The 57,192-nt window shown below is 71.4% G+C and carries 46 protein-coding genes (1 of these 46 only partly in view); 21 read left to right on the top strand and 25 right to left on the bottom strand.

The features are described from left to right. On the bottom strand, positions 1-1,980 hold the 5' portion of the coding sequence (locus ACIBQ6_RS27335) for a sensor histidine kinase (protein WP_397215308.1). The gene continues 123 nt to the left of window position 1, outside the view; 1,980 of the gene's 2,103 nt are visible here — the first part of the coding sequence; the start codon lies at positions 1,978-1,980; its stop codon lies beyond the left edge, outside the window. A gap of 10 nt (positions 1,981-1,990) precedes the next feature. Then, the gene (locus ACIBQ6_RS27340; RefSeq protein ID WP_352349903.1) at positions 1,991-2,785 is read right to left on the bottom strand and encodes a universal stress protein; all 795 of its coding nucleotides are present in this window, start codon (positions 2,783-2,785) and stop codon (positions 1,991-1,993) included. A gap of 79 nt (positions 2,786-2,864) precedes the next feature. Here ACIBQ6_RS27340 and ACIBQ6_RS27345 point away from each other — a divergent pair, with 79 nt between their 5' ends. Both ACIBQ6_RS27345 and ACIBQ6_RS27350 read left to right on the top strand, forming a co-directional pair. Further along, positions 2,865-3,167: a hypothetical protein gene (locus tag ACIBQ6_RS27345; RefSeq protein WP_358283354.1), complete on the top strand. Its 303-nt coding sequence runs from the start codon at positions 2,865-2,867 to the stop codon at positions 3,165-3,167. 86 nt (positions 3,168-3,253) lie between these two features. Further along, on the top strand, positions 3,254-3,802 hold the full coding sequence (locus ACIBQ6_RS27350; RefSeq protein ID WP_358283356.1) for a phosphatase PAP2 family protein: 549 nt from the start codon (positions 3,254-3,256) through the stop codon (positions 3,800-3,802). Here ACIBQ6_RS27350 and pip read toward each other — a convergent pair. Continuing rightward, entirely contained in the window at positions 3,768-4,727 is a 960-nt protein-coding gene (gene pip, locus ACIBQ6_RS27355) for a prolyl aminopeptidase (protein WP_358283358.1), read from the bottom strand. The two genes, ACIBQ6_RS27350 and pip, sit on opposite strands and share 35 nt — an antisense overlap. Positions 4,728-4,793: 66 nt before the next feature. Between pip and ACIBQ6_RS27360 the strand changes: the two genes are divergently transcribed. Next, complete coding sequence (locus ACIBQ6_RS27360) at positions 4,794-5,711, top strand: threonine/serine dehydratase (RefSeq protein ID WP_397215310.1); 918 nt, start codon at positions 4,794-4,796, stop codon at positions 5,709-5,711. Here the strand turns inward: ACIBQ6_RS27360 and ACIBQ6_RS27365 are convergent. From ACIBQ6_RS27365 to ACIBQ6_RS27385, 5 genes are all read right to left on the bottom strand, one after another. Then, positions 5,702-6,280, bottom strand: a complete 579-nt coding sequence (locus tag ACIBQ6_RS27365) for a hypothetical protein (RefSeq protein WP_397215312.1) — start codon at positions 6,278-6,280, stop codon at positions 5,702-5,704. The two genes, ACIBQ6_RS27360 and ACIBQ6_RS27365, sit on opposite strands and share 10 nt — an antisense overlap. 67 nt (positions 6,281-6,347) lie before the next feature. Further along, a complete protein-coding gene (gene mscL / locus ACIBQ6_RS27370) occupies positions 6,348-6,767 on the bottom strand; it encodes a large conductance mechanosensitive channel protein MscL (protein ID WP_352349915.1) in 420 nt (139 codons plus the stop codon). 80 nt (positions 6,768-6,847) lie between these two features. Next, positions 6,848-7,063 (bottom strand): DUF397 domain-containing protein, encoded by a 216-nt coding sequence (locus ACIBQ6_RS27375; RefSeq protein ID WP_397169742.1) that lies wholly within the window; start codon positions 7,061-7,063, stop codon positions 6,848-6,850. Between the two features lie 163 nt (positions 7,064-7,226). Then, positions 7,227-7,430, bottom strand: a complete 204-nt coding sequence (locus ACIBQ6_RS27380) for a DUF397 domain-containing protein (RefSeq protein ID WP_352349919.1) — start codon at positions 7,428-7,430, stop codon at positions 7,227-7,229. Between the two features lie 220 nt (positions 7,431-7,650). Then, complete coding sequence (locus ACIBQ6_RS27385; protein WP_397215314.1) at positions 7,651-8,499, bottom strand: helix-turn-helix domain-containing protein; 849 nt, start codon at positions 8,497-8,499, stop codon at positions 7,651-7,653. A 606-nt stretch (positions 8,500-9,105) separates the two neighbouring features. On the opposite strand from ACIBQ6_RS27385, the gene glgX reads away from it, so the two are divergent. The 4 genes from glgX to ACIBQ6_RS27405 all read left to right on the top strand — a co-directional run bounded on the left by glgX (position 9,106) and on the right by ACIBQ6_RS27405 (position 16,240). Further along, positions 9,106-11,199: a glycogen debranching protein GlgX gene (gene glgX / locus ACIBQ6_RS27390; protein WP_352349923.1), complete on the top strand. Its 2,094-nt coding sequence runs from the start codon at positions 9,106-9,108 to the stop codon at positions 11,197-11,199. Continuing rightward, complete coding sequence (gene treY, locus ACIBQ6_RS27395) at positions 11,192-13,342, top strand: malto-oligosyltrehalose synthase (protein WP_397215316.1); 2,151 nt, start codon at positions 11,192-11,194, stop codon at positions 13,340-13,342. Before glgX ends, treY begins: the two co-directional genes overlap by 8 nt. Further along, positions 13,332-15,044 carry a malto-oligosyltrehalose trehalohydrolase gene (treZ, locus tag ACIBQ6_RS27400; protein ID WP_397215318.1) on the top strand — a complete coding sequence of 571 codons (1,713 nt, stop codon included), beginning with the start codon at positions 13,332-13,334 and terminating at the stop codon, positions 15,042-15,044. The genes treY and treZ overlap by 11 nt, the downstream gene beginning before the upstream one ends. A gap of 203 nt (positions 15,045-15,247) precedes the next feature. Then, the gene (locus ACIBQ6_RS27405) at positions 15,248-16,240 is read left to right on the top strand and encodes a hypothetical protein (RefSeq protein WP_397215320.1); all 993 of its coding nucleotides are present in this window, start codon (positions 15,248-15,250) and stop codon (positions 16,238-16,240) included. A gap of 116 nt (positions 16,241-16,356) precedes the next feature. Here the strand turns inward: ACIBQ6_RS27405 and ACIBQ6_RS27410 are convergent, their stop codons facing one another. The 9 genes from ACIBQ6_RS27410 to ACIBQ6_RS27450 form a co-directional block, all read right to left on the bottom strand. Further along, a complete protein-coding gene (locus tag ACIBQ6_RS27410) occupies positions 16,357-17,958 on the bottom strand; it encodes an FAD-dependent monooxygenase (protein WP_397215322.1) in 1,602 nt (533 codons plus the stop codon). 787 nt (positions 17,959-18,745) lie between these two features. After that, positions 18,746-19,036, bottom strand: coding sequence for an MTH1187 family thiamine-binding protein (locus tag ACIBQ6_RS27415; RefSeq protein WP_358283378.1), 291 nt, complete (start codon positions 19,034-19,036; stop codon positions 18,746-18,748). A gap of 121 nt (positions 19,037-19,157) precedes the next feature. Then, a complete protein-coding gene (locus ACIBQ6_RS27420; RefSeq protein WP_352320347.1) occupies positions 19,158-19,487 on the bottom strand; it encodes a hypothetical protein in 330 nt (109 codons plus the stop codon). Positions 19,488-19,497: 10 nt separating this feature from the next. Further along, entirely contained in the window at positions 19,498-20,175 is a 678-nt protein-coding gene (locus tag ACIBQ6_RS27425; protein WP_352320349.1) for a uracil-DNA glycosylase, read from the bottom strand. A gap of 69 nt (positions 20,176-20,244) precedes the next feature. Beyond that, positions 20,245-21,618, bottom strand: a complete 1,374-nt coding sequence (locus tag ACIBQ6_RS27430) for a M1 family metallopeptidase (RefSeq protein ID WP_397215325.1) — start codon at positions 21,616-21,618, stop codon at positions 20,245-20,247. 82 nt (positions 21,619-21,700) lie between these two features. Next, on the bottom strand, positions 21,701-22,600 hold the full coding sequence (locus ACIBQ6_RS27435) for a carbohydrate ABC transporter permease (RefSeq protein WP_358283382.1): 900 nt from the start codon (positions 22,598-22,600) through the stop codon (positions 21,701-21,703). Continuing rightward, a complete protein-coding gene (locus ACIBQ6_RS27440) occupies positions 22,597-23,970 on the bottom strand; it encodes an ABC transporter permease subunit (protein WP_358283384.1) in 1,374 nt (457 codons plus the stop codon). Before ACIBQ6_RS27440 ends, ACIBQ6_RS27435 begins: the two co-directional genes overlap by 4 nt. Positions 23,971-23,982: 12 nt before the next feature. Next, positions 23,983-25,311 (bottom strand): ABC transporter substrate-binding protein, encoded by a 1,329-nt coding sequence (locus ACIBQ6_RS27445; RefSeq protein WP_358283386.1) that lies wholly within the window; start codon positions 25,309-25,311, stop codon positions 23,983-23,985. 8 nt (positions 25,312-25,319) lie between these two features. After that, a complete protein-coding gene (locus tag ACIBQ6_RS27450) occupies positions 25,320-26,567 on the bottom strand; it encodes an ABC transporter substrate-binding protein (protein ID WP_358283388.1) in 1,248 nt (415 codons plus the stop codon). 130 nt (positions 26,568-26,697) lie between these two features. On the opposite strand from ACIBQ6_RS27450, the gene ACIBQ6_RS27455 reads away from it, so the two are divergent. The 3 genes from ACIBQ6_RS27455 to ACIBQ6_RS27465 are packed head-to-tail and all read left to right on the top strand — an operon-like array spanning position 26,698 to position 30,196. Next, positions 26,698-27,204, top strand: coding sequence for a PadR family transcriptional regulator (locus tag ACIBQ6_RS27455; protein ID WP_358283390.1), 507 nt, complete (start codon positions 26,698-26,700; stop codon positions 27,202-27,204). Further along, positions 27,201-27,929 carry an ABC transporter ATP-binding protein gene (locus ACIBQ6_RS27460; protein WP_352349946.1) on the top strand — a complete coding sequence of 243 codons (729 nt, stop codon included), beginning with the start codon at positions 27,201-27,203 and terminating at the stop codon, positions 27,927-27,929. The genes ACIBQ6_RS27455 and ACIBQ6_RS27460 overlap by 4 nt, the downstream gene beginning before the upstream one ends. Beyond that, a complete protein-coding gene (locus ACIBQ6_RS27465; protein ID WP_358283392.1) occupies positions 27,926-30,196 on the top strand; it encodes an FtsX-like permease family protein in 2,271 nt (756 codons plus the stop codon). The genes ACIBQ6_RS27460 and ACIBQ6_RS27465 overlap by 4 nt, the downstream gene beginning before the upstream one ends. A gap of 18 nt (positions 30,197-30,214) precedes the next feature. On the opposite strand, the gene treS is transcribed toward ACIBQ6_RS27465, so the two are convergent. Together treS and ACIBQ6_RS27475 are read right to left on the bottom strand one after the other, a co-directional pair. After that, positions 30,215-31,909 (bottom strand): maltose alpha-D-glucosyltransferase, encoded by a 1,695-nt coding sequence (treS, locus tag ACIBQ6_RS27470; protein WP_397215328.1) that lies wholly within the window; start codon positions 31,907-31,909, stop codon positions 30,215-30,217. A gap of 264 nt (positions 31,910-32,173) precedes the next feature. Beyond that, positions 32,174-33,796 (bottom strand): asparagine synthetase B family protein, encoded by a 1,623-nt coding sequence (locus ACIBQ6_RS27475; protein ID WP_397215330.1) that lies wholly within the window; start codon positions 33,794-33,796, stop codon positions 32,174-32,176. Between the two features lie 116 nt (positions 33,797-33,912). On the opposite strand from ACIBQ6_RS27475, the gene ACIBQ6_RS27480 reads away from it, so the two are divergent. The 4 genes from ACIBQ6_RS27480 (at position 33,913) to ACIBQ6_RS27495 (ending at position 39,163) form a co-directional block, all read left to right on the top strand. Continuing rightward, positions 33,913-35,724, top strand: a complete 1,812-nt coding sequence (locus ACIBQ6_RS27480; RefSeq protein WP_397215332.1) for a hypothetical protein — start codon at positions 33,913-33,915, stop codon at positions 35,722-35,724. A 16-nt stretch (positions 35,725-35,740) separates the two neighbouring features. Beyond that, on the top strand, positions 35,741-36,373 hold the full coding sequence (locus tag ACIBQ6_RS27485) for an anticodon-binding protein (protein WP_397215334.1): 633 nt from the start codon (positions 35,741-35,743) through the stop codon (positions 36,371-36,373). Positions 36,374-36,536: 163 nt separating this feature from the next. Then, positions 36,537-37,877, top strand: coding sequence for a diaminopimelate decarboxylase (gene lysA / locus ACIBQ6_RS27490; RefSeq protein WP_358283916.1), 1,341 nt, complete (start codon positions 36,537-36,539; stop codon positions 37,875-37,877). Beyond that, entirely contained in the window at positions 37,874-39,163 is a 1,290-nt protein-coding gene (locus tag ACIBQ6_RS27495; RefSeq protein WP_358283401.1) for a homoserine dehydrogenase, read from the top strand. The genes lysA and ACIBQ6_RS27495 overlap by 4 nt, the downstream gene beginning before the upstream one ends. A gap of 16 nt (positions 39,164-39,179) precedes the next feature. Here the strand turns inward: ACIBQ6_RS27495 and ACIBQ6_RS27500 are convergent, their stop codons facing one another. The 4 genes from ACIBQ6_RS27500 to ACIBQ6_RS27515 are packed head-to-tail and all read right to left on the bottom strand — an operon-like array spanning position 39,180 to position 44,867. Continuing rightward, on the bottom strand, positions 39,180-40,868 hold the full coding sequence (locus ACIBQ6_RS27500) for a glycosyltransferase (RefSeq protein WP_397215336.1): 1,689 nt from the start codon (positions 40,866-40,868) through the stop codon (positions 39,180-39,182). Continuing rightward, on the bottom strand, positions 40,865-42,940 hold the full coding sequence (locus tag ACIBQ6_RS27505; RefSeq protein ID WP_397215338.1) for a glycosyltransferase: 2,076 nt from the start codon (positions 42,938-42,940) through the stop codon (positions 40,865-40,867). The genes ACIBQ6_RS27500 and ACIBQ6_RS27505 overlap by 4 nt, the downstream gene beginning before the upstream one ends. Then, positions 42,937-44,433, bottom strand: coding sequence for a glycosyltransferase (locus ACIBQ6_RS27510; RefSeq protein ID WP_397215340.1), 1,497 nt, complete (start codon positions 44,431-44,433; stop codon positions 42,937-42,939). The genes ACIBQ6_RS27505 and ACIBQ6_RS27510 overlap by 4 nt, the downstream gene beginning before the upstream one ends. Continuing rightward, positions 44,430-44,867: a hypothetical protein gene (locus tag ACIBQ6_RS27515; RefSeq protein ID WP_397215342.1), complete on the bottom strand. Its 438-nt coding sequence runs from the start codon at positions 44,865-44,867 to the stop codon at positions 44,430-44,432. The genes ACIBQ6_RS27510 and ACIBQ6_RS27515 overlap by 4 nt, the downstream gene beginning before the upstream one ends. 235 nt (positions 44,868-45,102) lie before the next feature. Here ACIBQ6_RS27515 and ACIBQ6_RS27520 point away from each other — a divergent pair, with 235 nt between their 5' ends. Together ACIBQ6_RS27520 and ACIBQ6_RS27525 are read left to right on the top strand one after the other, a co-directional pair. Continuing rightward, positions 45,103-46,173, top strand: coding sequence for a family 2 glycosyl transferase (locus tag ACIBQ6_RS27520; RefSeq protein ID WP_397215344.1), 1,071 nt, complete (start codon positions 45,103-45,105; stop codon positions 46,171-46,173). Further along, positions 46,170-47,825: a glycosyltransferase gene (locus ACIBQ6_RS27525; RefSeq protein WP_397215346.1), complete on the top strand. Its 1,656-nt coding sequence runs from the start codon at positions 46,170-46,172 to the stop codon at positions 47,823-47,825. Before ACIBQ6_RS27520 ends, ACIBQ6_RS27525 begins: the two co-directional genes overlap by 4 nt. A 49-nt stretch (positions 47,826-47,874) precedes the next feature. Here the strand turns inward: ACIBQ6_RS27525 and ACIBQ6_RS27530 are convergent, their stop codons facing one another. Then, entirely contained in the window at positions 47,875-49,263 is a 1,389-nt protein-coding gene (locus ACIBQ6_RS27530; RefSeq protein WP_397215348.1) for a glycosyltransferase, read from the bottom strand. Between the two features lie 236 nt (positions 49,264-49,499). Here ACIBQ6_RS27530 and thrC point away from each other — a divergent pair, with 236 nt between their 5' ends. The 5 genes from thrC to ACIBQ6_RS27555 all read left to right on the top strand — a co-directional run bounded on the left by thrC (position 49,500) and on the right by ACIBQ6_RS27555 (position 56,027). Beyond that, positions 49,500-50,558 carry a threonine synthase gene (gene thrC, locus ACIBQ6_RS27535; protein WP_364324843.1) on the top strand — a complete coding sequence of 353 codons (1,059 nt, stop codon included), beginning with the start codon at positions 49,500-49,502 and terminating at the stop codon, positions 50,556-50,558. 44 nt (positions 50,559-50,602) lie between these two features. Beyond that, positions 50,603-51,508 (top strand): homoserine kinase, encoded by a 906-nt coding sequence (gene thrB, locus ACIBQ6_RS27540; RefSeq protein ID WP_358283417.1) that lies wholly within the window; start codon positions 50,603-50,605, stop codon positions 51,506-51,508. 454 nt (positions 51,509-51,962) lie between these two features. After that, positions 51,963-53,972 (top strand): transcription termination factor Rho, encoded by a 2,010-nt coding sequence (gene rho, locus ACIBQ6_RS27545; RefSeq protein WP_397215350.1) that lies wholly within the window; start codon positions 51,963-51,965, stop codon positions 53,970-53,972. Between the two features lie 143 nt (positions 53,973-54,115). Beyond that, the gene (locus tag ACIBQ6_RS27550; RefSeq protein WP_397215352.1) at positions 54,116-55,381 is read left to right on the top strand and encodes a sensor histidine kinase; all 1,266 of its coding nucleotides are present in this window, start codon (positions 54,116-54,118) and stop codon (positions 55,379-55,381) included. A 10-nt stretch (positions 55,382-55,391) separates the two neighbouring features. Continuing rightward, positions 55,392-56,027: a response regulator transcription factor gene (locus ACIBQ6_RS27555; protein ID WP_358283423.1), complete on the top strand. Its 636-nt coding sequence runs from the start codon at positions 55,392-55,394 to the stop codon at positions 56,025-56,027. 40 nt (positions 56,028-56,067) lie between these two features. Here the strand turns inward: ACIBQ6_RS27555 and ACIBQ6_RS27560 are convergent, their stop codons facing one another. Beyond that, on the bottom strand, positions 56,068-57,141 hold the full coding sequence (locus ACIBQ6_RS27560) for a hypothetical protein (RefSeq protein ID WP_397215354.1): 1,074 nt from the start codon (positions 57,139-57,141) through the stop codon (positions 56,068-56,070). Between the last annotated feature and the right edge of the window lie 51 nt (positions 57,142-57,192).

The following is a 57,192-nucleotide window of genomic DNA, read 5'->3' on the forward strand; positions in this document are numbered from 1 at the left end:
CGTGGCCAGGCGGGTGGTGAGGTTGCCCAGCCCGGACGAGCCGCGACGGGCGGCCGCCGTGCCCGCGCCGTCGTTGCGGACGAGCAGCCCGACCTCGCCGCCGGCCGCGGAGGTGGAGATCACGCAGGCGCGCGCGGCGCTGTGGCGCAGGACGTTCGTCACGGCCTCGCGCAGCACGGTGCTGAGCACGGTCTCGACCTCGGCCGGCAGCTCGGGGTGCGCGAGCCGCAGGGTGACCTCGACCCCGGCCGCCGCCAGCACCTTCCCGGCCGACTCGGCCTCGGCGGCGAAGGACAGCTCGCGCTGCTCGCCGGTGACCGAGCGCAGGTCGTCCTGGGCGTGCTCGGCCATGGTGACGACGTTCTCCAGCTCCCGGACGGGGTCGGGCAGGCGGCGGGCCAGCTCGCAGGTGAGCAGGATGGCGGCCAGGCTGTGGCCGAGCAGGTCGTGCAGGTCGCGGGCGGCTCGCAGGCGCTCCTCGACGACGGCCGAACGCGCCAGGCTCTCCCTGGCCGCGTGCAGCTCCTTGGCCAGCTGGGCCAGGCGCAGGAGGCTGTAGACCACCACGCCGGTGGTGAGCGTGCTCACCGTGATGTTGACGCGGCCGGGCAGCTCGTACAGGGAGGCGATCGTCCAGACCGCGGCCAGGATCGCGGCCGTCAGGGGCCAGGCCGTCCGCGGGCGGAAGGCGAGCAGCACCGGACCGGCGAGGAAGCCCGCCGCCCCCAGCCAGATCGGCCCGAACACCGGGATCGGGGCGAAGGTGAGCGCCGCCATCACCCCCAGCGCCACCATGTGGCGGCCGGTGACCGAGCGCAGCTGCATGACCACGATCACGGCCAGCGCCGCGACCGCGGGCGCCAGCAGCCCGGCCGGGATCTGCAGCAGCGCCTTGACGCTGAACCCGACCAGCACGGCGGCCAGCAGGACCACCGAGACGTCGGGCGGCTCGCGCCGGGCCGCCGCGGGCGGACGCGTGGCGGGCAGCACGGCCTCCACCGTGTACCGGCCCCGGCCGGACAGGCCGCGGGTGAGCGTGCCGCCCGCCGCCGCCACCTGGTGGGTGAGCCCCGCCGGGCCGGTGAGCCCGCCGGCGTCGTCGTCCTCGGCCGTGCGGCGGCCGTCGTCGGCCACGCGCAGGCGCACCTGGGCTCGTTCCGGCTCCTCCCAGGTCTCGATCACGCACACCGTGGCGGTGCCGCGGCGGGCGACGTCCGTGACCGCCTCGCGCAGCACCGAGGCGAGCAGCGCGCCCGCCGGGCCCAGCGGCTCGGTATGGGCGGCGCGCACCTCCACGCCGACGCCGGCCGCCTCCAGCAGGGCGCGGGCGGTGGTCAGCTCGGGGGCCAGGGACATCGCGCGGTAGCCGGCCGCCGCGGCGCGCGCGTCCGCCAGCGACAGCCGTGCCGTCGCGACCACCTCGCCGAGCGTCCCGGCCGCGTCCCGCGGGGCGGCCAGCGCCCGCCGCGCGCCCGCGCCGATCGTGGCCAGGCCGCGGCCGAGGCCGTCGCTCAGCTCCGCGGCGATGCGCAGCCGCTCCTCGGCCACCGCCGCCGCGGCCAGCGCGGGACGGGTGGCCTCCATCTCGGCCACCCGCTCGACCAGCCGGATCAGGCCGAACACGACCAGCGACACCAGCACCGTGGTGATCGCGAGGTCCGTCGTGGAGACCGCGTCGCCGGCATTGCGCCAGTGGTGGATCACGACGCCGCTGAAGGCCACCGCGGGCGCCAGCGCCCACCAGCGCGTCACCAGCAGCGACCCGGCGAGGAAGCCCAGGATCGCGACGGACGCGCCCTGCCCCAGCGTCACCGCGTAGACCAGCACACCCTGGACGGCGAGCAGCCACCCCCACTTGGCCCGCAGCGTGAAGGCGCACTGCACGGCCAGCACCGGCAGCGCCCCCCAGGCGCCGGCCACCACGTAGACGCCGGCCAGCGAGGCCAGCACCACGACGACGATCAATCGGGCGACACGCACGCCCAGAAGCTTAGGAGAACCCCCGCGGCAGCACGGTGACCGGGCAGGACGACGACCGCAGCACCTTCATCGCCAGCTCGCCCAGGAACACCCGGTGGGGCTGGGCGTCCTCGCCGGCGGCGCAGACCAGCAGCTCGCCGGGCAGCCACTCGACGTCCTTGAGCGCGGCCTGCACGTCGTGGCCCTCGGCCACCTCCGACTCGGCCTCGATGCCGGTGCTCTCCCAGGCCAGCCGTACGGCCAGGGCGAGGTCGTCGCGCAGCTTGCCCTGGTTCTCGGTGCGCAGGTCGAGCGTGATCAGCCGGAGCGGCACGTCGAGCCGCAGCGCCGCCTGGGCCACCCGCTCGACCGCCGCGTCGCACTGCGGCCGGTGGACGTAGGCCAGGGTGAGCCGGGCGGGCTCGTCGGGCGGCACGTAGCCCGAGGGCGCCAGCATCACCGCCTCCGGCGACAGGTGCAGCAGGTGGTCGGCGGTGCTGCCGACGGCGATGCGGCCGTACTGGCCGCCGCTCGCCGAGCCGACCACGATCAGGTCGGCCCTGATCCTGCTGGCCAGCACCGACAGCCCGCGGCCGGTGCCCCGGCTCTCGAACGCCATGTACTCGGCCGGGACGACGCCCAGCTCCTCACCCGCGTGCGCCAGGTTGGCCTGGGCCTCGACGGCCAGCCCCGGGCTGCCCGGGGGATAGATCGACGCCACCGTGAGCTCGCCCCCGGTCAGCCGGGTGATGGCGGCCCCGAGCGCGAGGGCGTCCCGCCCACCGGGGTCGTTGCTGTAGCCGACGATCACGTGCTCTCCGATCACGTTTGCCTCCTTACCCGCTCTGAACTGGGAATACGCGGTCTTTGTCGATGCGTTTGCAACGGTTGGAGGCGTAAAAACAGTGAAGATCACCCTTGACACCCGTTTCAACGGGTCCCTCGGCCCGGTCACCCTTCGTGAAGCGGTTCAGCACCTCAAGGCGCACGACCTGACGTGCACGGTCCCCGCCGGCGTCGTCGAGCAGAAGGTCACCGTCTTCTCCGACTGCGTGGAGCGCGGCTTCACCCCGCTGCGCAGCGAGATCATGGCCGCGTACTACATGGCCGAGCGGGACGCCACCGCCGAGGCGTTCGACCGCGGGCTCATCACCGAAGGCGAGCTGGAGCAGAGGCGCGCCCTCCTCGTGCGCCAGTATCTTGGGTAAGGACCGGAATCGCCCTTTCGGTCGAAGCATTTGACGATCAAAGTTCATAAGGTCGTGTCCACTACCCGTTCACGGATTGGACGCCTGTGTACCGCGACATCGTCGACTTCGCTCTGACCACGCCCGGGTGGCTGCACGCCCTCGCCGAGTTCGGCACGGACGCCGGCCTGTTCATCTTCGCGGCGCTGTTCCTCGTGTGCTGGTGGCGGGCCCGCCAGGCCCCCGCCCGCGACCTCGCGCTCGCCATCGCCGGTCCGGCCGGGGTGGTGGGCGCGTACATCGTGAGCGAGGGCGTGAAGCTGCTGGTCAGGGAGGACCGGCCGTGCCGCGGCGGCATCGCCACGATCGCGGCCTGCCCGCCCTCCACGGACTGGTCCTTCCCCAGCAACCACACCGTCATCGCCGCCGGGGCGGCGGGCACGCTCATCCTGGTCTGGCGCGCCCTGGCCTGGGTGGTGCTGCCGCTGGCCGCCCTGATGGGCTTCTCCCGGGTGTTCGTCGGCGTGCACTACCCGCACGACGTGGCCGGCGGCTTCCTGCTCGGCCTGGTGCTCGCGCCGCTGTTCGCGCTGCTGCTGGTCGGCGCGGTCACCCCTGCGGTCAGGCTCGCGCGAAGCCGTCTGTCGCCGCGATGAGCCGGTCGACGATGCCGGGCTCGGTCGCCGCGTGCCCGGCGTCGTGCACCACCTGGAAGTCGGCCTCGGGCCAGGCCTTGTGCAGGTCCCAGGCGGTGGCCATGGGCGTGCAGGCGTCGTAGCGGCCCTGGATGATCACGGCCGGGATGTGCCGGACGCGGTCGACGTCCCTGATGAGCTGCTCGGGCTCGAACCAGCCGCCGTGGTGGAAGTAGTGGTTCTCGATCCTGGCGAACGACACCGCCATCTTGTCCTCGCCGAACTCCGCCACCAGGCTCGGGTCGGGCAGCAGCGTGATCGTGGCGCCCTCCCACTGCGACCACGCCTTGGCCGCCGCGAGCCGGACCGCGTCGTCGTCGCCTTCGAGCCGGGCGCGGTAGGCGGCCATGAGGTCGCCGCGCTCCTCGACGGGGATCGGCGCCAGGTACGACTCCCACAGGTCGGGGAACAGGTAGCTCGCGCCCTCCTGATAGAACCAGCGCAGCTCGTGCGGGCGCAGCGTGAAGATGCCGCGCAGCACCAGCTCGGTCGTACGGTCGGGGTGCGTCTGGGCGTAGGCCAGCGACAGCGCGCTGCCCCACGACCCGCCGAACACCTGCCACCGCTCGATGCCCAGGTGCTCGCGCAGCCGTTCCATGTCGGCCACCAGGTTCCAGGTGGTGTTGGCGGCCAGCGACGTGCCCGGCGTGCTGGCGTGCGGCAGGCTGCGCCCGCAGTTGCGCTGGTCGAACAGGACGATGCGGTACAGCTCGGGGTTCCACTGCCGGCGGTGGTTGGCGCTGCACCCGGCGCCCGGCCCGCCGTGCAGCATGACGGCCGGCTTTCCGTCGGGGTTGCCGCAGACCTCCCAGTAGATCTGGTTGCCGTCACCCACGTCGAGCAGGCCGGACTCGTAGGGTTCGATGGGCGGGTACAGAGTTCTCATGTCTCGCGATCCTGCCATGGAGCAGGAGCCGGCTGAATTGTGCCGGTCCGCGCCTAGAGTGACCGTATGGACCTGGTGACGATCGACGACATCCGCGCGGCGGCCGGGCGGATCAACGGAACCGCGGTGCGCACGCCGCTCCTGAGGATGGGCGAGGCGTGGCTGAAGCCCGAGAGCCTGCAGCCGGTCGGGTCGTTCAAGATCCGCGGCGCCTACAACGCGCTGGCCGCGCTGCGTCCGGCCGGCGTCGTGACGCACTCCTCCGGCAACCATGGCCAGGCGCTGGCGTTCGCGGCGGCGCAGTTCGGCGTGCCGTGCGTGGTCGTCGTGCCCGAGGGCACCCCTGCGGTCAAGGCGGCGGCGATCGAGGGGTGGGGCGCCGAGCTGGTGGTCGTGCCACCCGACCAGCGCGAGGTGACGGCCGAGCGGCTGGCCGGCGAGCGCGGCCTGACGCTGGTGCCGCCCTACGACCACCGCGCGATCATCGCCGGGCAGGGCACGATCGGGCTGGAGATCGTCGAGGACCTGCCGGACGTCGAGGTGGTGCTCGTGCCGGTCAGCGGCGGCGGGCTGGCCGCCGGCGTGGCGGCGGCGGTCAAGGCGCTGCGGCCCGACGTCCGCGTGTACGGCGTGGAGCCCGAACTGGCCGCCGACGCCGCCGAGAGCCTGGCGGCCGGGCACGTGGTCGCCTGGGAGACCGCCCGCACGTTCCGGACCATCGCCGACGGGTTGCGCGTGAACCAGGTGTCCGAGCTGACCTTCGCCCACCTGCGCGAGCACCTCGAAGGCATCGTCACCGTCTCGGAGGACGAGCTGCGGGCGGCCATGCGGCACATCGCGCGCACCGCCCGGCTGGTGGCCGAGCCCAGCGGCGCGGCGACCACGGCCGCCCTGCTGTCGGGCCGCGTCCCCGCCGGGCGCACGGTGACCGTGCTGTCCGGGGGGAACGTCGATCCGGAGCTGTTCGCCCAGGTCTACGCCTGAGCCCAGGTGTGGCGGGTGAGGAAGCCGCGCTCGCCGGTGGCGTACTCGTGGAAGGCCTGCTGCACCTCGGCCAGCTCGGGCACCACCGCGCGGACCATCGCGCCCTCCTTGTACTCCAGCTCGTAGCCGGGGGAGACCTGGAGGAAGTGCCGGCCGAAGTTCACCAGGGCGACGAACGGGTTCTGCGGCGACAGGGTGGCCAGGACGTCCTGGACCAGCCCGAGGTCGGGGTCGTGCACGACCATCCCGTCGCCGGTGTGCAGCTGCATGCCCTCGTACACGCCGAGCGGGGCCACGTTGTGCACCAGGTCGCGCTGGGGGTCGTAGCAGACCAGGCCGTGCGCGCGGGCGGTGGTGAACACCTGGGCCGAGCTCTCGTCCATCGTGTCCAGGTCCATCGTCACCAGGACGTGCCCGGGGTACAGGGTGACCTGCCCGGGCAGCTCCTTGGCGACGTCGGGCACGTCCCCCTCGACGGGGTCGCTCCGCTTCACCGCCAGATACGTGGTCCGGGCCTGATCCCTGCTGATCGGCACGGGCTCGTCCCAGACCATCAACTCAACGCTCATCGGTCCATCTTGCCGAACGTCCACCGTGCCGGCGCGCCACTGGGGTCAAGAGTCCGTGATGTACGGTTCAGCGCGGTTTCTCGGACTGGGGCACCAGCTCCACCGTGCAATGGGCGCACCGGCTGGCCTCGGCCGGGATGTCGGACAGGCACTCGGGGCACTCCTTGGTCGTCGCGGCCTTGTCGCGGTCGAACAGGTGGATCAGCCGCGTCATCGGAGCCACGACCAGCCAGTAGACGACCGCCGCGATGACCAGGAAGGTCAGCAGGTGGTTGAGGAAGTCGCCGTACTTGAACTGGCTGCCGTTGATCGTGAAGGAGTATTCGGCGAAGTTCGGCTGCCGGCCGCCGGTCACCGCGCCGATGAGCGGGGTGATGAGATCGGTGACCAGTGCCTGGACGAGCCCGCTGAAGGTCGCCCCGACGATGACGGCGACGGCCAGCTCGACGATGTTGCCTCGGAGTAAGAACTTCTTGAAACCGCCCATGGAGTCGGCATATTGCCGGGGGCCGCGGCCTGAAACCCCGATGGCCCCCGACAGAGCCCGATGGAGAACGTCGTGGCCGGTCAGACCTGGGGCGCGAGCCGTTCGAGATCGAAGTGGCCGTGCCGCACGCCGTCGAGGAACGCGGCCCACTCGTCGGTGGTGAACGACAGGACGGCACCGCTGGCGTCCTGACTTCCCCGCACCCAGACCCGGTCGGCGAGCATGGTGACCTCGACGCAGTCGCCATTGTTGCACCGTTGCCAGCGTGCCTGGTCAAGGGCAGGTGGGCGTTTCATCCATTACCTCCTGAAGGCGGCTGTAGAGGTATTGAGCCGAAGGTGATTTTACCTTGACAGCAGAGGATGACCAGGCGACAAAAGGGGCAGTGCAACCGTCGGCGCCGGACAAAACAAAAGGCGGGCGTCCGTGAGGACGACCGCCGGAAAAAACGCCGCGCGCTCAGCCGGACTGACGTATTCCATGCAGGAACGCGTCCCATTCCCGGGCGCTGAACGTGAGGACAGGGCCGGCCGGGTTCTTGTTGTCCCGCACGCCGATCTCGCCGGCGGACAGCAACGCGACCTCGACGCATTCTCCGTTGTTGCAGCGCGACGCGGCCCGCCACCGCGGACCCGCCTGGACGTCAGGGTGGTGGGACGTCATTGTCTCCCCCTCGTGCATCGACAATGGGCGCGGCGGCGGTCGGACCTCGCCGGGCGCGCTGGAACGGTGTTGGTCGGACACCGGCGATCTCACGTGGAGAGCGAAAGTGTCCCAATGGATGAACAGTAGCACCTGGCACTTGCCACGGAAGCGAGGTCCCGATGTGTCGGCGGCATCATGCCAGGTGACCGGAAAAAAGAGATGATCTCGTGACGAAGTGCTAAGCGAAGTTTGCGGCCATCTCGGTAATTCGCCGCTTCGATTCCTGGATGCCCAGGGCCTCGGCCCGCAGATGGTCGATGATCTCACGAAACCGCCGGACCACCTTATCGGCCTCCAGGTAGAAAAGGCCCATTTGATGTTCCACGAAAATGGTGTCGGCGATGCCGGAGTCATGGTCGAACTCCATGAGCCGGAAGGTGCTGTCGAAACCCACGTGCGCCCCCGCCGTGAACGGGATCACCTGGATGGTGACGTGCGGCAGCTCGCTCAGCTCGATGAGCCGGTCGAGCTGCTCACGCATGGTCTGCCGGCTGCTCACGTGCCGGTAGAGCACCGACTCGTCAAGCAGGACCCAGTAGCGCAGGGTGTCGGGCCGGTGCAGCCACTCCTGGCGTTTCATCCGCACCCTGACCCGGTCGTCGAGCACGTCGGGCGCGATGCGGGGCAGCCAGCCGCGGATCACGGCGCGGGCGTAGTCCTCGGTCTGGAGCAGGCCGGGCACGGTGGTGATCTCGTACTCGGTGATGGCGCTGGCCTCCGCCTCCAGGCCGAGCATCTGCCGCAGCTCGCGGTTGTCGTAGAACTGCCACCACTCCTTCTGCCTGGCGTCCTTGGCCAGCGTCATGAGCTGGGCGGACTCGGCGGCGGAGACCTCGTACAGGCGGCACAGGTCGCGCACGTCGCGCAGGCTGACGCCGCGCTGGGCGGTCTCGATCCGGCTGATCTTGGCCGGGGAGCACAGGAGGAGCTGGGCGACCTCGGCGATGCTGAGGTTCTTCTCGTTGCGCAGCTCGCGTAAGCGCATCGCCAGTTGCCGCTGCCGGAGCGTCGGGTTGGGGATGGTCATCGCCGCACACTCCCTTCCCGCGCGGTGGCCGGTTGCCCCGGAGCGTACCCCCGGGTTCGGTTTCGAAGGCATGTGCGGTAGGTAATCGTCACCGGCACGTTCCTATGGCAAGTGCCAATTCGGGGTGGGTTTCCGGTGTCGGAGGGTAAAAGTCAGCCAAGCCGTAAGAGAGGGGGATGCCCTGGGGCTGATTTGATCAAACCACCAGAGATCGAAATGCCGCGTTCATTCCCTGACGTGATGGCTCACCAGAGGCCGTCCGTCACATAAGGCTGGGCCGACGGGGGCTCGTCGGCCCGGCTGCGACGATCGTTCGCTCCTGCCAGAGCGAGGATCGACCGTCCTGATCGCGGGGGATCGGGGACGCAGCGTCGCGTCGTCCGATCGCGGGTGCGGATCCGGTGCGCGGGGGCCGCGCACCGGATCCGTGAACCTCGCCGCACCCCCCACCGGGCCGAACACGTGAGCCGCCTTCGACACCGCGCCGCCGGAGGCGGCTCACTCGATTTTTCGGAGTATTCCGGACGGACGCGTGGGAAGGAACAGGGTGGCCTTGTCCGGCGGACCGGGGGAACGGAACATGGGAGAGACCGCAAGGGAGCCTCGATGATCGAGATCTGGCCTGGAGACCCCTATCCTCTCGGGGCGACGTACGACGGCGCGGGCACGAACTTCTCGCTCTACACCGAGGTCGCCCAGGCGGTGGAGCTGTGCCTGTTCGACGAGGACAACGTCGAGTCGCGGGTGCCGCTCACGGAGGTCGACGGGTTCATCTGGCACGGCTACCTGCCGGGCATCGGCCCCGGCCAGCGTTACGGCTACCGCGTGCACGGGCCGTACGAGCCGGCGCGCGGCCTGCGCTGCAACCCCAACAAGCTGCTGCTCGACCCGTACGCGATGGCGATCGAGGGCGGCGTCGACTGGCACGAGGCGGTCTACGGCTACCGGTTCGGCCAGCCGGACACGCGCAACGACGCCGACTCGTCCCCGTACGTGCCGCGGTCCATCGTGATCAACCCGTTCTTCGGCTGGGGGCACGACCGGCCGCCGGCGACGCCGTACCACGACACGGTGATCTACGAGGCCCACGTGCGCGGGCTGACGATAAGCCATCCCAAGATCCCCAAGCACCTGCGCGGCACGTACGCGGCGCTCGGCCACCCCGAGATCCTCGACCACCTCACCAAGCTCGGCGTGACGGCGCTGGAGCTGATGCCGGTGCACCAGTTCGTCACCGACCACATCCTGGAGCAGCGCGGCCTGTCCAACTACTGGGGCTACAACTCCATCGGCTTCTTCGCCCCGCACAACCGCTACTCCAGCACCGGGCAGCGCGGCGGGCAGGTGCTGGAGTTCAAGGCGATGGTGCGCAGCCTGCACGAGGCGGGCATCGAGGTCATCCTCGACGTCGTCTACAACCACACCGCCGAGGGCAACCACCTGGGGCCGACGCTGGGGTTCAGGGGCATCGACAACAGCAACTACTACCGCCTGGTCGAGAACGACAAGCGCTACTACGTCGACACCACCGGCACGGGCAACAGCCTGCTCATGCGCTCCCCGCACGTCCTCCAGATGATCATGGACTCGCTCCGCTACTGGGTCATCGAGATGCACGTCGACGGGTTCCGCTTCGACCTCGCCTCCACCCTCGCCCGCGAGCTGCACGAGGTCGACCGGCTGAGCGCGTTCTTCGACCTGGTGCAGCAGGACCCGGTGTTGTCGCAGGTCAAGCTCATCGCCGAGCCCTGGGACGTCGGCCCCGGCGGCTACCAGGTCGGCAACTTCCCCTCGCGCTGGACCGAGTGGAACGGCCGCTACCGCGACACGATCCGCGACCTGTGGCGCGGGCAGGCCGCCACGCTGCCCGAGTTCGGCTCCCGCCTCACCGGGTCCAGCGACCTGTACAAGGACGACAGCCGCCGCCCGGCCGCCTCCATCAACTTCGTGACCTGCCACGACGGCTTCACCCTGCAGGATCTCGTCGCGTACAACGACAAGCACAACGAGGCGAACAAAGAGGGCAACCGCGACGGCACCGACGACAACCGGTCGTGGAACTGCGGCGAGGAGGGCCCGGCGAGCCTGGCCATCGAGTCGCTGCGCGAGCAGCAGAAACGTAACTTCCTCACTACGTTGTTCCTGTCGCAGGGCGTGCCGATGCTCTCGCACGGCGACGAGCTGGGCCGCACCCAGAAGGGCAACAACAACGGCTACTGCCAGGACAACGAGCTGACCTGGGTCGACTGGTCCGACATCAGGGAGAACTGGCTGCTTCTGGAGTTCACCCAGGAGCTCGCGGCGCTGCGGAAGAAGCATCCGGTCTTCCGGCGCAGGAGGTTCTTCTACGGCAGGCCGGTCCGCGGGCTGAGCGACATCGCCTGGCTCACCCCGTCCGGGGAGGAGATGACCGACAGCGACTGGAACGTCGGCTACGCCAAGTCGCTGGCCGTCTTCCTCAACGGCGACGCCATCACCGAGCCCGACCGGCGCGGCCGCCCGATCCGGGACGACTCCTTCCTGCTGCTGTTCAACGCCCACCACGACACGATCAAGTTCACGATCCCCCAGGACTACGGCGAGATGTGGCACACCGAGATCGACACCGCGATGCCCATCAGGCTCGACGTGCGGATGGTGCGCGCGGGCGAGGCGATCGAGGTCCCCGGACGCAGCGTGCGGGTGCTGCGCCGTGTCTAGGCCGGCCTCGACGTACCGGGTGCAGCTCACCCCCGACTTCGGTTTCGCGCAGGTCGCCGAGATCGCCGGCTACCTGCGCGACCTCGGCGTCAGCCACGTCTACCTGTCGCCGGTGCTGCAGGCCACGCCCGGGTCGCGGCACGGCTACGACGTCGTCGACCACTCCAGGATCAGGGAGGAGTTCGGCGGGGCCACCGGCTTCCGCGAGATGGCCCAGGAACTGGCCGCGCACGACCTGGGCATCGTCATCGACATCGTGCCCAACCACATGAACACGATGAACGCCCAGTTCTGGTCGGTGCTCAAGGACGGGCCCGCCTCGCCGTACGCGAACTGGTTCGACATCGAGTGGGTGGAGGGGAAGGTGGCGCTGCCGGTGCTCGGCGACGACACCGAGCCCGTGGTCGACGGCGACGTCCTGCGCTACCACGAGCACGCCTTCCCCCACCCGGGCCACTACCGGCTGGTCGACTGGCGGGAGGGCCCCGGCTACCGGCGCTTCTTCGACGTCTCCTCGCTGATCGGGCTGCGCGTGGAGGACCCGGCGGTGTTCTTCGCCACGCACGAGGTGATCTTCTGGCTGCTCGACGAGGGCCTGGTCGACGGGTTGCGCATCGACCATCCCGACGGCCTGGCCGACCCCCGCGGCTACCTCGACCGGCTGCGCGAGCGGACCGGCGGCCCCTGGACGGTCGTGGAGAAGATCCTCATCGGCCCCGAGCGGCTGCAGCCCGACTGGGCCTGCGACGGCACGACCGGCTACGAGGTGCTCAACCGGGTCAACGGCCTGTTCGTCGACCCCTCGGGCAAGGAGCCGCTGGTCCGGCTGTTCAGCGAGCTGACCGGGCAGCCCGACGACTACCGTCCGGTGATGACGCAGGCCAAGCGCGAGGTGCTCGACCTGTTCTTCGGGGCGGAGATCGACCGGCTGGCCAGGGTCACCGGCTGCGCACCCGCCGCGGTGTCGGAGCTGCTGGCCGCGATGCCGCTCTACCGGGCGTACCTGGTGCCGGGGGAGGAGCCGCCGCCCGAGTCGGTGGAGATCGTCGAGCTGGCCGCCGCGGAGTGCTCGCCCGCCGTGCGGCCGCTCGTCCGGGAGGTCCTGTACGGCTCGCCGGAGGCGATCGTGCGCTTCCAGCAGACGTGCGGCCCTGTCATGGCCAAGGGCGTGGAGGACACCGCGCTGTACCGGTGGTTCCCGCTGTCGTGCCTCAACGAGGTGGGCGGCGAGCCGGACGTGTTCGGCGTGTCGGTCGAGGAGTTCCACGACTTCTGCGGGGAGATGTCCCCGTACACGATGACGACCCTGTCCACCCACGACACCAAGCGGTCGGAGGACGTGCGGGCCCGGTTGTCGGTGTTGTCGGAGATGCCGCGGGAGTGGGCGTCCGTGGTGTCGGAGTGGTCGCGGGAGCTCTCCTTCGACCCCCATCTCGACTACCTGGCCTGGCAGAACCTCATGGCCGCCTGGCCGATCTCCGCGGAACGCTTCACCGACTACCTGCTCAAGGCGGCTCGGGAGGCCAAGACCGCGATCTCGTGGGTGCGTCCCGACGCCGGCTACGAGCGGCGGCTGCGGGAGTTCGCGCAGGCCGCCGTGCGGCTGCCGGTGGAGGAGTTCACCGAGCGCATCGAGCCGTTCGCGATGTCGAACTCGCTCGGGGCCAAGCTGGTGCAGCTCATGATGCCCGGGGTGCCCGACGTGTACCAGGGCAACGAGACCACCGACTTCTCGCTGGTCGATCCGGACAACCGGCGGCCCGTGACGTACCCGCGCAAGCCCGAGACCTCCTGGGACGCCGCCAAGCTCCTGGTCACGACGCAGGCGTTGCGGCTGCGCAGGCGGCTCGGGGGCGCGGCGCCGTACCTGCCGCTGCGGGCGGAGGGGGAGGCGGCCGAGCACGCGATCGCCTTCGCCCGGGGCGAAGGCCCGCGGGCGGTGGCGGTCGCCACCAGGCTGCCGGTACGCCTCGCGCGCCGCTCCGCGGTCGCCGGCCACTCGGTGTGGGGCGACACCACCTTGACGCTGCCCGGCGGATCCTGGCGCGACCTGCTCACCGGCGAGCCGCACTCGGGGACGGTTCCGCTGGCCCGGCTGCTCGATCAGTACCCCGTCTCACTGCTGGAGCGACATGATCTTTGAGGTCTGGGCACCGAAGGCCACGGCTGTCGAGGTCGACGTTCTGGACGGACGCCGGCCGATGTCCCAGGGGGAGAGAGGCTGGTGGTGGGCCGAGGTCGCCGAGGCCGGCCACGGCACGAGGTACGCCTTCGTCCTCGACGGCGGCGGGCCCTACCCCGACCCGCGCTCCCGGCGGCAGCCCGAGGGGGTGTTCGGGCCGAGCGCGGTCTACGAGCACGACCGCTTCACCTGGTCCGACCACGACTGGAAGGGCCGCGACCTGCGCGGTTCGGTGATCTACGAGCTGCACGTCGGCACGTTCACCGGCGAGGGGACGTTCGCCGCGGCGATCGAGCGGCTGGAGCACCTGGTCGAGCTCTGCGTGGACTTCGTGGAGATCATGCCGGTCGCCCCCGTCCCCGGCGGGCGCAACTGGGGGTACGACGGCGTCGACCTCTACGCGGTCAACGAGACGTACGGCGGGCCCGACGGGCTGAAGTCGTTCGTGGACGCGTGCCACCGGGCCGGGATCGGCGTCATCCTGGACGTGGTCTACAACCACCTGGGGCCGTCGGGCAACTTCCTCCACCCCTTTGGTCCGTATTTTTCCGGCTTTGCTGGTAGCTATTGGGGTGAAGCGGTCAACCTGGACGGGCCGGGGTCCGACGAGGTCCGCCGGTACTTCGTCGGCAATGCCGTCCAGTGGCTGCGCGACTACCACATCGACGGGCTGCGGCTGGACGCCGTCCACGCGCTGCACGACAGGCGCGCCCGCCACCTGCTGGCCGAGCTGTCGGAGGAGGTCGACGCGCTGGCCTGCTCGCTCGGCCGGCCGCTGTCGCTGATCGCCGAGTCCGACCTCAACGACCCGCGCATGGTGCGCCCGCTGGAGGCCGGCGGCCTCGGGATGACCGCGCAGTGGAACGACGACGTCCACCACGCCCTGCACACCGCCGTGAGCGGCGAGAGCCACGGCTACTACGAGGACTTCGCCGATCCGTCGGCGCTGGCCCGGGTGCTGACCCGGGGCGTGCTGCACGACGGCGGCTACTCCAGCTTCCGCGACCGGGCGCACGGGCAGCCCTTCACCGGCGTGCCCGGCCACCGGCTGGTCGCCTGCCTGCAGAACCACGACCAGATCGGCAACCGGCCCGGCGGCGACCGCCTGCCCGTGTCCGCGCTCAGGCTCGGAGCTGGTCTGCTGCTGACCTCGCCGTTCACGCCGATGTTGTTCATGGGGGAGGAGTGGGGGGCCAGCACGCCGTTCCTGTTCTTCTCCGACCACGTGGAGCCCGAGCTGCGGGAGAGCGAGGGGACGCGGCGCGAGCGCGAGTTCGACGGCTTCGGGTACGCCTGGGACGCGCCGAACCCGTCCGACGAGGAGGCGTTCCTCCGTTCCAAGCTGGACTGGAGCGAGCTGAAGGAGGAGGAGAACTGGTCCCTGCTGTGCTGGTACCGGGACCTCATCGCGCTGCGCAAGGCGCTGCCCGAGCTGTCGGATCCGCGGCTGGACCGGGTGCGGGTGGAGGCCGATCCGGAGGGGAGGTGGCTGGTCATGTGGCGCGGGACGGTGTGCGTCAGCGTCAACTTCTCCCCGGAGACGCTGACGTTGCCGCCGGCGGGCGCCACCCTCCTCCTGGCCTCGGACGACCCGGTCGCCGCCGGCCCCGACGGCCTCCGCCTCCCCGGCCAAACCCTCGCCATCACCCGCACCACCCCCTGACCGGAACGCTCTCCGCCTCCTGGTCAGACCTTCGCCATCACCCGCACCATCCCCGGAATGTCCGGCCTCCGCCTCCCCGGTGGTTGTCCACAGGGTGGGGGCCGGTCGGCGGGTTCGTCCCCAGAACCGGGTTCGGCCGCACCGCGGCCGGCCCGGTTCCGGATCCTGGGTGCCTCACCACGTTTTCGAAGGCGAGGCACCTCATGAAGATCGTTCTGCCGCTCCCCGCCATGCTGACCTCACTGTTCGTCGTAGCCGTGGAGCACCTGCCGTTCGACGTCGACACCTTCGTGCCCTGGCGCGTCCCCGCGCCGTACCGGAAGGCGGCCCGTGACGCGCTCGACACCCCGCCGTCCCTGACCGTCACCCATGTCCCCGCCCCCTGGCGACCGGCCGGCCTCACCCTCACGGGCGACGAACGACGGCGGATTCGTCGGGCCGGGCAACACGTGCTGGTGTCCACCACCGCGCCTCCACGCCGCCTGCCCGGCAACGCCCAGACAGCCAGAGCCGTCGCCCGCGCCCTCGCCCGCCAGTGCGACGGCCTGCTGATCGACCCGTCCACCGCCTCGGCCGTGCCCGCCTGCCCGAGGTCGCCGGGCGAGCCGGAAGACTTCCGCCTCGGCGACGACTGGCTCACCTGGGACGTGCAGATGCGCGACGACGCCACCTGCCCTCCATGGGACCCGTCCGAGACGGCCGCCTGCGACTGCCTGCGCGTCACCTCGCGCGGCCTGCGCCGCTTCGCGCTCCCGGAGATCACCCTCGACGGCGCCGCCTGCGCCCACAGCCTCTGCGCGACCGCCCTCCTCCGATCGGTGGCCCATCGCCTGGTCGCCGACCAGCTCGCCCACCTGCGGGTGCACCCGCTGGCCAACTGCCACGAGATCGACGACCTCCTGCGGATCCAGCCGTCCGGCGCCCTCAGGGGCGTCCCGCCCTTCGGCGTGCGGCTGACCCCGTGCGACGCCGACCTCGCCGACCTCACCGACCTCACCGACCTCGGCGAGCCGGATAGCTCGGGCGCCATCCGCCGCCTGAAGGTGGGCCCCGCCCCCGGCAGCGGCCGGCTCACCTGTCTCAAGGTGGGGCCGCCGTCCGGCTTCACCGGCTCGGTCAACGACTGGCTGTGCGCCGCCGCCAGCCTCGACCTGACCTCCGCCGACCACCCCGCACGCCCGGCCCTGGCCGCCTGACCCCCGCCCCCGCGAGACGGCCAGACCCATGGAGCACGTACGTGCCTCCCCGCCCATGCGCACGTTTCACGACCCCGGCGAAGGCCATCGGGCCCGGTCCGGCGAAAGGCAGGTGGTCAGCGGTGCAGGATCCGGGTGAGGGCCTGGTCGAGCGTGGACATGGGGTCCGGCGTGGGGCGAGGGGCGCGCCAGGCCACGTACCCGTCGGGCCGCACCAGGACAGCGCCGCCTTCCCGCACCCCGTACCGCTCCCGCCAGCGGCCCTCCACGTCCACCAGCTCGTCGTCCACCAGGATGCGGGTGAGCTGCACGCCCAGGCGCTCCTTGACCACGCGGCCGGCGTCCATCCAGACCTGGCCGCCGCACTTGTCGGCCAGCAGGACGAAACCGGAGCCGAACAGGTCGATGGTCGAGATGCGCTGCCCCTCCCAGTCGAGCACGACGTGCGGGGCGCGGCTGCCGGGCCGGCCGCTCGGGACGCGCGGGTCCTCCAGGAGCGAGCCGTCGTCGCCGGGCTCCTCCAGGACGGCGGCGGAGTGGTACCGGTAGCCGAGCATCGCCTGCAGGAAGTCCTCCAGGGGCTCGGGGTAGTCGGAGCGCTCGTCCACGGGCATCCGCACGCTGAGGTTGGCGAGCTGGGCGTCGGCGGTCAGGGCGCCGATCGGGCGGCGTTCGGCGTCGTAGGTGTCCAGGAAGCCGGGGCCGGCCTGCCCGCTGAGCACCAGCCAGAGGCGCCAGGCGATGTCGCAGCCGTCCTGGAGGGCGGTGCTGCCGCCCTGGCCGCCGGTGGGCGGCATGGTGTGGGCGGCGTCGCCGGCGAAGAAGACGCGTCCGGCGCGGAAGGTGTCGGCCACGACGTGCGCCAGGCTGAACGTCGCCGTGTCCAGCACCTGCACGTCCAGGTCCGGGATGCCGGTTCCGGCGCGGATGAGCTCGACACAGCGTTCCTCGGTGAGGGTGTCCGCGCCGCCGTCCGGGGAGGGGGTCTGGTTGATGCCGAGCACGTGCGCGCCGACGCCCGTGCCGGTCACGATGACGCCGGTGAACGCGTCGTTGTGGAGGTACCAGACGATGACCTCGCGCTCGTTCACCAGGCCGGTCAGATCGGCGTCGAACATGATCGAGCGCATCTGCACCAGGTCGCCCCTCCCGGAGGTGGGCACGGCCAGCCGCTCGCGCAGGGAGCTTCGGTGGCCGTCGGCCGCCACCACGTAGTCGGCCCGTACGACGCTCTCCTCGCCGTCGGCGGCGCGGATCACGGCGGTGACGCCGTCGTCGTCCTGGTCGAGGGAGATCAGTTCGGTGGAGAAGCGCAGGTCGGCGCCGAGCTCGTCGGCGTAGGCGCGCAGCACCCGCTCGACCTCCGACTGGGGGGCGCCCACGCGGGGCACGGGGGTGAGGTCGGCCAGGGCGTCGAACTCGCCCGTGTCCTCGAAGATCATCTGCGGATCGGGGTCGGCCAGCGTCTTGGCGATCGCGATGCGCATGGAGTCGCCGATGCCGATCCAGATGTCGGCGAACGTCTGCTCGATCCCCGGCAACGGCCGCAGCAGCTCGACGGCTCGCGGTCCCATGCCGAACGCCTTGGGCTGGATGGACGTGCTCGGATGCCGCTCGACCAGAATGACGGGCACCTCGCGCCACGCCAGCAGCGCGGCAGCGCTCAGGCCCGCGTACCCGCCGCCGACCACCAGCACGGGCACTCGCTCTTGTCTCATTGCCTCCACCTCCGGGCACGAGTAGTATCGCGTTCTCCGATCAAGCGACACGATATGTCGCGTTTACGGAGACGGTCAAGACATATCGCGAATCCCGGCATTCATCGGAGCTCTGCGCTCCCGGAAAGGAGCGCGCCGCCGTCTGAGCGCGAGGCCAAGCGGCCGCTGCCCGCCCCGCTCGCACGCCGCGCAACGCCGACATCACCAGAAGGTCGAGCAGTGGCGCTTGGATCCAACCTTCGGCGCCCCGCATCCGCTACGGGATTACTCGCCATGCTGTGCTACGAGAGCTCCGGGCTACGTGTCCGCTACGGGGGCTCTGCGCCATGTGCCCGCCGCAGGGGCTGCTGCGCGCGGCGTGCCCGCTGCGCGGCTCCGCGCCACGCGCCCGCTACTGGGGCTCCGAGCCCTGTGACCGCCGGGGGGTGTGCGCCGGGTGCCCGCCCCAACCATGTGCCCGCTACGGGAGGTTTCCTGCCTTGTGCCCGCCGTAGGGGCTGCGCGTTGCGTGCCCGCTGCGGGGCTCCTCGTCACGTGTCCGCCACGGGAGGTTTCCTGCCCTGTGCCCGCCATGGGGGATGCGCGTTGCGTACCGGCTGCGGGGCTTCCCACTGTGTGTCCGCGACGGGACGGTTGCGCGCAGCGTGCCCCTACGGGTTCCTCGCCACGTCCGACTGTGGGAGGTTCCTCACCGTGTGCCCAGCTGCGTGCTCAGCCGGCATCCGCAGATCGTGGGCTTCGCGGTACGAGGGTGCGGCCGAGAGTTCCTCTGCGTGGGTGAGGTGGGTCAGGGGAGGTGGCGTTCGAGGCTTTGGAGTTTGGTGGTCATGCCGTCCGTCACGCCCGGGCGCAGGTCGGCCTTGAGGACCAGGCTGACTCTCGGGGCGACCTCGGCGACGGCGTCCACCGCGCGCCTGACGACGTCCATGACCTCGTCCCACTCGCCCTCGATCGTGGTGAACATCGCGTCCGTGCGGTTGGGCAGGCCGCTCTCGCGGACCACCTTGACGGCGCGGGCGACCGGTTCGGCGACCCCTTCGCCGACGCCCAGCGGGGTGATGGAGAAGGCCACGATCATGGCGACAGATCCCTCGGAGAACGGAAAGAGCCCGGACGAGACGATCGTAGCCGGGGCGAAGAGCCACGACGCGGGTGGGGCGTCGTGGCTGATCGCCGTACGTCACGTCACGTGCGAGAGGTCACGCGTGGTCGTGGTCGTGGTGGTCCTCGTCCTCGTCCTCGCTCGGCCCCTCGGACGGCTCCACCCCGAGAACGGCCTCACGCGGCTCGATCTCGGTGATGTGGTCCACGAGCTGCAGCACGTGGTCCGGCTCGATCAGCCACTGCAGCGCCGAGGCGCCGGTCTCGTCGGAGTTGACGAGGTCGGCCTGCTCGGAGCGCTCCTCGTCGCTGAGGTCGGCGTCGGGATGCCGGATCTCGGCCAGCGCCGCCGCCTGCAGCGCGTTCACGTCGAGCACCTCCACGGTCAGCTCGACCGTAAGGCGCAGGTATTTCGGTTCATCACTCATGGCGACGATGCTAGGGCAGCTTCCACTCGACAGGTGCGGCGCCTTGCTGGGTGAGCAGCTCATTGGCGCGGCTGAACGGCCGCGAGCCGAAGAAGCCGCTGCGCGCCGACAGCGGGGACGGGTGCGCCGACTCGATGCGCGGCACGCTGCCGAGCATGGGCGCCAGGTTGCGGGCGTCGCGGCCCCACAGGATGGCGACCATCGGCTTGTCGCGGGCCACGAGGGCGCGGATGGCCTGCTCGGTGACCTGCTCCCAGCCCTTGCCCCGGTGGGAGGCGGGCTTGCCGGGCATGACGGTCAGGACCCTGTTGAGCAGCAGCACGCCCTGCTCGGCCCACGGGGTCAGGTCGCCGTTGGCGGGGCGGGGGAGGCCGAGGTCGGACTCCATCTCCTTGTAGATGTTGAGCAGGCTCCCGGGTATCGGCCGCACCTCCGGCGCCACCGAGAACGACAGCCCGACGGGGTGGCCGGGCGTGGGGTAGGGGTCCTGGCCCACGATCAGCACCCTGACGTCGTCGAAGGGCTGGTTGAACGCGCGCAGGACGTTGGGGCCCGCGGGCAGGTACTGCCTGCCCTCGGCGATCTCGTTGCGCAGGAACTCACCCATCAAGGAGATCTGCTCGGATACGGGCTCAAGAGCCTGAGCCCATCCGGCTTCGACGACTTCATGCAAAGGACGACCGGCCATGGCCGTGAAGCTTATCTAGGTCTGGTACGGCTTGCCGCCCAAACGGACGCGCAGGCCGTACCGGAATGATCACAACGACGGCTTGCCGGGCTGGAAGAGCCAGGCGTCGAAGAGGGCGTCGAGCTGCCTGCCGGACACGCGTTCGGACAGGGCCACGAAGGCGGCGGTGTCGGCGTTGCCGTACTTGTGGTCGTTCGCCCAGGTGCGCAGGATCGTGAAGAACGCGTTGTCGCCGACGGTCCGGCGCAGGACGTGCAAGGTCGCCGCGCCGCGGTCGTAGACGGGGTCGTGGAAGAGCGCGGCGGCGCCGCCGGGGTCGGCGGTGGGCGTCTGCCAGAACTCGTCGTCGGCGGGCCTGGCGTAGACGCCGTCGAAGGACGTCTGCACGGTACGGTTGCCGATCTTCTCCAGCCAGAGCCATTCCGCGTACGTCGCGAAGCCCTCGTTCAGCCAGATGTCCCGCCATAAAGTGGGCGTCACCGAGTCGCCGAACCACTGGTGGGCCAGCTCGTGCGCGAGCAGCGACTCGCCGGGCACCACGGGGTAGATGGGCCGGGTCTGGGTCTCCAGGGCGTAGCCGACGTTCGGCTCGTGGTCCACGATCCCGCCGGTGGAGGAGAAGGGGTACGGGCCGAAGAGCGAGCTGAAGTAGTTCAGGACGGGGGCGTGACGGGCGGCGAAGTCCGTCGCCGTGCCGGCGAGCTTGGGGTCCACGGCGGTGATCACCCGGTAGCCGCCGGACCTGGTGTCGGTGAGCTGGAACTTGCCGATCGACACGGTGGTCAGATAGCCGGCCATGGGCTCGCGGGCGTCCCACACGTAAGTGGTCCGGCCGCCGGCCGACGTCCTGGCCACCAGGTCGCCGTTGGCCACCGCGACCCTGGTGCTGGGCACGGTGACCGAGAAGCGGTACGTCGCCTTGTCCGACAGGTGATGGTTGCCGGGGTACCAGGTCATCGCGCCCTGCGGCTCGTTGGCGTTGAAGACGCCGTCGCTGGTCCTGATCCAGCCGTCCCTGGAGCCGTCGGGGTCGAGGACGTGGGTGGGTCTGCCGTCGTACCGGACGACGACGGAGAAGCCCTGCCCGGAGGCGAGCGCGGCGGCGGGGGTGACGACCAGTTCGTCGCCGCTGCGGGTGAAGGCGGCGGGCCGGCCGTCCACGGTGACCGAGCGTACGGACAGCGAGCCGGACAGGTCGAGGTCGAAGCGGCTGAGCGCCTGGGTGGCGCGGGCGTTGACGGTGGCGACGCCGGTCAGGACGTTGGAGGAGGGCTCGTAGTCGAGGGCGAGGTCGTAGTGGCCGGCGTCGTAGCCGCCGTTCCCCTGGCCGGGGAAGTACGGGTCGCCCGCCCCGGGCGAGCCCGGGGTGCCGCCGAGCGCGGCGGCGGGGGTGAGGGGGAGGGAGATGAAGGCTGCTGCGGCGAGGGCGAGAAGACGCTTCATGAACAATCATCGGAGGTCCGGAAGGACGTGTTACGGGCGCCCGCCTGCCCCCCTCGGGAGGCGGGCGCCCGCCGGGAATGGCCTACTTGACGGAACCGGCCATCATGCCCTGGACGAAGTACCGCTGGAAGGCGAAGAACAGCACCAGCGGGATGATCAGTGACAGGAACGCCCCGGAGGAGAGGATGTCGACGTTCGATCCGAACTGCCGCATCTGGGACTGCAGGGCCTTGGTCATCGGCTGGTTGTCGGTGTTGGCGAACACGAGCGCGATGAGCATGTCGTTCCACACCCACAGGAACTGGAAGATCCCCAGCGAGGCGATGGCCGGCTTGCCTAGCGGGAACACGACCTGGGCGAAGATCTTCCACTCGGGTGCGCCGTCCATCCTGGCCGCCTCCAGGAGCGAGGCGGGGATGCCGACGAAGAAGTTGCGCAGCAGGAAGATGGCGAACGGCAGGCCGAACGCCGTGTGGAACAGCACCACGCCGGGAATCGTGCCGAAGATCCCGACACCGCCGTAGAAGGCGGCGACGGGGATCAGCGCGATCTGGATCGGCACGATCAGCAGGCCCACCACGACCAGGAACGCCGTGTCCCGGCCGCGGAAGTCCATCCACGCGAACGCGTACGCCGCCATGGCCGCGATGCCGATCACCAGGATCGTGGTCGGCACGGTGATGGCCACCGTGTTCCAGAACGACGAGGTGAAGCCGCTGGCCAGCAGGTTCTTGTAGTTGGCCAGGGTCAGCTCGGCGGGCTTGGTGAAGATCGTCCACCAGCCCTCGGCGTTGTTCACCTTCACCGTGCGCAGGGAGACGACCAGCAGGCCGAGCGTCGGCACCAGCCAGAACAGGCCGAGCACGATCATGATCACCTGGACGGCCCCGCCGCCGAGGCGGTCCACGATCCTGCTCGCCACGCCCCTGCGCGGCGCGCCCGACTCCAGCCGGTGAGACGCCTTCACGGTCGCGGTCGTCATGTGTCTTCCCTTCTGAACCGGCGGATGTTCATGATCATGAAGGGGAGGACCAGGATGAGCAGGAACACCGCGAGTGCGCTGCCGAGCCCCTGGTTGTTCCCGCCGCCGAACGACACGCGCCACATCTCCAGCGCGACCACGTTCGACTGCGGCTGAACCGAGGCCGGCGCGATGATGTAGACCAGGTCGAAGACCTTCAGCGTATTGATGATCATCGTCACGAAGACGACGAGCAGCACCGGCGACAGCAGCGGCACGGTGATCCGCCGGAACACCTGCCACTCGGTCGCGCCGTCGATGCGGGCGGCCTCCAGGGCGTCCCGCGGGATGGCGGCGAGGCCGGCGGCGATCAGCACCATCGCGAACCCGGCCCACACCCAGACGAACGCGCCGATGATCGCCGGCGTGATGAGCGTCTGGCCGAGCCAGGTCAGGCCGCCGTAGCTGGCCTGGAAGTTCGACTCCGGCAGCCGCACGACGTAGGAGCCCGCGGGCAGGCCGTCGAAGCGGAACGTGCCGTCGTCGGCGGTGGTGGCGGTGCCCGCCACCTTGCCGTTCTGGACCGCCTCGACGGTGATGCCGGGCAGGCCCTTCTCCGTCGGGTCGACCGCGCCGCTCTGGCCGCCGCCGCCCTGGGTGAAGTCGAACCAGACGGTCCCGGACAGGCCGTCGCCCGAGGGGGCGCGAGCGGTCTGGGCGTTGGACGGCATGGTCTGCGGCTTGACGCCGACGATCGGGATCAGCACCGGCTTGCCCGCCTGGGCGGGCTCCTTGGTGACGACCGCGCCGTTCTGCTCGGTCACGGGAGACTCGTCGCCGCCGCGCGGCCGGGCCTCGGGGTAGCCCTTGGAGGAGGAGAACGTGTCGTGCACGGTGGTGAGCACGGCGTTGGCCAGGCCCTTGTCGGGGCTCTCCTCGTACACCAGGCGGAAGATGACGCCCGCGGCCATCAGCGAGACCGCCATCGGCATGAACACGATCAGCTTGAACGCCGTCGCCCACTTGATGCGCTCGGTCAGCACCGCGAAGATCAGGCCGATCGTGGTGACCACGATCGGCGCCACGACCACCCAGATGAGGTTGTTGCGGATCGTGACCAGCATGCCCTGGTCGCTGAAGATCGTGGCGTAGTTGCCCAGCCCCACGAACCCGCTGCCCGAGGCGTCGAACAGGCTGCGGAAGATGGAGTAGACGATGGGGTAGACCACCCAGACGCCGAGCAGCAGGGCCGCCGGCAGGAGGAAGGCGATGGCGACCGCCGGCGATGGGCCGAGGCGTCGTCTCGTACGGGGGGTTTCAGCCGGTCCTGCGGAGGGCCCGCCCGCGATCTTCGCGGGCGGGGCCGCCGGGCCGTCCAACCGTTCGGTCACGGCCTTACCTCTTTACTTCCAGGCCTTCTTGGCCTCGGCCTCGAGCGCCTCCTGGGCGCCCTTGACGTCGCTCGGGTTGCGCAGGAAGTCCTGGAGGACCTTCCACTCGCCCTTGCCGTCGGTGCCGCCGAAGGCGCTCGGGGCCAGGTCCGACATGTCGTAGCGGACGGCGTCGCCGGCGGAGACGATCGTCTGGCCGAGCTGCTTGGTCAGCTCGTCGGGGTAGTTGTCGGGGGAGACGTTCTTGTTGGGCGACAGGTAGCCGGGGAGCTTGGCCCAGATCTCGCCGCCCTCCTTGGAGGCCAGGAACTGCACCAGGGCCATCGCGCCGGGGGAGTCCTTCATGACCACGGCCACGTCGCCGCCGAGCACGACGGGGGCGGTGTCGCCGGCCTTCGGGAACGGGAAGTACTTGGCGCCCTCGCCGACCTTGGCGCCGTCCTGGGTGGCCTGGGTGGCGACGAAGTCGGCCTCGATGACCATGGCGGCCTTCTTGTTGCCGTAGACCTTGGTCACGCAGGTCGGGAAGTCGGTCTGCAGCGCGCCGGAGGCGCCGTCGAGCACGAACTCCTTCTTGCCCGCGATCTGCGCGATCTTCTCCAGGGCGGTGGCGACGCTGGCGTCGGTCCAGGGGATCTCGTGCTTGGAGAGCTTGTCGTAGTTCTCCGGGCCGGCGCTGGACAGGTAGACGTTCTCGAACAGGTCGGTCAGCGTCCAGCCGGAGGCGCCGCAGAGGGAGAAGGGCGGGGTGCCGGAGTCGGCGATGGTCTGCCCGGCCTTGATCAGCTCGTCCCAGGTCGTCGGCACCTGGACGCCGGCCTCCTCGAACGCCTCGGAGCGGTACCAGACCAGCGACTTGTGCGCGGCCTTGATGAGCACGCCGTACACCTTGCCGTCGGCGGAGCCGAGCTCCTTCCAGTACGGCGTGTAGTTGGTGTCGATCTCCTGGGTGACCTCGGCGGACAGCGGCTTGAGCGCGTCCTGCTTGGCGTACTGCTGCACCAGACCCGGCTGCGGCAGGATCGCGACGTCCGGCGGGTTCTTGCCCTGGATGCGCGGGCCGAGGTAGGCGCCGGTGTCCTCACCCGTGGAGGCGTAGGTGACGGTGGCGCCGGTCTTGTCGGAGAAGGCCTTGAGCACCTGCTCGAAGTTCTTCTGCTCCGCGCCGGTCCACTTGGCCGCGACCTCCAGCTTGACGCCTTCGAGCGTCTTGGCGCCGGCGGCGGAACTGGCCGGCGCCGACTCCGAGGCGGTGGGGGTCGTCGTCGTCGGGGCGTTGCCGCAGGCGGCGACGGCTACCGCGAGCCCTGCCAGGACTACTGCTGCACTGGCTTTACGCATGGCTTGCCTCACTGGGTTCTGATGATCTCTTCGAGTTCTGACTTCATGGAGGCCGCGACGTCGTCGGCGGACTCGTTCTCGGGGTCGGCCAGGGCCTTGGCGACCGAGCTGGCGATCACCAGGCTCACCTGGTTGTAGTTGGCGCTCACCGGCCGTGGTTTGGCGGCGAGGATGCTCTCCTTGAGCACCGGCAGGTACGGGAACCGCTTGATCAGGGCCGGGTCGTCGTACAGCTCGGTCCACACGGGCGGGAAGGAGCCCTCGGTGAGGACGCGGCGTTCGTTCTCCAGACTGGTGAAGTAGCGGATGAACTGCTGTGCGGTCTGCTGGTGCTTGGAGTAGGCGCTGACGGCCAGGTTGATCCCGCCGAGGGAGCTGGATCCCTGACCGTTGAGTCCGGGCAGCCGGGTCACCGCGAAGCGGTCGCCCAGCTTGGCCCTGGCCGGGCCGTAGGCGTGCGGCCAGTTGCGGGCGAAGGCCAGCTTCCCGTCCTGGAAGGCCAGCCGGGTCTCCTCCTCCTTGAAGGTCAGGGAGTCGCCGGTGATCCAGCGCTCCCGCAGCCCTTGCATCAGGAAGTCGAGCGCGATCTTCCCCTTGGCCGGATCGAGGGTCACTTCCGTGCCGTCGTGGTTGAGAATCTGCCCGCCCGCCGACTGCACTGCCTCGGAGAAGTTCACGGTCAAGCCTTCGTAGGCCAGGAGTTGGGCCGCATAGCCTCCGATGTCCCGCTTTTTCGTTACTTCTCGCGCTTTATCGCGAAGTTCCGCCCAGGTCTGCGGCGGCTTCTTGATGAGATCGGTCCGGTAGTAGAGCAGTCCCGCGTTGCTGGTGTACGGGACGGCCCAGAGCTTGCCCTTGTAGACGGCCGTGTCCACGACGGGCGGCAGGAACCTGTCGAGCGGGAACAACCCGCGCTCCAGGGGGATGATCCAGCCGTTCTCCGCGAACTCGGCGGTCCACACCACGTCGAGCCCCAGCACGTCGTAGCGGTTGCTCTGGGCCTGGAGGTTGGCCACCATCTGGGCGCGTTGCTCGTCGGCGGCCTCGGGCAGCTCCAGCAGCGTCACCTTCTCGGCCGGGTGGGCCTGGTTCCAGCGGTCCAGCAGGGGTTGCAGGTACGCCGTGGTGTCGCGTCCGGTGGCGAAGGTGATCGGGCCTGTGCCGCCCGTCCCCTTCTCGCCGCCGCCCTCGTCGCCCGCCACCGTGCATCCGGCCGCCAGCACGACGACCAGAGCGAACGAAAGCGGGCGCAGCACTCTGTTTCCTCCACAATCAGCGGGGTTACATACGTGTTAGGTAGATGCATTCATGTTATGCACACCTGTAATCTGATGGTCAACGGATACCTACGTAACGCTCACGTAACACAAAGCGGGGAGGTGAGGCGTGCGGCTTCACCTGCTGGCGCTCCTGGCCAAGGAACCGGCCCACGGCTACGAGCTCAAACAGGCCCTTGAACAGACGTTCGGCAGCGCCTACCCCTCCCCGAACATCGGGCAGATATACGTGACGCTCGGCCGGCTGGAGAAGGACGGTCTGGTCAAGGCCGTCGACGTCGAACAGTCCAACCGGCCGAACAAGAAGGTCTACTACCTGACCGCCAAGGGCCGCGACCTGCTCGCCATCTGGGTCGACGAGCCCACCGAGGGGCCTCGGGTGCGCGACGAGTTCTTCATGAAGCTCGTGCTCGCGCCGCTCACCGGCATCGCCGACCGAATGGCGCTGATCAGTCGCCAGCGCCGCCACTACCTGTCGCTCATGGGCGACCTCAACGACCTGCTCTCCCGTACCGAGCCCACCGACCGGGTGGCCCTGCTGCTGATCGAAGGGGCCATGCTGCACCTTCAGGCCGATCTTGACTGGCTGGAGCGATGCCAGGAGGATCTGGCATGAGCTCGGTCCTAAAAACGGTCAATCTGGTCAAAATCTACCAAGATGGCGCAGTGCCGGTGCCGGCCGTGCGCGGGGTGGACCTCCAGGTCGAGCCGGGCGAGTTCGTCGCGGTGATGGGGCCGTCCGGCTCGGGCAAGTCCACGCTCGTGCACATGCTCGGCGGCCTCGACGCGCGCACCAGCGGCGAGATCTGGCTCGACGGGCAGCGGGTCGACACCCTCTCCGAGAGCGCCTGGGCGCTGCTGCGGCGCAAGAAGGTCGGCTTCGTCTTCCAGTTCTTCAACCTGGTCGCCAACATGACCGTCGGCGACAACGTCGAGCTGCCCGCGCTGCTGGCCGGGGCCTCGCCCAAAGTGGCCCGAGAGCGGCGCGAGAGCCTGCTCGGCGCGCTCAACCTGGCCGACCGCGCCGGGGCCTCGCCCGCCCAGCTCTCCGGCGGCGAGCAGCAGCGCGTCGCGCTGGCCAGGGCCCTGGCCAACAAGCCCAGCCTGCTGCTGGCCGACGAGCCCACCGGCAACCTCGACAGCCGCAACACGCGCGACGTGCTGCGCCTGCTCAGCGACGTGCACAAAGAGGGGCAGACGATCGTCATGGTCACCCACGACGCCCGGGTGGCGGGCCTGGCCGACCGGCTGGTGTCGCTGTTCGACGGCGAGATCGTCGACGACGGCCGCATCGCCCGCCGCCGCACCCGCACCGCCGGCGAGGTGATCGACCTCCGATGAGCACCACCCTGGCCGGAAGCCGGTGGATCAAGGCCGACCTGCGGGCCAGGAAGGGCCAGGCGGTGCTCACCGTGCTGGTCGTGGCCGGGATCGTGGCCGCCCTGATCACCGCGGCGACCCTCCTGGAGGACGGCACCAACCCGTGGCGCAGCCTGTCGGCCCAGACCGACGGCGCCCACGTCTGGGTCTACACCGACGACGACCCCCAAGTCGCCCTGGGCGGCATCGACGGCGTCACCGGCACCGCGGGCCCCTACCGCTCGGCGCCCGTCACCGTGGCGCAGGAGGGCAAGAAGGAGCCCGCGTCGCTGCGCGCGATGCCCGCCTCGCCGCCCCGGGTGGCCCATCCCGTGCTGGCCGAGGGCAGGTGGCTCGACGGCTCGCAGCCCGACGGCGTGGTCGTCGAACACTCCTTCGCCAGGTCGCTGGGCCTGGCGATCGGCTCGCCGTTCACCGTCATCGCGCTCAACGGCGAGCGCCACACCCTGTACGTGCGCGGCATCGCCGACTCCGCCGACCAGGGCTTCTACCCCGAATGGACCCCCGGGCTGGCCTGGGTGCTGCCCGCCACGCTCGACCGCGTCGAGCCCATGCTGGGCCGCAGCGAATGGGTCACCGGGCTGCGCCTGTCCGACCCCGACGCCAGCCAGGTCGTGGCCCAGCGCGTCGTGGTGATGCTGGAGGACAAGCTCCAGCGCGTCTACACCTGGCGCGAGGTCAGGGCCGCGATGGAGCTGGACAACCGGCTGCTCGGCACGCTGCTCGCGCTGTTCGGCGTGGTGGGCATGGTCGCGGCGGCGCTCGCGCTGGCCAACGCCGCCGGCGGCCGGGTGCTCGGCCAGCTCCGCGACCTGGCCACGCTCAAGTCGATGGGCTTCACCGGCGGCCAGGTCGCCCTGCTGCTCCTGGTCGAGCACGGCGCGCTCGGCCTGCTCGGCGTCGGTCTCGGCGCGCTGGCGGGCTGGGGGGCGACGGCCGTGGTGCTCGGCACGTACTCGGCCGCGCCGGTGCCGGTGCTGGCCATCGTGGCGGGCACGGCGCTGGTCGTCCTGGGGGCGGTGGGGGTGCCCGCCTGGCGGGGGGCGCGCACGCCGCCGATCCCCGCCGTGCCGGCCTCGCCGCCGCGCGGCCACCTGTCCCGGTTGGCCCGGCTCGGCCTGCTCGTACGCCTCCCGCCCGCCCTGATCCTGGGCACCCGCGACGCCTTCACCAGGCGCGTGCCGGCGTTCCTGACGGCGTTCGGCCTGGCCGTGCCGATGATGATGATCACGATCGGTCTCGGCGTCTGGGCCACCCTCGACAACTTCCTCAGCCACCCCGAACAGGTCGGCCAGCACGCCGGCCTGTACGTCCGTCCCGGCAAGCAGATGGAGTCGGCCGAGGCCCAGCGCATCGCCGAACGCGACCGCGACGTGCGCGCTGTCTACCCGGGCAGCGACGTGAACGCCCTGGCCCCGGGCGAGGCCCGGTCGGTCCGGGTGCGGGCGGTCGGCAGCTCGACCGACCCCTACCCGTTCCCCGTGATGGAGGGCAGGGGCTACGCCGAGCGCGGCGAGGCGGTCGCCGGGCAGGGGCTGCTCGACCTGCTGGGGGTCAGGATCGGCGACCGGGTGCGCCTGACCGTGGGCGGCTCGCCGCTGATCGTCCGGATCGTGGGCCGCACCGTCGAGCCCGACCTGGACGGCGAGGTGCTCTCGGTGGGCCTGGACAGCCTGGCCGCCAAGGACTCCGTGCCGCCCCAGTACTACGCGCTGGCCCTGCGGCCGGGCGCCGACAAGGCGGAGGTGCGCGCCAGGCTGCTGGCCGAGTCGGGGGAGAACCTCGACGTGCAGGCCGCGGTCAACCCGGCCGACCGGCTGTCGATCATCAGAGTGGTGATCGTGGCGCTGATCGCCGTGCTGGCCCTGATCGGCTTGGCCAACCTGCTCACCGCGAGCGCGATCGGCCTGCGCGACCACGCCTTCGACCTGGCCGTGCTCAAGGCCATGGGGCTGACGCCACGTCAGGTCATGGCCACGCTGGTGACCGGCACGGGCCTGCTGGTCGTGCTCGGCGTCGGCGCCGGCACGGCGGTGGGGGCGTCGGTGGTGGTGGGGCTGATCGACCTGCAGGGTCACACGAGCGGCGTGGGCGCGGGCATCGGCCGCGCGCCCTCGCCGGTGACGCTGGGAGTGGCCGTGGTGACGGCAGTGGGCACGGCCCTCGCGGTGGCGCTCATTCCCGCCCGCCGCGCGGCCCGTGCCCAGGTGCCCGTCACGTCACGCTGATCCGCTCGGGGACTGTGCTCAGTCCCCGGGCTTCAGCGCGAACCAGTAGAAGCCGTGGCCCGGCAGGGTCAGCAGGTAGGGCAGCTCACCGATCTTCGGGAAGCGCACCCCGCCGCGGGCCTCGACCGGCACCATGCCCTCGAACCTGCGCAGGTCCAGCTCGACGGGCTGCGGGAACTTCGACAGGTTGTTGACGCAGAGCATCACGTCGTCGCGGTCCTCACGCACGTACGTGAGCACGCACGGGTTGGAGGACCACATTTCGGTGTAGGCGCCGAGGCCGAACACCGGGTGGTTCTTGCGGATCTCCAGCATGCTGCGGGTGAAGTGCAGCAGGGAGCCCGCGTGGCGCTGCTGGGCCTCCACGTTGACCGCCTGGAAGCCGTAGATCGGGTCCATGACGGCCGGCAGGTAGAGGCGGCCGGGGTCGGCCGAGGAGAACCCGGCGTTGCGGTCGGGGCTCCACTGCATCGGCGTGCGGACCGAGTCGCGGTCCTCCAGCCAGATGTTGTCGCCCATGCCGATCTCGTCGCCGTAGTACATGACCGGCGAGCCAGGCAGCGACAACAACAGCGCCGTGAACAGCTCGATCAGGTCCCGGTTGTTGTCCAGCAGGGGCGCCAGCCGACGCCGGATGCCGAGGTAGGCCCGCATGCGCGGGTCCTTGGCGTACTCCTTGTGCATGTAGTCGCGCTCTTCCTCGGTCACCGTCTCGAGCGTGAGCTCGTCGTGGTTGCGCAGGAAGATGCCCCACTGTGCCGTGTCGGGCAGCTTGGGGGTGCGGGACATGATCTCGGAGATCGGCTCGCGGGTCTCCTTCTTCACCGCCATGTAGATGCGCGGCATCAGCGGGAAGTGGAAGGCCATGTGGCACTCGTCGCCGCCGGTGGTGGGGTCGCCGAAGTACTCCACGACGTCCTCGGGCCAGCCGTTGGCCTCGGCCAGCAGCACCCGGTCGGGGTAGAGCCGGTCGACCTCCGAGCGGATCTTCTTCAGGTACGCGTGCGTCTCGGGCAGCCCGGAGCACGCCGTGCCCTCACGCTCGAACAGGTACGGCACCGCGTCGAGGCGGAAACCGTCGATCCCCAGGTCGAGCCAGAACCGCAGCACCTCCAGCATGGCCTCCTGCACCGCCGGGTTGTCATAGTTCAGGTCCGGCTGGTGGTGGAAGAAACGGTGCCAGTAGTACTGCTTGCGCACAGGGTCGTACGTCCAGTTGGACTCCTCGGCGCCGATGAAGATGATCGGCGCGTCCGGATAGCCGGTGGGCTCGTCGGACCAGACGTAGAAGTCCCCGTAGGGCCCCTCCGGATCGTGCCTGGAGGCCTGGAACCACGGGTGCCTGTCGCTGGTGTGGTTCATGACCAGGTCGGTGATGATCCGCAGGCCCCGCTCGTGCGCGGCCTCGATCAACTGGACGAAGTCTCCCAGGTCGCCAAAATCCGGAAGGATCTTCATATAGTCCGAAATGTCATAACCGCCATCGCGCAGCGGGGACTCGTACAGCGGCAGCAGCCAGAGGCAGTCGACGCCGAGCCATTCCAGGTACCCGAGCTTCTCGATGAGACCGCGCAGGTCGCCCGTGCCGTCACCGTTGGAGTCCTTGAACCCCCGGACGAGAACCTCGTAGAACACCGCCCGCTTGTACCATCGCGGATCTTCCGAGACGAAAACCTCAGAGATCGACTCAGGTGATGGGGATGCGTTGATCATGATGTCGCTCACAGGAAGAGATGTGGGCAGGACGAAGTCACCGGTTACCCCGGCGTTCTTAGCTGGTGACCGCGCCGCGTGGAGTCGTCATCCCTGCGAACTCCATGCCCTCGAACGAGACCGGATTTGTGATCTGGTGCCCGTTTGTTGCGGCGCTTACGGGCCGAACACTACCAGCCCGGTGGCTTTCCGGAACCCGCTTCTGCTGTGCGACGTGTAATACCCGCGAGATCCGTATGTAATCGCCCTGTTACCCAGAGTTCACTAAAAAGGTGCGGTGACGTCCGGGAGGTCGTTCTCGAAGTCGTTCAGCCAGAGTCCGAAAAGCACCAGTCCGCGCACCCAGAAACGGTCGTTCCAGCCGTTGAACCGGGTCAGCGCGTCCGGTCCGCCGGCGATCACCTCGTGCAGCTCGTCGGAGAGCATCGCGGGCACCCGCCGGGCCACGACTTCGAGCATGGCGTGGGACCAGGCCCGCGCCGGCCCGGCCGTGGAACGCAGGGGCACCCGCTGGAGCGGCTGCTTGACCACGTTCGTGGAGGGCAGCGCGGCCACCCTCGGGTTGGCCGCGTGCAGCACCTCGCGGTAGAAGCGGCCCTTGTCCTTGCGCGCGACGCCGACGCTGAGCGCGGCGTCGAAGAAGGCGGGATGGATGAACGGCGCCGCGAACGACGCCTCCGGCCCCACCAGGTTGACCGCCGAACGCGCGATGCCGCGCACGGTCCTGGTGTGCAGCACCGACAGCGGCAGCTCGGCCCGGTGGCCGTGGAGCATCGAGGTGGCCGCCGCGAACTGCTCGCGCACGGTCTCCTCCATCCACTGCGCGGCCGCCTTGGACAGGAACGGCTGCGCGGGCGCGCCCAGCGACAGCGAGCCCAGCAGCGCCGCCGACCGCTCGGCCTGCGTCCTGGCCTCCAGCGCGGCGCCGCTGACCATGAAGTTCTTCAGCAGCGGGCCGCCGGCCAGGCCGTCGACCAGGATGCGGCCCGAGCCGTGCACCTCCTTGGCGAACGGCGCGTACCAGGCGTGGTGCGGCGTCAGGTACTCCAGCCGGCGGGCCACCTCGGCGGCGTCGCCGGGGTAGGCGGCGGCGTCCTGGGTGACGACCCGGTGCGGGATGCCCAGCTCGCGGGTGATCGCCCTGGCGAAGGCGATGTCGGTGTCGGTGCCGTCGTCGGGGCTGGTGGTCCACGACTCGACGTCGGCGCCGCGGGCCATGGCCACACTGGCCAGCAGGCGCGAGTCGTAGCCGCCGCTGACCGGCACGAGCAGCTTGCGGCCGTCGTAGTCCTCGTAGACGTGGTGCAGCAGCTCGACGATCTCCTCGGGACTGGTCCACGCCTCGTACGGCTCGGTGCGCAGCCAGCGCGGCAACCGGCGCTCGGTGGCCAGGCGCCCGTGCTCGAACACCAGCGCGCTCGACCCCGGCAGCCGCCTGACCTCCCGGTACGGGGTCGCCTCGCCCAGGGGGAACGTCACCTGGATGATCGAGGCCCAGGCGGCCCAGTCGATCTCGATGGGCACCAGGCTGAGCAGCGGCTGGATCAGCGAGGAGAAGTAGACCGCGTCGCCCTGGCGCACGTAGTAGACGTCGACCAGGCCGAGCGCGCCCGCGTGCAACGTCACCCGCGCGCCGTCGCCGATCAGGCCGGGCGTCTCGTACGTCTCCGCGACCGTCATCCAGTCCTCGGCGGCGGCGGGCTTGCGCTCGCCCCACGAGAAAGCGAACGCGCCGCCCGCCCGGTGGTACGGCGGCAGCGGCGCGGAGCTGAACAGCGCGGCCTCGTCCGTCTGGAGCGCGGGCCGCACCTTGGGGCCCGCGGCGGTGAGTTTGCCCAGTATGGAGGTGTCGATCCGGCCGAGAGCGCCGCATACGTAGGGTCGCACGTTGAACTGCACCGGATCTCATCCCTTCGAGACGCTTCCTGCAGAAGAGTATCCTTTGCCGGGCTGAGAGAGCGGAGGTCCGGTTGTCTACCGAGCTGGAAAGCACGCGTCGGGCGTTGCGGGAAGCTGTCGCGCAGGCCGAGCGCGCGGCCGAACTGGCCAGGCTGCTGGACGCCGCGCAGTCCAGGCTGGCGGCCGCCGAGGAGAGCGCCGAGGAGGCCAGGAAGCTGGCCGAGCAGCTGAGCGAGACCGAGGAGCGGCTGGAGGCCGAGCGGGCCGCGGCCGACAGGCTGCGCAAGGAGCTGGCCGAGCAGCGCTTCCAGGCCGAGGTGGCCAACTGGAAGCTGTCCTCGATCAAGGTCGCCCGCTGGAACCGGCTCGGCGACGCCATCAAGAGCGGCAAGAACAACCCGATGCGCCTGGCCAAGGGGCTCAAGGGCGCGGCCAAGCCGGTCAAGCGGCCCAGCGCGCCCAAGCGCCGGCCGGTGGCCGTCCAGGGGGCCAAGGAGGCGCGTCCTGGGGCGTCGTTCCAGGCCACCAGCACGACCAGGACGCTGGGCGGGGCCTCGTTCAAGCTCAAGCCGTACCGGATCCCCACCGGGCCCAACACCCGCCCGCACCTGACCGCGGCCGTCGTCGCCGATCCGCACGTCGAGGCGCTGCTGCGCTACGAGTGGCGTCAGACGACCGGGTTCACGCCGCGCGACTTCGCCCGCGTGCTGCCGCTGGAGGTGCCCCACCTGCTCGTGGTGGAGTCCGTCACGCAGGGGCCGTGGCTGGAGGAGCTGACCGGCGAGCCGGGCGAGGGGCTCAGGGCCCTGCTGGCCTGGTGCGCCGAGCGCGGCATCCGCACCGTCTTCTGGCACACCCAGGGCGACGTGGCCGACTACGCCGCCGCGGCCGAGCTGTTCGAGCACCGCTTCACCACCGACATGACGGTCCCGTGGCCGCGCCTGCACTTCGGCGTGCAGCCCCGGGTGCACAACCCGCTGCCGCTGGCCGGCGGGCGGGTGGACCGGGTGCTCACGCTCGACCAGCTGCTGCCGCCGCACCTGGCCTATCCCGACGTGCTCACCTCCTACCGCTGGCCGGCCGCGGCCGACTGCCCGCCGGGCACGCCGCAGTGGCGGCTGGCCGAGATCGCCGCCTGCGGCACGCCGATCGGCACCGAGCCGGACTCGCGGCGGGCGCACGTGGCCCTGCGCCGCGCCTACGGCACGGGGACGATGACCGAGCGCGTGGACGAGCTGCTGGAGGCCATCGGCCTGCCCAGCGCCCGCGCCACCCTCGACACCTCCGTGCTGCTGCCGATCCTCGACCCGTCGCTCATGGAGCACGCGCTGGCCCAGGTGGCCAGGCAGTCCGGCGTGGCCCAGGTGATCGTCATCGGGCCGCCCGAGGCCGAGCTGCGCGCCCGTGACGTGCTGACCGACGCCGAGGTGCTGTACCGGCGGCCCCACCCGGCCATGAGCGAGGGCGCGATGCTGGCCAAGGGCCTCGACCTGTGCGAGGCCGACCTGGTCGCGGTCATGGACCCGCGCGACGTCTACGGCCCGCACTACCTGTCCGACCTGCGCCGGGCCTTCCTGTTCAGCACGGCCGACATCGTCGGCAAGGCCGCCTTCTACGCCCACCTGCGCAAACCCCAGGCGACCCTGCTCAAGCAGCCCGAGGCCGAGTACGCCTACCTCCCCGAGATCGCCGGGGCCACCCTGCTCGCCCGCAGGAACGCCCTGCGCGAGGTGGGCTTCGCCGACCTCACCGAGGGCTGGGACGAGGTCATGATGCGCCAGTGCCGCACCGACGGCGTCAAGGTGTTCTCCGCCGACCGGTTCGGCTACGTGCGGGTGCGCGACGAGGACCGCTGGCTGCTCGGCGCGGCCCACCTGGTCGAGTACGGCTCGGCGGAGCCGCACGCGCTGATCTGACGCCTACGCTGAGTCGATGACCGACCTGCTCGCCCAGTCGCTGGCGGAGGTGCTGGGGGAGCCGCCGGCGCCCGAGGGCACCTGGGAGCGGGAGGCCGTCTACGTGACGGCCGCCGCGCTGCGCCGCCGCGTCCCGCCGGCCGAGCTGGCCGCGCGGGTGCGGGCGGTGGACGGGGTGAGCGAGGCGCGGGCCCGGCCGAACGGCTTCCTGCGCATCGTCGTGGACGCGCCGGGACGGCTGGTCGAGTCCCTGGACCCGCCCGCCCTGCCCGAGCCCGGCTGGCCCGACTTCCCGCGCACGTGGGACAACCCGGGCTTCGTCGTCCGGTACGCCCACGTCCGTGCCTGCGCGGTGCGGCGGTGGGCCGGGGAGCTGGGGGTGCCGCTCACCGGCTTCCGGCCCGAACTGCTGGACGGCCCCCACGACCGCCGGGTGCTGCGGGTGCTGGCCGAGCTGCCCGGACGCGCCCTCAGCCGCGACCCCGGCTGGGACGCCTTCTCGGTCCGGCTGGCGCTGGCCTACCACGACGCCCACGAGCACGCCCCCGCCGTCCCGATGGGGGACGAGCCGGTCCGGCCGGTGCACACGGCGCGGTTGCGGCTGGCGGAGGCCGTCCGGGGGGTACTGGTTGGGCCGGAAAGATTGTGATGGATCGTAAAATATCCGGCTAAAGCGCGAAAAATCGTGAAAATGTTGCTTGTGGACCTTGATCGCGTCTCGATACGTGGGCGGTGGTCCTGGAAGGGGCGGCGGTTCCGATAGCCTCGATCGGGTGAGCTTCGTCCATCCAGCCGGGGACCGGCACGCCGAGATGCTGCCCCACGAGCGCCCCCCGATGGCGCCCGCCGACCTCAACCGGATCGACCCCGCGATCTGGCCCCGAACGTCGACCCGGACCGACGGCACGCTCACGGTCGGCGGCGTCGACGTGCGCGACCTGGCCCGCGAGTTCGGCACGCCGCTCTACGTCCTCGACGAGGCCGACGTACGCTCACGCATGCGCGACTACGCCACGGCCTTCCAGGGCTCCGAGGTCCACTACGCGGGCAAGGCGTTCCTGTGCAAGGAGATCGTGCGCTGGCTGGCCGACGAGGGCCTCGGCCTCGACGTCGCCAGCGGCGGCGAGCTGGCGGTGGCGCTCAGCGTCGGCTTCCCGCCCGAGCGCATCACCCTCCACGGCAACAACAAGTCCACGGCCGAGCTGACCCGCGCCCTGGAGTGCGGCGTCGGGCACATCGTGGTCGACTCCTACGAGGAGATCGCCCGCCTCGGCTACCTCGCCGAGCAGCTCGGCAAGCGGCCCAAGGTGATGATCCGGGTGACCACCGGGGTCGAGGCCCACACCCACGAGTTCATCGCCACGGCCCACGACGACCAGAAGTTCGGCCTGTCGCTCAACACCGGCGCCGCCGCCGAGGCCGTGCGCCGCATCCTCGCGCTGCCGCAGCTCGACCTGGTCGGCCTCCACTCCCACATCGGGTCGCAGATCGTCGACACCGCCGGGTTCGAGGTGGCCGCGCGACGGCTGGCCACGCTGCTGGTGCAGATCAAGGACGAGCACGGCGTCGTCCTGCCCGAGCTCGACCTCGGCGGCGGCTACGGCATCGCCTACGTCGAGGGCGACGAGGCCCCCGACATCAAGGAGCTGGCCGACGGCCTGCGCGAGATCGTCACCAAGGTCTGCGCCGACGCCGGCCTGCCGGTGCCGCGCCTGACCGTCGAGCCGGGCCGCACCATCGTGGGGCCGGGCGGCATCACCCTCTACGAGGTCGGCACGGTCAAGGACGTCGAGGGGCTGCGCACGTACGTCAGCGTCGACGGCGGCATGAGCGACAACGTGCGCACCGCCCTCTACGGCGCCGAGTACACCGCCACCCTCGCCAGCCGCGCCAGCGACGCCGCGCCCATGCTCAGCCGCCTGGTCGGCAAGCACTGCGAGAGCGGCGACATCCTCGTGCGCGACTTCCACCTGCCCGCCGACCTGGCGCCCGGCGACCTGGTCGCCGTGGCCGCGACCGGCGCCTACTGCCGTTCGCTGGCCAGCAACTACAACTACCTGCCCAGGCCCGCCGTGGTCGCCGTCGCCGACGGCGCGGCCCGGGTGATCGTGGCGGGCGAGACCGAGGACGACCTGTTGAGGGGGCAGCTGTGAAACCGCTGAAAGTGGCTCTGCTGGGCTGCGGCGTCGTCGGCTCGCAGGTCATCAGGCTCCTGCACGAGCAGGCCGACGACCTGGCCGCGCGCATCGGCGCACCGCTGGAGCTGGCCGGCGTGGCCGTGCGCAGACTCGGGCGCAAGCGCGACATCGAGGTCGACCCGGCGCTGCTGACCACCGACGCCGAGTCCCTGGTCACCCGCGACGACATCGACATCGTCGTCGAGGTGATCGGCGGCATCGAGCCGGCCCGCACGCTCATGGTGGCCGCCCTCGAACGCGGCAAGTCGGTCGTCACCGCCAACAAGGCGCTGCTGGCCGAGGACGGCTCGTCCCTGCACGAGGCGGCCCGCCGGGGCGGCGGCGACCTCTACTTCGAGGCCAGCGTCGCCGGCGCCATCCCGCTGCTGCGCCCGCTGCGCGAGTCGCTGGCCGGCGACCACGTCAAGCGCGTGCTCGGCATCGTCAACGGCACCACCAACTACATCCTCGACAAGATGGACACCTCGGGCGCGTCCTTCACCGACGCCCTGGAGGAGGCCCAGACGCTCGGTTACGCCGAGGCCGACCCGACGGCCGACGTCGAGGGCTTCGACGCCGCCGCCAAGGCCGCGATCCTGGCCGGCCTGGCCTTCCACAGCCGGGTCACCGCCGACAAGGTGCACCGCGAGGGCATCACCGAGATCACCGCGACCGACGTCGCCTCCGCCAAGGCCATGGGCTACGTCATCAAGCTGCTGGCCATCTGCCAGCGCTCCGACGACGGCCGCTCGTTCGGCGTGCGGGTGCACCCGGCGATGATCCCGCGCACCCACCCGCTGGCGGGGGTGCGCGAGGCGTACAACGCGGTGTTCGTGGAGGCGGAGTCGGCCGGGCAGCTCATGTTCTACGGCAAGGGCGCCGGCGGCGCGCCGACGGCCTCGGCCGTGCTCGGCGACCTCGTGGCCGTCGGCCGCAACCGGCTGGCCGGCACCCGCGGGCCTGAGGAGTCCACCTACGCCGACCTGGCCGTCCACCCGATGGGCGACACGGTCACGCGCTGCCACGTGGCGCTCGACGTGGCCGACAAGCCCGGTGTGCTGGCGCGGGTGGCCGACCTGTTCGCCAAGCACGACGTGTCCATCCAGACCGTCCGCCAGGAGGGGCACGGCGACGACGCCCAGCTCGTCATCGTCAGCCACCGCGCCACCGACGCGGCCCTCACGGCGACCATGGAGGGGCTGCGCGAGCTCGACATCGTCCGCGCGGTCGCCGGCGTGATGCGCGTGGAGGGCGACGACTGACGCCCGCCCCGCCCGGTCAGTGGGCGGGGAAGGCCAGGTCGCGGACGCGGCGCACGGCCCGTTTCAGGACCGTGCGGTCCTGCTCGCGGGCCAGCCGCACCGCCTCGCGCCGCCAGCTCTCGGCCTTCTCCCGCCAGCGGGAGGCGTCCCTGCCGTTCTTGGCGGCCTCCCGGCGCAGCTGGGCGATCTCGGCGCGCAGGGCGGCGACGCGCTTGCGGTGGAGAGTCAGCTCCTTCTCGTGGCGGGCGGTGAGCAGGGCCAGCTCCGCGACCGGCGGCCGGCGCGGCGGGTAGACGTCGGGGCGGCGGCGCAGGCCCCACGACGCGCCGTCCGCCCATTCCAGGCCGTACAGGGCGTCGATCAGGTCGTCCGGGTGGTCGCCGGGGGCGGCGACCAGGGCGGCTCTGGACAGTGCGGCCGTACGGTCGAGGCGGGCGGCGACCACGCCCTGCGGGGTCTCGTCCAGGGCCAGGCACAGGCTGCCGAGGTCGTGCTCGTCCAGGTGGGCGATCAGGCGTTCCAGTGTGCCGGGGGAGAGGGTCCAGCCGGACGGCACGGTCAGTCGGAAGGGGGCCGTCGTGCCGGTGGGTGGCCCAGGAGGTGGTTCGGTGGCCAGCCGGACCCGCGGGTCGTGTTCGAAGGCGGCCTTGAGCAGGCGCAGGTCCAGGTCGGGGTCGCGCAGGGGCGAGCGGCGTCCGGTGGGCAGCGCGGGCCAGGGGCCGGTGAGGGTGAGGCGCACGTCGGGGATGGAGGAGGCGAGCAGGGCGTCCGCGGTGGCGCGGGTGTCCTCGTAGCCGCCCGCCGTCACCACCGCCTCCACGTACGGCACCAGCCACTGCCGCCCCGGATCCGTCCGCAGATACCGCCGGTAGGGAACCCGGTCGGCCACGTAGGGGTCGTTGTACCGTTTCAACGCGGCGACGTCGCGCATCGCGGTCGGCAGGCCGACGTGCCACGCCCGCGCCTGCGGGTCCGGGACGAACACCGCCCCCGCCTGGACGAGCCGGTACCCCAGCTCGGTGTCCTCGGCCAGCACCAGCGAGGTGTCCAGGCCGCCGATCGAGCGCAGCAGTGCCGCCGGGTACGACGCCGTGGCCCCCACGTGCACGCGGGCGGCCGTCGCGCCGGACGCCGTACGCAGGCCGTCGTGGTCGTGGATGATCTGCTCGGCCCAGTCGTGCCGGTGCGGCGACAGGGGGAACAGGCCGTCCTCGGCGCCCGCGTCCAGGGCCTGGACGACCTGCTCCGGCGTGGGCGGCTCGCCGGCCGAGGTGAAGTCGATCCAGCCGAGCACCACCACGTACGGGGCCAGGTGGTGCCACCGGAGCTGGGCCTCGACGTGCCGCCGGTGCGGGACCATGTCGGCGTCCAGCACGAGGACGACGTCGCCGGCGGCGGCGTCCAGGCCGGCCTGCACGGCCCAGGCGCGTCCCCAGCCGCCCGGCGGGCTGGAGATCAGCTTGGTGCCGTCAGGGGCGAGGGCGGGCAGGCGGATGGGGGTGGCGCTGCCGTCGTCCACCACGATCACGTCGAGCAGGTGCGCCGGGTAGCTCTGCGCGGACAGGGCGGCGAGCGTCAGGTCCAGGGTCTCCTGGCGGTCGTGCGCCGGGATGACGACCGTGACGGCGAGCTCCGGCTCCCAGGCCCCCAGCTCGGGCGGGTCGAGGACGCCGAAGTCGTTGCCACGGATGCGCGGGACGGTCATGGGCGGCTGCTCCCCTCCAGCTCCATCAGGGCGTTCGGGCGGAACCCGCGCCACTGGCGCCGGTTGCGGCGCAGGAACGTGCCGATCGGCTCCTGCCAGGTGTGGGCGGAGGCCGGGCCGCGGCGCAGGATGTAGCCCAGGCCATGGGTGCGGTAGATCTGGCCGCCCGCCGCCTGGAGGGCCTCCTGGAACTGGGTGTCCACCGAGCGGCGCAGCGGCCGGAAGCCGCCCACGGCCTGGAACGCCGAACGCTCCACCAGGATCGTGCCGCCCGCCACGAAACTGGTGATCTGCTCGGTGACCTGGCTGCGGTGCACGGTGACGTCGATCGAGGCCAGATAGACGAACTCGGGCACCGTGCCGACCACCTGCGCCCCCGAGTAGGCGTGGGCGAGCAGCAGGTCGGCCAGGAAGTCGGGGCCGTACCAGTCGTCGTCGTCCATCTTGAGCAGGAACGAGCCGGAGGCCCTGGCGGCGGCCTCGTTCAGCACCTCGCCGAAGACGGCCGCGGGGTCGGCCTCGTACACGGTCAGCGGGCCGCCGAAGTCGGCCAGGGCGGCGGCGACGTCCGGGTGCTCCCGGGGCACGCCGTGCAGCGCGAGCACCACTTCGAGCTGGGCGTCGCGCTGGCGGGCGATCTGCCGCAGCGCGAACGGCACCATGTCGGCGCGCCGGGTGGCCAGCAGGACGGAGGTGAGCGGGGGAGCGGGGGCGGGCGCGCCGAGCTGCTCCCACCGCGCCGCCACGCCATGGGTGCGCAGGGCGGCCCGGCGCAGCCGGATGCTGTGCTCCTCGCGCCGCAGCTCGTCGGACAGGTCGGGGGCGGCGGGCAGGAGCGCGACCAGCTCGTCCCCCAGAGCGCCCGCCCAGCGCGGCACGGCTCCGGTGACCAGCGGCACCCCGGCGGCGGCCAGACCGGCCAGCACCCGCACGGCCGCCAGCGGGCCGCTGTGCGGATGTTGCCAGCTCACCTCGACGCCGCGGATCTGCCGGAGCCTGGCCACGTCGGCGTCGGTGACCCCGCCCGACTCGGCGAACGTCGTGACGACCCTGCCGTCGAGCAGCACCGACCAGCGGCCGTCGCGCTCGGCCAGCGCGGCCATGCCCCGGGACGGCGTGGTCACGAACCCCTGGGGGTTCACCAGCCGCTCGTCCACAGGCGGGACCATCGACGGCTCGCCCAGCACCTCGGGATCGGCCAGCGGCGACCCCGCCCCGCCGGGGCGCCCGATGCTCTCCCAGCTCGCGGCGACGATCGTGGGCCGCTCGACGGGCGCCTGATCCCCGGCCCAGCCGATCCCGCCCGCCCAGCCGTTCCCGCCCGGCTCGGCGGACCCGCCCGGCGTCAGGGCCGGGGACGCGTCCGGGGCGCGGCCGTCGCCCGGCGGGCGCAGGGCGTCGCCGGCCAGGCCGCGGAGGGCGACGTCGCCCAGCGTGCGGAGCACGACGTCGCTGCCGGGGGCGCCGACGCGTTCGGGGACCGGGCCGCTCACCTCGGCGGGCGTGGCGTTCGGGTCGCCGGGACGCCAGTCGGCCGAGCCGATCCCGGCGATGCCGGCGGCGGGCGCGGCGATCACGTCCAGGCGGTGGCCGGCGAAGGCGCGGGCGGTGGCGGTCACCGTGCGGCCGGCGGGCGTCGCGGCCGAGAAGCGGGCGTCCACCACCCACACCCGGCTCCTGGGCTGGTAGACCCGCAGGTCCGTCAGCGACCGCCAGCGGTGCGCGGGGGTCGGCGTGGGCACGGGGGCCGGGTGCGAGGCGGGGGCGTCGAGCACGCACACCACCACCCGCCCCGCCAGCGGGAGCAGCTTGTGCAGGGTCGCCACCCTGCGCAGGTCGGCGGGCGTCCTGGCGAGCACGAGGACGTGGTCGGCCGACTCCGGCTCGGCGGGCGGCTCCAGCAGGTCCCGGTCCAGGTCCACGGCGCCGGCGGGCAGTCCGGCGCGGCCCTCGCCGCCCTGGCCGCCTTCGCCGTCGGCCGGGAAGGTGGGGCTCTCGATGCCGGCCAGGAACACCCGGGCGTCCGGCAGCTCGGCCAGCAACGCGGTGACCGTCCGCCGCTCGGCGCTCATCCGGCGCTCCGCAGGTGCCGGATCAGGGAGCTCAGCGGCCCGGGAGCGGGGTCCTCCTGCTCCTGCGCGCGGGACAGGCGCTCGACCTCGGCGGAGAGCCGGTCGACCTGATCGCGCAGCTCCTTGGTCTCCGCCAGCCGCCGGGCCGCCAGGGCGCGCCATTTGGCCGGGTCGCCGCCCAGCGGCGGTGGGTCGGCGGCGGCGCCGAAGCCGTGCTCGCCGCCCTCAACCCACAGGACGCCGAACAGCTCGTCCACCAGGTCGTCGGCCGGGCCGTCGAAGCGCGCGGCGCGGGCGAAGGCGGCCGTGCGCTCCAGCCGGGCGGCCACGACCCCGTCCGCGTCCTCGGCCAGCGCCACGCAGAGCAGGCCGAGCACGTCCTCGTCGGCCAGTCGCACCAGCCGGGCGAGGGTGTCGGCCCCGAGGACCCAGCCGGCGGGCAGCCGCAGCAGGAACGGGGTGGGGGCGGCGGTGACCGGTTCGCTTTCCGCGAAAGTGACGCGCGGCTCGTGGGCGTACAGGTTGTGCAGCAGCCGCAGGTCCAGCAGCGGGTCGTCGAGGCTGGACCGGCGTTCGCCGGTCAGCCGGCCCCAGGGGCCGACGACGGTGACGGCGGCGTCGGGCAGCGTGCCCGCCAGCGCCGCGTCCACGCTCGCCCGGGTCTCCTCGTACGTGGTGGCGCTCACCACGACCCGCACGTACGGCACCCGCCAGTGGCGCCGGGGATGGCCGCGCAGCCAGCGCAGATCCGGCACCAGATCGCCCAGGTAGGACCAGTTGTGCCGGTGGACCTCCTTCTCCCGCAGCATCACCGTGGACGGCCCGACGTGCCACGCCCTGGCCTGCGGATCGGGCACGAACACCGCCCCCGCCTGGGCCAGCCGGTAGCCCAGCTCCGTGTCCTCGGCCATGTTGAGCGAGGCGTCCACGCCGCCCGCCGCGCGCAGCAGCTCGGCGCGCACCGACGTGGAGGCCCCGGTGTGCAGCAGGTACGCGCTCGTCCCCGCGTCCTTCAGCATCCGGGTCGACTCCAGCGTCCTGCGCGTGTACTCCGGGCGCGTGCCCTCCTCGCCGGGGGCCGTCACGAACCGGATGTCGCCGATCACCACCACGTGGTCGAGCAGGTGGTGCCAGCGCATGTGCGCCTCAAGGTGGTCGGGGGCCAGGATCATGTCGGAGTCCAGCCAGTGGATCACCTCGCCGGTGGCGGCCAGCTGCCCGGTCTGCCGCGCCGCGCCGCGCCCCCAGCCGTCGGTCACCCGTACGACGCGGGCCCCCGGCAGCTCGATCGGCGGCGTGCTGCCGTCGTCGGCGACCACGATCTCGACGAGCCCGGCCGGGTAGGTCTGCGCGGCCAGCGCGGACGCCGTGCGCTCCAGCGCCTCCTGGCAGTCGTAGGCCGGGATGACCACGGACACGCGCAGCTCGGGCGTCCACTCCCCGATCGCGGGCGGGCGCAGCACCCCGTAGTCGTTGTGCCGGACGCGGGTCATGCCAGGCCCTTGGCCAGCGCGCGAACCTTCTCGCGCAGCTCCTCGACCTCCCGGGCCCTGGTCATGGCGTTCACGCGGTCCTCGCCGAGCGAGGCGAGGATCGCCCCGATGTCGTCGGCCCGCCGCGCGGCCGACTCCTCGACCGCCTGGACCAGCAGTTCCAGCCGGGATTCGAGGTTCTTGACCGCGGTCGTCGCACGGGCGAGCTCGGCCTCGTGCTTCTTCATGCGCAGGTCGATCCGGTGCGCCTTGCCGTCCACGCGGCGGACGGTGAGCAGCAGCAGGGCGAGGGCGGCCAGCGTGACCGCGAACGCGGCGACGGCCGCCGCCGCGCCGAGGGTGAGCAGGCCGGCCAGGACGAGCAGGGCGAGCACCCCGGCGGCGACGACTGCGAGAAGTGCGGCGGCCGCTGCCAGTCGGCGGGGCGAGAGCATCCGCGCAAACCTTTCATAGTCACGACTAGTCGGGCATAGGAGGATGGGCGGGATTATTGCCACCCTAATAAACCCTGACCACTACCGTGCCATATGTTCCTGGAGGAAAACTGGGAACCCGGCCTCGGGGCTCATGCCGTCCGCCACCCGAAAGCTGCCTGTCTGTCTACTGACGTGTAAAAACGGGCGTAAGGTAGGCGCCGATCCAGTCCCGTCCGGTCGAGGAGCATCGTCCATGTCCGTCACCCCCTGCGGCTTCACGCGTACGCCGGGCAAGGGGTTCGCCCGGCTGCACTGGTCGGACGGATGGCAGGTGGACGGCGGGCCGCCCGACGTGCCCGCGCTGCGCTCCCGGCGCGGACTGGAGATCGACTGGCCCGCCGAGCCGGTGCCGCTCGACGGCCTGACGGAGCTGGCCGGCGCCGGGATCCCGCTGACCGCCCAGGACGCCCCCGCGTGGGTGCCGGGCGACCTGGCCGCGCTGCTCACCGACCGCGACTGGCTCGCCGCGCCCGCTGACGGCACCGCGCGCTGCCTGGCCGACCTGCGGCGGGAGGAGCACAGCGTACGGCTGCGGCGCCTGGTCCACCGGCCCGCCCGCGCGACGGTCAGCATCGTCATGTCGACCAAGCGGCCCGCCCTGGTCCGCGCGGCGCTGGCGCAGATGGAGCGGCAGCGGGGCGTCGAGGCCGAAGTCCTGCTCGGGCTGCACGGGGTGGCCTTCGAACAGGTGCGCGCGGCCGTCGAGGCGTGCTCGCTGCCCGTCAGGTGGGTCGAGGCGGCCAGGACGGTGCCGTTCGGCGAGGTGCTGAACCGGGTCGCCGCCCTGGCCTCGGGCGACTACCTCGCCAAGTGGGACGACGACGACTGGTACGGCCCCGGCCACCTGTCCGACCTCCTCATGGCCCGCTCGTACGCGGGGGCCGACGTGGTGGGCACGACGGCCGAGTTCTTCTACCTGGAGCCGTTGCGCGCCACGATCCGGCGGACGACGTTCGCGAGCGGAGCGGCGTACCCTAGCGAGGTTTGGGCGGATCACGTAGCCGGAGGCACCATTTTGCTCCAAAGCGCGAAATTTCGGGAAATTGGAGGATTTCCCGCGCTTCCGCGTGCGGTCGATCTGGAGTTCGTGAAAGCGGCGCAAAAGATCGGCGCGCGCGTCTATCGCACGCACGGCCTCGGCTACGTCCTGCGCAGGGGGTTCACCGAGGAGCACACCTGGCAGCTGCCCCTGGCCCATTTCGTCAGAATCGCCACGAACCAATGGCACGGCTTCCGGCCGAGCCTGCTGATGGAAGCCGCATGAACAACGGCCAGACGCCGCCGGTGCGCGGCAACGACTACCGCGTGCTGCGGCCCGCCGAGGATCTCACCCCGTCGCTCACGGTCAGCGTGATCATCCCGGCCTACGGCGGCCAGGACAAGCTGGACCTGGTGCTGGCCGGTCTCGCCCGCCAGACCTACCCGGCCGCGCTCACCGAGGTCATCGTCGTGGACAACGGCAGCGTGCCGCCCCTGCGGCTGCCCGACGTCCGTCCTGAGGGCGCCCGTCTGATCGTCTGCGACCAGCCCGGCCGCGCGAACGCCCGCAACGCCGGGCTGGCCGAGGCCACCGGCGACGTGATCCACTGGCTCGACTCCGACGTCGTCCTCACCCCGGGCGCGATCGAGGCCCACATGCGCTGGCACCACACGGCCCCCTACCTGGTGGTGACCGGCTACATCAGGTTCACCGACGCGGAGCTGCCCGCCGAGCTCCCCGCCGACCTGGAGGAGCACTTCGAGCCGGCCGAGCCGCACGCCTGGATCGTCGACCTCGTCGAACGCACCGACGGCCTCACCGCCAACCCCCAGCGTCCCTTCAGCCTGCACGTCGGCGGCGCGACCTCGGTCGGGGCCCGCCTGATCGAGGCCGCCGGCCCCATGGACGACGAGCTGATCCTCGGCCAGGACACCGAGATGGGCTACCGGCTGGGCCAGGCGGGCGCGGTGTTCGTGCCCGAGCCGCGCGCCCGCGCCTACCATCTCGGCCCGACCATGCGCATGCGCGACAAGGAGTCCATCGACCGGGTGAGCCACGCGTTCGTGGCCGACCGCATCCCGGCGTACCGGTGGTTGCGCTCCCATCCGTCCCGCCAGTGGAAGATCCCGTACGTCACCGCCGTCGTGGACGGCACGGCCGGCTACGACAGCGTGCGCGCGACCGTGGACGCCCTGCTCGCCGGGACCGTTCCCGACCTGTCGGTGCTCCTGCTCGGCCCCTGGGACGAGGTGGGCCGCGAGCGCCGCTCCCCGCTCAAGGACCCCGGCCTCGACCTGGCCCTGGTCCACGGCCACTACCTGCATGAAGGACGGGTGCGCCTGGCCACGGCCGAGGAGCTGGACCCGGCCACGCCGTTCGTGCTGCGCCTGCCGCCCGGCTGGATCCCCGGCGAGGACACCCTCGCCCGCCTGCTCGACCTGGCCCGCGACGAGGGCCTCGGCCTGGTCGCCGTGCTGCTGCGGGAGTCGTCGCACGGTGTCGTGGCGGCCCGCCTGGAACGCCGCTCGGCCTTCGCCAGGGCCCGCATGGTGGCCGGCGGCGAGCCCGGTGAGCCCGGTGAGCCCGGCGACCTCGACGACGTGGTGGACGCCGTGTCCGGCGTGTCCTGGGTCGAGGGCGAGACCTACGGGTTCGCCACGGAGGCGGCGCCGCTGATCGGGCGGCGCGGGGCGTACCGGGCGCGGCTGGAGGCCCGGGCCGAGGCCGAGCGGCTGGCGGCGGAGGCCGACCGCCTGCGCGCCCAGGTGACCAAGTGGCGGGACGAGGCCACCCGGTGGCGCAGGACGGCCGTCGAGCTGCGGCGCGACGTGAGCACCCTGCGCCGCCAGCTCGCCGCCGCGAACCGCGCCCAGCAGAGCCTGCGCACCCTGCTGTCGGCCACGATGAAACGGGCGCTGGGCCGCCGCCTGCGATGAAACGGGCGCTGGGCCGCCTGCGCGGCCGACCGCGTCCCGCGGACGGTGGTCAGTTCGGGCGCAGGGCCGACTTCAGCCGTCTGAACAGGGTGTTCTCGGCGGACTCGGCCGGGACCGCGACCGTCGCGGGGATGGTGACCGGCTCCGGCTGCGGCGGCGCGGGCCAGTAGCGGTCCGGCGGCTCGTGACGCACGCCGTGCGTGGCGTCGATGACCTCGTCGAGATCGGCGCCTGGACCGGCGAGCAGCAGCGCCCGGCCCAGCGCCGAGGTGCGTTCGAGCCGGGCCGTGCGCCCGTCGGGCAGGTCGACGACGAGCACCCCGGTCAGGTCCTTCTGCACCGACTCGACCATGCGCTCCAGCGTCGCCCGGTGCAGCGGCACGTCCACCGGACCCCGGTAGCGGAACGGCGTGGGCGCGGGCGTCGGGGCGGCCTCGTCGATGAGCCGGATGCGTTCGTCGTGCGCGCACAGGTCGCGCATGAGCCGCAGCTCGAAGCACGGGTCCGACAACACCGCGCGCCGCCCGTCGTCGAGCCGCGACCACGGGCCCACCAGCGTCAGCACGACGTCCTGGAGCTTGCCGTCCAGGGCCGCCGTCACCGCCCGCCGCACCACCGACTCGGAGGTGTCGGTGACGTCCAGCACGATCTCCACGTACGGCACCAGCCACCGCCGCCCCCGGTCCTTGCGCAGGTCCCGGCGGAGCGGGATCCGGTGCGCCAGGTACGGCTCCACCGCCCGCACGGCCCGCTCCCGGTCGCGGTGCTGCGCCGGCAGCCCGAGGTGCACCGCCTGGGCGGCCCGGTCGGGCACGAACACCACGCCGTGCATGGCCAGCCGGTAGGAGAACTCGGTGTCCTCGCCGCGCACCACGGTCGGGTCGAGCCCGCCCACGGCGTCGAAGACCTCGCGGGGGAGGGCGAAGGTCGGCCCGGTGCACACGTGGTACGGGTTGCGGCTGCTGCGCAGCCCGTCGGTCTTCTCGATCGTCGCCTCGGTCGAGCTCGACACGGCCCCGGCCAGGTCGAACACCTCGTCCAGGCGCTCGGCGCGGAAGACCTGCCGCGCGGTGACCGGCGGCGCCTCGACGAACTTCTTCATCCCGATCGTGACCAGGTAGTCGGTCACGTGGTGCCAGCGGGCCAGGGCCTCGATGTGCTCGCGGCAGGCGACCATGTCGGCGTCGAGCCGCTGGATGATCTCCCCGTCGGCGGCCTTGGCGCCGGTGTTGACCGCGTTGGAGATGCCCCAGCCGTCGCGTACCGGGACGATCCTGGTGTTGACCGGCCGGATCTCCGGCAGCCGGACGGGCGGCGCGCTTCCGTCGTCGACGACCAGGACCTCCATGAGATGGTCCGGGTACGTCTGCGCGGCCAGCGCGGCCAGCGTCAGGTCGAGTTTGTCCTGCCCGCCGTGCGTCGGTATCACCACGCTCACGGACAACCCCGGCGACCAGGCCCCGAGCTCCGGCGGCACTACTGGTGAATAGTCGTTCTGCCTCAAAGCAGGACGCGCGTTCATGGTGACCCCCTGCCGAGACCTTATCGGGAGATGCTGAGAATTTCCTGAATAGTGGCGCTGTCCAACGACCTGTCCACTCAGTGGACTCGGCTCCGCGCCCGCGCCGCGCACCCCGTACACTCGGTGGCCAACACCGCAGGTAGGGAGTCATCATGGGCAGGTCGTGGCGTGGCCTCATCGAGGAGTACCGAGAGCGTCTTCCGGTCACCACGAAGACGCCCGTCGTCACGCTCCTCGAAGGCGGCACCCCGCTCGTCCCGGCGCACCGCGTGTCGGCGCTGACGGGATGCGAGGTCTATCTCAAGGTCGAGGGGGCGAACCCGACCGGCAGCTTCAAGGACCGCGGCATGACCATGGCCATCAGCAAGGCGGTCGAAGAGGGCGCCAAGGCGGTCATCTGCGCCTCCACCGGCAACACCTCGGCCTCCGCGGCGGCCTACGCCGTACGCGCGGGGCTGACCTGCGCCGTGCTGGTGCCGAAGGGCAAGATCGCGATGGGCAAGCTGGCGCAGGCGCTGGTCCACGGGGCCACGCTGCTGCAGGTCGAGGGGTCGTTCGACGACTGCCTGGAGATGACCCGCAAACTGTCCTCCAGCTACCCGATCGCGCTGGTCAACTCGGTCAACCCGTTCCGGCTGCAGGGTCAGAAGACGGCGGCGTTCGAGATCGTCGACACGCTCGGCGACGCCCCCGACATCCACTGCATCCCGGTGGGCAACGCGGGCAACATCTCGGCCTACTGGATGGGCTACCAGGAGTACGCCGACGACGGCGTCTCGACGAAGCGTCCGCGCATGTTCGGCTTCCAGGCCAGCGGCGCCGCGCCGATCGTCGAGGGCGCCCCGGTGACCCACCCCCACACGATCGCCACCGCCATCCGCATCGGCAACCCGGCGTCCTGGAACCTGGCCACCGCGGCCCGCGACGAGTCCGGCGGCGTCATCCAGGCGGTGACCGACCGGCAGATCGCGGCGGCGTACAAGCTGCTGGCCCAGGAGGAGGGCGTGTTCGTGGAGCTGGCCTCGGCGGCGAGCGTCGCGGGGCTGCTCCAGGCACACGCGCAGGGGCTCGTGGAGGCCGGGCAGCGCATCGTCTGCACCGTCACCGGCAACGGCCTGAAGGACCCCGACTGGGCCATCTCGGGCGCACCCGCCCCGGTGGTCATCCCCATCGACGTGCACGCCGCCGCCGCGGCGCTCAACCTCGCCTGAGAGGCGCACGGGGAGTGAGCGAACGACGAGAGAACCGTGAATCGATGACGACGGTGCGAATCCGCGTGCCGGCCACGTCGGCCAACCTGGGGCCGGGCTTCGACGCGCTCGGCCTGGCGCTCACCCTCTACGACGACGTGGAGGCCACGCTCACCGCCGAGCCCGGCGTGCGCGTGAGCGTGGAGGGCGAAGGCGCGGGCGAGGTCGACCTCGGCGAGGGACACCTCGTCGTCCGGGCGATGCGCGAGGCGTACGCCCGCATGGGGGCGCCGCAGCCCGCCGGCATCGCCCTGCGCTGCGTCAACCGCATCCCGCACGCCCGCGGCCTGGGCTCGTCCTCGGCCGCCGTCTGCGCCGGCATCCTGGCCGCCCGCGCGCTGAGCGACGGCGGCCTGTCCGACGACGAGGTCTTCGCGCTGGCCACCGAGATGGAGGGCCACCCCGACAACGTCGCTCCGTGCCTGGCCGGGGGCCTGACGGTGGCCTGGACCGACCACGCGGGAGCAGCGCGTATGGTGAAGCTGGCCCCCGACGAGAGGGTCCGTCCGGTCGTCGTCGTTCCCACGACGCGGCTGGCCACGGAGACCGCTCGGGGGTTGTTGCCGAAGGACGTGCCCCACAAGGACGCCTCCTTCAACGCCGGCAGGGCCGCGTTGCTGATCGCCGCGCTGACCTCGCGGCCGGAACCAGAGCTGCTGCTCGCCGCCACCGAAGACCGTCTCCACCAGCCCTATCGCGCGCCTGCCATGCCGGAGAGCGCGCGTCTGGTAGAACGTCTGCGTGCAGTCGGCGTGCCCGCGGTCGTTTCGGGGGCGGGTCCCACGGTTCTTGCGTTTTCGTCACCGGATACGCAGGATTTGATCGCGCCAGAAGTGGGTAATGACTGGCACATCCAGCAAATGGACGTCGACCCGGTTGGTGCGAACGTTCAGTTCCCCGAGACACGCTGATGCCTCTTTAGACCTTCAGGGAATAGCCGTGTGCGCTGGTGATGTTAGGCTGATAGCCGCACCAGATGCCCCCTTGGTGGGTGCGTGCTTGTCAGCCATACATCGCTGCATCATGCTTCACGTCGCGAGGCGTGAGCAGCGCGGCTGTCTCCCCGGAATCCGTTGCCTCCGGTTGGCCCACACCCGGTTGGCCCAACGTGAGGCGGCGACGACGGGGACCTGCGCGTTCGACGCACATCGACATCTGGTTGGCGACAGCAATCTGGGGGGTGTCAGCCACGCGCCACGGTCCTGTGGCGGCCTGGACGAACCCCTCCCCAAGAGTGGCGGCCGTCCGCGACAGCCGAAGATCGCAACGTGCACCCCGACCCGGTCTGTCCCGCCGGGTCGCAAGCACCTCCGGGACGCCCGGCAGAACAAAACCGGCGCCCGACCCCTGGGAAGGACCTTTTAGTTGAGCGACACCACCGAACTCCTCTCCGACGCACCAGGCTCTCAGCCCGCGTCCGGCGACACCCCCACCCGCGCCGCGGCCAAGCCTCGTGCGCGTCGCTCCGGCACCGGCCTGTCCGCCAAGGTGCTGCCCGAGCTGCAGAAGATGGCCGCTGAGCTGGGCATCAGCGGCACCGGGCGCATGCGGAAGAGCCAGCTCATCGCGGCCATCCAGGAGAAGCAGGGTGGCGCCTCCGGAGATGGCGCTCCGGCGGCAGCCGCGGTTGAGGCGGCGCCCGTCCTGACGGAGGCCGCGCCTCCCGTGGCCGAGCGGCCCGCCCGTACGCGCAGGGAACGTTCCCGCACCAAGCCCGCCGACGAGGCCGCACCGCAGGCCGCCGAGCCGGTGGTCGCGGCCCCCGAGCCCGTGGCCGCGCCGGCCGAGCCGGCCGTCGAGCAGCAGGCCCAGGTCGTGGACGCCGGTCAGGCCGACACGCGGGGCGAGCGCGAGAGCCGTCGCGAGCGGCGCAGCCGCGGCGAGCGCCGTGAGCGTGGCGAGCGCAGCGACCGCGGTGAGCGTGGCGACCGTGCCGACCGCGGTGAGGGCGGCCGTGCCGAGAGCAGCCGCGGCGACCAGCGCGCCACGGACGCCGGCGGCAGGGGCGACCAGCGCGGTGACCAGCGTGGCGACCAGCGCAGCGACCAGCGCAGTGACCAGCGTGGCGACCAGCGTGGCGACCAGCGCGGTGACCAGCGTGGCGGCGACCAGCGCGGCGACCAGCGTGGCGGCGACGACGACGACCGCGGGCGTGGCCGCAGGGGCCGCTTCAGGGAGCGCAACCGCGGCCGCGGCCGTGACCGCTTCGACAGCACCGAGCCCGTCATCGGCGACGACGACGTGCTCATCCCGATCGCCGGCATCCTCGACATCCTCGACAACTACGCGTTCGTCAGGACCAGCGGCTACCTGCCGGGCAGCAACGACGTCTACGTCTCGCTGGCCCAGATCCGCCGCAACGGCCTGCGCAAGGGCGACGTCATCACCGGCGCGGTGCGCCAGCCGCGCGACGGCGAGCGCCGCGAGAAGTTCAACGCCCTGGTCCGCCTCGACACCGTCAACGGCATGGACCCGGAGCAGGCCCGCAACCGGCCCGACTTCAACAAGCTGACGCCGCTCTACCCGCAGGAGCGCCTGCGCCTGGAGACCGAGCACAACATCCTCACCACGCGGATCATCGACCTGGTCTCGCCGATCGGCAAGGGCCAGCGTGGTCTGATCGTCTCGCCGCCGAAGGCCGGCAAGACGATGGTGCTGCAGGCGATCGCCAACGCGATCACCCGCAACAACCCCGAGTGCCACCTGATGGTCGTGCTCGTGGACGAGCGTCCCGAAGAGGTCACCGACATGCAGCGGTCGGTCAAGGGCGAGGTCATCCACTCGACCTTCGACCGTCCGGCCGAGGACCACACCACGGTCGCCGAGCTGGCCATCGAGCGCGCCAAGCGCCTGGTGGAGCTGGGCCACGACGTGGTCGTCCTGCTCGACTCGATCACGCGACTCGGCCGCGCCTACAACCTGGCGGCCCCGGCCTCCGGCCGTATCCTGTCGGGTGGTGTCGACTCCACGGCGCTCTACCCGCCGAAGCGCTTCTTCGGCGCCGCGCGCAACATCGAGAACGGCGGCTCGCTGACGATCCTCGCCACGGCCCTGGTCGAGACCGGGTCCAAGATGGACGAGGTCATCTTCGAGGAGTTCAAGGGCACCGGCAACATGGAGCTCAAGCTCAACCGCTCCCTGGCCGACAAGCGCATCTTCCCCGCGGTCGACGTCGACGCGTCCGGCACGCGTAAGGAAGAGATCCTCATGGCCAAGGAGGAGCTGCAGATCGTCTGGAAGCTCCGCCGGGTGCTGCACGCCCTGGACATGCAGCAGGCTCTGGAGCTTCTCCTGGAGAAGATGAAGGAGACCAAGTCCAACGCCGAGTTCCTTCTGCAGGTGCAGAAGACCACGGTGAGCAACGACCGCGACTAGCGGCCACGCGCCTTGAGGGGCGGCGGGGAGGTTCTCCCGCCGCCCCTTTCGCGTGCCAAGGCGCCGAGGGTGGGGTTAACCCCACCTGTGGGTCGGACGTCTGCTCCATTCACCCCGTCCGCGGCGCCGGGCAGGCTGGGGGCATGCGATCGGTGAGGCTGAAGGACAGGGTGCGGTTCGGGCCGAAGGGGCCGTTAGGGGTGCTGGTCGACCCGATGACCTGGCGGGCGGCTCCGTACCTGCTGGTCAGCGCGTTGTTCGGGATGGTCTGGTTCGTCGTGGTGACCCTGGCGACGACGGTGGCGGTGCCGCTGGTGATCGTCTGGGTGGGGCTGCCGCTGACGATGGCGACCGTGCTGATGTGGCGCGGCGGGGCGATGCTGGAGCGGCGGCTGATGGGGGCGGCGTTCGGGGTGCGGATCGCCGACCCGTACCGGAGCAGGCCCGAGGGCGGGCTGCTCGCGCACCTCACCTGGCTGCTGGGCGACAAGGCCACCTGGCAGGACCTCGGCTACCTCCTCATGCTCCTCCCGCTGGGCCTGGTGGAGTCCGCGTTGTCGCTGGCGCTGTGGACGGCGACGGCGGTGCTGCTCCTCTCGCCCCTGGCCCGCCTCCTGTACGTCCTGAGCGACGGGCGCACCGGCCTGATCATCGACGACTGGGCGGGCGTGCTGGTCGCGGGCGCGGCCGGCGTGGTGCTGCTCGTCGTGACGGCCTATCTCGTACGGGGCATGGCCTGGCTGCACGGCACCCTGGCCACGGTGCTGCTCGGCGGCAGCGAGGAGGAGCGGCTGCGGGCCAGCCGGGCCAGGGGGATCGACGCCGCCGAGGCCGAACGCCGCAGGATCGAGCGCGACCTGCACGACGGCGCGCAGCAGCGGCTGCTGTCGGTGGCGGTGGACCTCGGACGGGCGCAGGCCAAGTTCGACACCGAGCCGGAGGAGGCCAGGGCGCTGATCGTCCAGGCCCACGCGGGCACCAAGGCGGCCATCGCCGAGCTGCGCGACCTGGCCCGCGGCATCCACCCGGCCATCCTCACCGACCGCGGGCTCGACGCGGCGCTGTCGGGGCTGGCCGCGCGGGCCCCGGTGCACGTGGACGTCTCCGTCGAACTGGCCGAACGGCCGCCCGCCGCGGTGGAGAGCATCGCGTACTTCATCGTCGCCGAGGCCCTGGCCAACCTCGCCAAGCACTCGGGCGCGACGGAGGCGTCGGTGGCGGTGTTCGGAGGCGACCGCGGCGTGGTCGTGGACGTGGGGGACAACGGCATCGGCGGCGCCGTCGTCACGCCGGACGGCGGGCTGTCGGGCCTGGCCGACCGGGCGGCGACCATCGACGGCGTGCTCGTGCTGCACAGCCCCGTCGGGGGGCCGACGATCGTGCGTGCGGAGCTGCCCTGCGAATGGTAGTCATGTGCACATGCGCGTGGTCATCGCCGAGGATTCCGTACTGTTGCGCGAGGGGCTGGCGCGGTTGCTCGCCGACGGCGGTTTCGAGACCGTCGCGGCGGTCTCCGACGGGCCCGCGCTGGTGGCCGCCGTCCAGGAACACGAGCCCGACCTGGCGATCGTCGACGTGCGCATGCCGCCCACCCACACCGACGAGGGGCTGAAGGCGGCGCTGAGGGTCCGCGAGGCCAGGCCCGACTTCCCGATCCTGGTCCTGTCCCAGTACGTCGAGGAGCGCTACGCGGGGGAGCTGATCGGCAAGGCCGTCGGCTACCTGCTGAAGGAGCGGGTGGCCGACGTGGCCGAGTTCATGGAGGCGGTGCGCGAGGTGGCGGCGGGCGGCACGGTGATCGATCCGGAGGTCGTCGTGCAACTGCTCAGCCGCAGGCGCAGGGGTGCGCCGCTCGACCTGCTCTCCCCCCGGGAGCGCGAGGTCCTGGCGCTGATGGCCGAGGGCCGCTCCAACACCGCGATCGCCTCCAGGCTGGTCGTCACCGAAGGGGCGGTGGAGAAACACGTGTCCGGCATCTTCGCCAAGCTGGCCCTCGGGCCCGCGCCCGAGGACCATCGGCGGGTTCTCGCCGTTTTGACGTATCTGGGTCGCTGATACGGCCTGCACCCGGGGTTGGGGATGCGGGCCGTACCCGCTACCTCACGTCCACGAACTCCTGCGGCGACAGGGAAGTGCGCGTCTTGCTCGTGCCGGGCACCTTGACCTGGAAGTAGCCGTCCTTCTTGCCCTTGAAGGTCTTGCTGTACTTGCCGGTCGAAGTGGCCTTGGCGTACCCCATGAACTTGTACGTCTTGGTGCCCTTGGCCTTGAAGTACACCTCGACGATCTTGTTCTTGTACGCCTTGGCGCCGCGGTAGACCTTGCCGTAGACCTTGAACGCGCGGCCCTTGGTGACCTTGTTCGGGGCCGAGATCGTCACCCTGGTCTTGGCCTTCTTGGACGCGCCGCCGGTGGGGGCGACGACCGAGAAGGACGCCTCGCCCTTGAGCGTCTGGCCGCTGCGGGTGGCGTACACCTCCAGGGTCCAGGCGCCCTCGGTGGTGTCGTCGGTGAAGTAGGTGACGCCGCGGTAGTAGCTGTCCGACTCCTTGGCCAGCTCACCGAGGTCGTAGTACTCGCTGGTGGTGTCGCTGACGAGCTTGGCCGAGACCGTGCCCGCGTCCTTCACCGACGCCTCGACCGTGACCTTGGTGTCCCTGCCCTTGACGAGCTGGACGGGGTCGGGGGTGACGTTCGCGCCGGAGATGCCCTGCTTGCCGGAGACCTTGACGGTGAAGGTGCTCGGGCTGCTTCCCCCGCCCGCGCGGGCGACGTTGACGGTGAGCTTCCAGTCGCCCGCCGGGTCGTCCTTGGTGATCGTCCACTTGCCGGTGATCGTCTTGTCGGGAGCCGGCGACGGGGTGGCGGTCGGGGTGGAGGTGGAGGTGCTCGGCGTGAAGTCGAACGACACCGTCTTGGCCGACTTGCCGGGCGGCTCGATGGACCCGGTCACGCCGGTGACGGTGTCCGGGTTCTTGAGCTTGAGCGTGACGGTGGCGTCGACGTCCTTCTCCAGCGGGACGTACGCGCTCGCCGACGCGTCGCCCGCGAAGTCGTCCGCCAGCGCGTACGCCGAGGCCGACGCGCCGGTGGCCGAGAGACCGGCGCCTCCGAGGAGAACGGCGGCCCCCGTGGCGGCCGCGAGGAGCAGCCGCACCCTTCTCTTCATCAGTTGGATGATCCTTTGGCTAAGTCCCATTTGTGGGAAAAGTGATGGTTT

Source organism: Nonomuraea sp. NPDC049655 (assembly GCF_044465465.1).
Classification (GTDB): domain Bacteria; phylum Actinomycetota; class Actinomycetes; order Streptosporangiales; family Streptosporangiaceae; genus Nonomuraea.

What these genes read in the sequence shown, in the direction of transcription:
- ACIBQ6_RS27460 (WP_352349946.1), top strand. Translation starts at nt 27,201, where the DNA reads ATGAGCTCGGTCCTAAAAACGGTCAATCTGGTCAAAATCTACCAAGAT.
- thrB (WP_358283417.1), top strand. Translation starts at nt 50,603, where the DNA reads ATGACGACGGTGCGAATCCGCGTGCCGGCCACGTCGGCCAACCTGGGG.
- ACIBQ6_RS27425 (WP_352320349.1), bottom strand. Translation starts at nt 20,175, where the DNA reads ATGGCCGGTCGTCCTTTGCATGAAGTCGTCGAAGCCGGATGGGCTCAG.
- ACIBQ6_RS27525 (WP_397215346.1), top strand. Translation starts at nt 46,170, where the DNA reads ATGAACAACGGCCAGACGCCGCCGGTGCGCGGCAACGACTACCGCGTG.
- treS (WP_397215328.1), bottom strand. Translation starts at nt 31,909, where the DNA reads ATGATCAACGCATCCCCATCACCTGAGTCGATCTCTGAGGTTTTCGTC.
- ACIBQ6_RS27380 (WP_352349919.1), bottom strand. Translation starts at nt 7,430, where the DNA reads ATGACGTCCCACCACCCTGACGTCCAGGCGGGTCCGCGGTGGCGGGCC.
- ACIBQ6_RS27435 (WP_358283382.1), bottom strand. Translation starts at nt 22,600, where the DNA reads ATGACGACCGCGACCGTGAAGGCGTCTCACCGGCTGGAGTCGGGCGCG.
- lysA (WP_358283916.1), top strand. Translation starts at nt 36,537, where the DNA reads ATGCTGCCCCACGAGCGCCCCCCGATGGCGCCCGCCGACCTCAACCGG.
- ACIBQ6_RS27420 (WP_352320347.1), bottom strand. Translation starts at nt 19,487, where the DNA reads ATGAGTGATGAACCGAAATACCTGCGCCTTACGGTCGAGCTGACCGTG.
- ACIBQ6_RS27560 (WP_397215354.1), bottom strand. Translation starts at nt 57,141, where the DNA reads ATGAAGAGAAGGGTGCGGCTGCTCCTCGCGGCCGCCACGGGGGCCGCC.
- ACIBQ6_RS27365 (WP_397215312.1), bottom strand. Translation starts at nt 6,280, where the DNA reads ATGAGCGTTGAGTTGATGGTCTGGGACGAGCCCGTGCCGATCAGCAGG.
- ACIBQ6_RS27415 (WP_358283378.1), bottom strand. Translation starts at nt 19,036, where the DNA reads ATGATCGTGGCCTTCTCCATCACCCCGCTGGGCGTCGGCGAAGGGGTC.
- ACIBQ6_RS27405 (WP_397215320.1), top strand. Translation starts at nt 15,248, where the DNA reads ATGAAGATCGTTCTGCCGCTCCCCGCCATGCTGACCTCACTGTTCGTC.
- treZ (WP_397215318.1), top strand. Translation starts at nt 13,332, where the DNA reads ATGATCTTTGAGGTCTGGGCACCGAAGGCCACGGCTGTCGAGGTCGAC.
- ACIBQ6_RS27360 (WP_397215310.1), top strand. Translation starts at nt 4,794, where the DNA reads ATGGACCTGGTGACGATCGACGACATCCGCGCGGCGGCCGGGCGGATC.
- glgX (WP_352349923.1), top strand. Translation starts at nt 9,106, where the DNA reads ATGATCGAGATCTGGCCTGGAGACCCCTATCCTCTCGGGGCGACGTAC.
- ACIBQ6_RS27410 (WP_397215322.1), bottom strand. Translation starts at nt 17,958, where the DNA reads ATGAGACAAGAGCGAGTGCCCGTGCTGGTGGTCGGCGGCGGGTACGCG.
- ACIBQ6_RS27445 (WP_358283386.1), bottom strand. Translation starts at nt 25,311, where the DNA reads ATGCGTAAAGCCAGTGCAGCAGTAGTCCTGGCAGGGCTCGCGGTAGCC.
- ACIBQ6_RS27465 (WP_358283392.1), top strand. Translation starts at nt 27,926, where the DNA reads ATGAGCACCACCCTGGCCGGAAGCCGGTGGATCAAGGCCGACCTGCGG.
- ACIBQ6_RS27500 (WP_397215336.1), bottom strand. Translation starts at nt 40,868, where the DNA reads ATGACCGTCCCGCGCATCCGTGGCAACGACTTCGGCGTCCTCGACCCG.
- ACIBQ6_RS27385 (WP_397215314.1), bottom strand. Translation starts at nt 8,499, where the DNA reads ATGACCATCCCCAACCCGACGCTCCGGCAGCGGCAACTGGCGATGCGC.
- ACIBQ6_RS27555 (WP_358283423.1), top strand. Translation starts at nt 55,392, where the DNA reads ATGCGCGTGGTCATCGCCGAGGATTCCGTACTGTTGCGCGAGGGGCTG.
- ACIBQ6_RS27430 (WP_397215325.1), bottom strand. Translation starts at nt 21,618, where the DNA reads ATGAAGCGTCTTCTCGCCCTCGCCGCAGCAGCCTTCATCTCCCTCCCC.
- ACIBQ6_RS27550 (WP_397215352.1), top strand. Translation starts at nt 54,116, where the DNA reads ATGCGATCGGTGAGGCTGAAGGACAGGGTGCGGTTCGGGCCGAAGGGG.
- ACIBQ6_RS27515 (WP_397215342.1), bottom strand. Translation starts at nt 44,867, where the DNA reads ATGCTCTCGCCCCGCCGACTGGCAGCGGCCGCCGCACTTCTCGCAGTC.
- ACIBQ6_RS27485 (WP_397215334.1), top strand. Translation starts at nt 35,741, where the DNA reads ATGACCGACCTGCTCGCCCAGTCGCTGGCGGAGGTGCTGGGGGAGCCG.
- thrC (WP_364324843.1), top strand. Translation starts at nt 49,500, where the DNA reads ATGGGCAGGTCGTGGCGTGGCCTCATCGAGGAGTACCGAGAGCGTCTT.
- ACIBQ6_RS27505 (WP_397215338.1), bottom strand. Translation starts at nt 42,940, where the DNA reads ATGAGCGCCGAGCGGCGGACGGTCACCGCGTTGCTGGCCGAGCTGCCG.
- ACIBQ6_RS27375 (WP_397169742.1), bottom strand. Translation starts at nt 7,063, where the DNA reads ATGAAACGCCCACCTGCCCTTGACCAGGCACGCTGGCAACGGTGCAAC.
- pip (WP_358283358.1), bottom strand. Translation starts at nt 4,727, where the DNA reads ATGAGAACTCTGTACCCGCCCATCGAACCCTACGAGTCCGGCCTGCTC.
- mscL (WP_352349915.1), bottom strand. Translation starts at nt 6,767, where the DNA reads ATGGGCGGTTTCAAGAAGTTCTTACTCCGAGGCAACATCGTCGAGCTG.
- ACIBQ6_RS27520 (WP_397215344.1), top strand. Translation starts at nt 45,103, where the DNA reads ATGTCCGTCACCCCCTGCGGCTTCACGCGTACGCCGGGCAAGGGGTTC.
- ACIBQ6_RS27510 (WP_397215340.1), bottom strand. Translation starts at nt 44,433, where the DNA reads ATGACCCGCGTCCGGCACAACGACTACGGGGTGCTGCGCCCGCCCGCG.